Annotated in this window: 58 protein-coding genes (2 of these 58 running past the window's edge); 34 read left to right on the top strand and 24 right to left on the bottom strand. The window is 51.9% G+C overall.

Annotation, left to right across the window (positions count from 1 at the left end; translation table 11 throughout):
* Window positions 1-2 carry a 2-nt sliver of a hypothetical protein gene (locus ACIKP9_RS01430; protein WP_400878323.1) on the bottom strand. The gene continues 292 nt to the left of window position 1, outside the view, so just 2 of its 294 coding nucleotides fall inside the window; only part of the start codon is in view: it crosses the left edge, with 2 bases visible at window positions 1-2; the stop codon falls past the left edge of the window.
* 107 nt (window positions 3-109) lie between these two features.
* Here ACIKP9_RS01430 and ACIKP9_RS01425 point away from each other — a divergent pair, with 107 nt between their 5' ends.
* From ACIKP9_RS01425 to ACIKP9_RS01400, 6 genes are all read left to right on the top strand, one after another.
* The gene (locus tag ACIKP9_RS01425) at window positions 110-655 is read left to right on the top strand and encodes a DUF3617 domain-containing protein (protein WP_400878321.1); all 546 of its coding nucleotides are present in this window, start codon (window positions 110-112) and stop codon (window positions 653-655) included.
* Window positions 656-673: 18 nt separating this feature from the next.
* On the top strand, window positions 674-1387 hold the full coding sequence (locus tag ACIKP9_RS01420) for a pseudouridine synthase (RefSeq protein WP_400878318.1): 714 nt from the start codon (window positions 674-676) through the stop codon (window positions 1385-1387).
* 206 nt (window positions 1388-1593) lie between these two features.
* Window positions 1594-3168: a DEAD/DEAH box helicase gene (locus tag ACIKP9_RS01415; RefSeq protein ID WP_400878315.1), complete on the top strand. Its 1575-nt coding sequence runs from the start codon at window positions 1594-1596 to the stop codon at window positions 3166-3168.
* Between the two features lie 12 nt (window positions 3169-3180).
* Window positions 3181-5010, top strand: a complete 1830-nt coding sequence (gene recQ / locus ACIKP9_RS01410; protein ID WP_400878312.1) for a DNA helicase RecQ — start codon at window positions 3181-3183, stop codon at window positions 5008-5010.
* Between the two features lie 17 nt (window positions 5011-5027).
* A complete protein-coding gene (locus ACIKP9_RS01405) occupies window positions 5028-5510 on the top strand; it encodes a YaiI/YqxD family protein (protein WP_400878309.1) in 483 nt (160 codons plus the stop codon).
* Window positions 5507-6082, top strand: a complete 576-nt coding sequence (locus ACIKP9_RS01400; protein WP_400878306.1) for a lipocalin family protein — start codon at window positions 5507-5509, stop codon at window positions 6080-6082. The genes ACIKP9_RS01405 and ACIKP9_RS01400 overlap by 4 nt, the downstream gene beginning before the upstream one ends.
* Before the next feature lie 63 nt (window positions 6083-6145).
* Here the strand turns inward: ACIKP9_RS01400 and ACIKP9_RS01395 are convergent, their stop codons facing one another.
* A complete protein-coding gene (locus tag ACIKP9_RS01395; RefSeq protein ID WP_400878303.1) occupies window positions 6146-6661 on the bottom strand; it encodes a BON domain-containing protein in 516 nt (171 codons plus the stop codon).
* Window positions 6662-6887: 226 nt separating this feature from the next.
* On the opposite strand from ACIKP9_RS01395, the gene ACIKP9_RS01390 reads away from it, so the two are divergent.
* Window positions 6888-7580, top strand: a complete 693-nt coding sequence (locus ACIKP9_RS01390) for a DUF2490 domain-containing protein (protein ID WP_400878301.1) — start codon at window positions 6888-6890, stop codon at window positions 7578-7580.
* Between the two features lie 7 nt (window positions 7581-7587).
* Here the strand turns inward: ACIKP9_RS01390 and ACIKP9_RS01385 are convergent, their stop codons facing one another.
* On the bottom strand, window positions 7588-9003 hold the full coding sequence (locus tag ACIKP9_RS01385; protein ID WP_400878298.1) for a sensor histidine kinase: 1416 nt from the start codon (window positions 9001-9003) through the stop codon (window positions 7588-7590).
* Window positions 9004-9121: 118 nt separating this feature from the next.
* Here ACIKP9_RS01385 and ACIKP9_RS01380 point away from each other — a divergent pair, with 118 nt between their 5' ends.
* From ACIKP9_RS01380 to ACIKP9_RS01360, 5 genes are all read left to right on the top strand, one after another.
* Window positions 9122-9286: a DUF1328 domain-containing protein gene (locus ACIKP9_RS01380; protein WP_230348027.1), complete on the top strand. Its 165-nt coding sequence runs from the start codon at window positions 9122-9124 to the stop codon at window positions 9284-9286.
* Between the two features lie 72 nt (window positions 9287-9358).
* Window positions 9359-9769, top strand: coding sequence for a hypothetical protein (locus ACIKP9_RS01375; protein WP_400878295.1), 411 nt, complete (start codon window positions 9359-9361; stop codon window positions 9767-9769).
* 120 nt (window positions 9770-9889) lie between these two features.
* Window positions 9890-10522, top strand: coding sequence for a response regulator transcription factor (locus ACIKP9_RS01370; RefSeq protein ID WP_309564886.1), 633 nt, complete (start codon window positions 9890-9892; stop codon window positions 10520-10522).
* 110 nt (window positions 10523-10632) lie between these two features.
* On the top strand, window positions 10633-11055 hold the full coding sequence (locus tag ACIKP9_RS01365; RefSeq protein ID WP_400878291.1) for a response regulator: 423 nt from the start codon (window positions 10633-10635) through the stop codon (window positions 11053-11055).
* A gap of 253 nt (window positions 11056-11308) precedes the next feature.
* Entirely contained in the window at window positions 11309-11623 is a 315-nt protein-coding gene (locus ACIKP9_RS01360) for a DMT family transporter (RefSeq protein ID WP_400878288.1), read from the top strand.
* A gap of 28 nt (window positions 11624-11651) precedes the next feature.
* Here the strand turns inward: ACIKP9_RS01360 and speG are convergent, their stop codons facing one another.
* From speG to ACIKP9_RS01345, 3 genes are all read right to left on the bottom strand, one after another.
* Entirely contained in the window at window positions 11652-12218 is a 567-nt protein-coding gene (gene speG / locus ACIKP9_RS01355; RefSeq protein WP_400878285.1) for a spermidine N1-acetyltransferase, read from the bottom strand.
* 77 nt (window positions 12219-12295) lie between these two features.
* On the bottom strand, window positions 12296-13090 hold the full coding sequence (locus ACIKP9_RS01350) for a TraB/GumN family protein (protein WP_400878282.1): 795 nt from the start codon (window positions 13088-13090) through the stop codon (window positions 12296-12298).
* A gap of 87 nt (window positions 13091-13177) precedes the next feature.
* The gene (locus ACIKP9_RS01345) at window positions 13178-15400 is read right to left on the bottom strand and encodes a YgiQ family radical SAM protein (protein ID WP_400878280.1); all 2223 of its coding nucleotides are present in this window, start codon (window positions 15398-15400) and stop codon (window positions 13178-13180) included.
* Between the two features lie 90 nt (window positions 15401-15490).
* On the opposite strand from ACIKP9_RS01345, the gene ACIKP9_RS01340 reads away from it, so the two are divergent.
* Window positions 15491-16762, top strand: a complete 1272-nt coding sequence (locus ACIKP9_RS01340; protein WP_400878277.1) for an OmpP1/FadL family transporter — start codon at window positions 15491-15493, stop codon at window positions 16760-16762.
* A gap of 65 nt (window positions 16763-16827) precedes the next feature.
* Here ACIKP9_RS01340 and ACIKP9_RS01335 read toward each other — a convergent pair whose 3' ends face one another.
* The 3 genes from ACIKP9_RS01335 to ACIKP9_RS01325 all read right to left on the bottom strand — a co-directional run bounded on the left by ACIKP9_RS01335 (window position 16828) and on the right by ACIKP9_RS01325 (window position 22168).
* The gene (locus tag ACIKP9_RS01335) at window positions 16828-17979 is read right to left on the bottom strand and encodes a mechanosensitive ion channel protein MscS (protein WP_400878275.1); all 1152 of its coding nucleotides are present in this window, start codon (window positions 17977-17979) and stop codon (window positions 16828-16830) included.
* A 21-nt stretch (window positions 17980-18000) separates the two neighbouring features.
* Complete coding sequence (locus ACIKP9_RS01330) at window positions 18001-19659, bottom strand: GGDEF domain-containing protein (protein ID WP_400878272.1); 1659 nt, start codon at window positions 19657-19659, stop codon at window positions 18001-18003.
* Window positions 19660-19966: 307 nt separating this feature from the next.
* On the bottom strand, window positions 19967-22168 hold the full coding sequence (locus tag ACIKP9_RS01325) for a heavy metal translocating P-type ATPase (RefSeq protein ID WP_400878269.1): 2202 nt from the start codon (window positions 22166-22168) through the stop codon (window positions 19967-19969).
* Window positions 22169-22284: 116 nt separating this feature from the next.
* Between ACIKP9_RS01325 and ACIKP9_RS01320 the strand changes: the two genes are divergently transcribed.
* Window positions 22285-22476 (top strand): heavy-metal-associated domain-containing protein, encoded by a 192-nt coding sequence (locus tag ACIKP9_RS01320; RefSeq protein WP_400878267.1) that lies wholly within the window; start codon window positions 22285-22287, stop codon window positions 22474-22476.
* 22 nt (window positions 22477-22498) lie between these two features.
* Here ACIKP9_RS01320 and ACIKP9_RS01315 read toward each other — a convergent pair whose 3' ends face one another.
* The 4 genes from ACIKP9_RS01315 to ACIKP9_RS01300 all read right to left on the bottom strand — a co-directional run bounded on the left by ACIKP9_RS01315 (window position 22499) and on the right by ACIKP9_RS01300 (window position 25976).
* The gene (locus ACIKP9_RS01315; RefSeq protein ID WP_400878264.1) at window positions 22499-23866 is read right to left on the bottom strand and encodes a multicopper oxidase family protein; all 1368 of its coding nucleotides are present in this window, start codon (window positions 23864-23866) and stop codon (window positions 22499-22501) included.
* On the bottom strand, window positions 23866-25248 hold the full coding sequence (locus ACIKP9_RS01310; protein WP_400878261.1) for a TolC family protein: 1383 nt from the start codon (window positions 25246-25248) through the stop codon (window positions 23866-23868). Before ACIKP9_RS01310 ends, ACIKP9_RS01315 begins: the two co-directional genes overlap by 1 nt.
* A 2-nt stretch (window positions 25249-25250) precedes the next feature.
* Window positions 25251-25532, bottom strand: a complete 282-nt coding sequence (locus tag ACIKP9_RS01305) for a hypothetical protein (RefSeq protein WP_400878259.1) — start codon at window positions 25530-25532, stop codon at window positions 25251-25253.
* Window positions 25533-25619: 87 nt separating this feature from the next.
* A complete protein-coding gene (locus tag ACIKP9_RS01300; protein WP_400878257.1) occupies window positions 25620-25976 on the bottom strand; it encodes a hypothetical protein in 357 nt (118 codons plus the stop codon).
* 97 nt (window positions 25977-26073) lie between these two features.
* Between ACIKP9_RS01300 and aat the strand changes: the two genes are divergently transcribed.
* The 10 genes from aat to pyrF all read left to right on the top strand — a co-directional run bounded on the left by aat (window position 26074) and on the right by pyrF (window position 34971).
* Window positions 26074-26769: a leucyl/phenylalanyl-tRNA--protein transferase gene (gene aat / locus ACIKP9_RS01295; protein WP_400878254.1), complete on the top strand. Its 696-nt coding sequence runs from the start codon at window positions 26074-26076 to the stop codon at window positions 26767-26769.
* Window positions 26766-27512, top strand: coding sequence for an arginyltransferase (locus tag ACIKP9_RS01290; RefSeq protein WP_400878251.1), 747 nt, complete (start codon window positions 26766-26768; stop codon window positions 27510-27512). The genes aat and ACIKP9_RS01290 overlap by 4 nt, the downstream gene beginning before the upstream one ends.
* 182 nt (window positions 27513-27694) lie before the next feature.
* Window positions 27695-28576: a prephenate dehydrogenase gene (locus ACIKP9_RS01285; protein ID WP_400878248.1), complete on the top strand. Its 882-nt coding sequence runs from the start codon at window positions 27695-27697 to the stop codon at window positions 28574-28576.
* A 2-nt stretch (window positions 28577-28578) separates the two neighbouring features.
* Entirely contained in the window at window positions 28579-29883 is a 1305-nt protein-coding gene (gene aroA / locus ACIKP9_RS01280; RefSeq protein ID WP_400878245.1) for a 3-phosphoshikimate 1-carboxyvinyltransferase, read from the top strand.
* A 3-nt stretch (window positions 29884-29886) separates the two neighbouring features.
* A complete protein-coding gene (gene cmk, locus ACIKP9_RS01275; protein WP_400878242.1) occupies window positions 29887-30576 on the top strand; it encodes a (d)CMP kinase in 690 nt (229 codons plus the stop codon).
* An 81-nt stretch (window positions 30577-30657) separates the two neighbouring features.
* The gene (gene rpsA, locus ACIKP9_RS01270) at window positions 30658-32367 is read left to right on the top strand and encodes a 30S ribosomal protein S1 (protein ID WP_400878239.1); all 1710 of its coding nucleotides are present in this window, start codon (window positions 30658-30660) and stop codon (window positions 32365-32367) included.
* 12 nt (window positions 32368-32379) lie between these two features.
* Complete coding sequence (locus ACIKP9_RS01265) at window positions 32380-32667, top strand: integration host factor subunit beta (protein WP_230346844.1); 288 nt, start codon at window positions 32380-32382, stop codon at window positions 32665-32667.
* A 122-nt stretch (window positions 32668-32789) separates the two neighbouring features.
* Window positions 32790-33047 carry a LapA family protein gene (locus ACIKP9_RS01260; protein WP_230346843.1) on the top strand — a complete coding sequence of 86 codons (258 nt, stop codon included), beginning with the start codon at window positions 32790-32792 and terminating at the stop codon, window positions 33045-33047.
* A 68-nt stretch (window positions 33048-33115) separates the two neighbouring features.
* Complete coding sequence (gene lapB, locus ACIKP9_RS01255; protein WP_400878235.1) at window positions 33116-34279, top strand: lipopolysaccharide assembly protein LapB; 1164 nt, start codon at window positions 33116-33118, stop codon at window positions 34277-34279.
* Complete coding sequence (gene pyrF / locus ACIKP9_RS01250; protein WP_400878232.1) at window positions 34276-34971, top strand: orotidine-5'-phosphate decarboxylase; 696 nt, start codon at window positions 34276-34278, stop codon at window positions 34969-34971. Before lapB ends, pyrF begins: the two co-directional genes overlap by 4 nt.
* Window positions 34972-34994: 23 nt before the next feature.
* Here the strand turns inward: pyrF and ACIKP9_RS01245 are convergent, their stop codons facing one another.
* On the bottom strand, window positions 34995-35117 hold the full coding sequence (locus tag ACIKP9_RS01245) for a hypothetical protein (RefSeq protein ID WP_400878229.1): 123 nt from the start codon (window positions 35115-35117) through the stop codon (window positions 34995-34997).
* On the opposite strand from ACIKP9_RS01245, the gene ACIKP9_RS01240 reads away from it, so the two are divergent.
* Entirely contained in the window at window positions 35116-35415 is a 300-nt protein-coding gene (locus tag ACIKP9_RS01240; RefSeq protein WP_400878226.1) for a ComEA family DNA-binding protein, read from the top strand. The genes ACIKP9_RS01245 and ACIKP9_RS01240 overlap by 2 nt on opposite strands.
* A 62-nt stretch (window positions 35416-35477) precedes the next feature.
* Here ACIKP9_RS01240 and metG read toward each other — a convergent pair whose 3' ends face one another.
* On the bottom strand, window positions 35478-37547 hold the full coding sequence (metG, locus tag ACIKP9_RS01235) for a methionine--tRNA ligase (protein WP_400878223.1): 2070 nt from the start codon (window positions 37545-37547) through the stop codon (window positions 35478-35480).
* A gap of 116 nt (window positions 37548-37663) precedes the next feature.
* Here metG and apbC point away from each other — a divergent pair, with 116 nt between their 5' ends.
* Window positions 37664-38752, top strand: coding sequence for an iron-sulfur cluster carrier protein ApbC (apbC, locus tag ACIKP9_RS01230; protein ID WP_400878220.1), 1089 nt, complete (start codon window positions 37664-37666; stop codon window positions 38750-38752).
* 74 nt (window positions 38753-38826) lie between these two features.
* Here the strand turns inward: apbC and pgl are convergent, their stop codons facing one another.
* Window positions 38827-39534: a 6-phosphogluconolactonase gene (gene pgl, locus ACIKP9_RS01225; protein WP_400878217.1), complete on the bottom strand. Its 708-nt coding sequence runs from the start codon at window positions 39532-39534 to the stop codon at window positions 38827-38829.
* A gap of 148 nt (window positions 39535-39682) precedes the next feature.
* On the opposite strand from pgl, the gene gnd reads away from it, so the two are divergent.
* The 4 genes from gnd (at window position 39683) to ACIKP9_RS01205 (ending at window position 45119) form a co-directional block, all read left to right on the top strand.
* Window positions 39683-40594: a phosphogluconate dehydrogenase (NAD(+)-dependent, decarboxylating) gene (gene gnd / locus ACIKP9_RS01220; protein ID WP_400878214.1), complete on the top strand. Its 912-nt coding sequence runs from the start codon at window positions 39683-39685 to the stop codon at window positions 40592-40594.
* 63 nt (window positions 40595-40657) lie between these two features.
* Window positions 40658-42136: a glucose-6-phosphate dehydrogenase gene (zwf, locus tag ACIKP9_RS01215; protein WP_400878212.1), complete on the top strand. Its 1479-nt coding sequence runs from the start codon at window positions 40658-40660 to the stop codon at window positions 42134-42136.
* 71 nt (window positions 42137-42207) lie between these two features.
* Window positions 42208-42774: a dCTP deaminase gene (dcd, locus tag ACIKP9_RS01210; RefSeq protein WP_400878210.1), complete on the top strand. Its 567-nt coding sequence runs from the start codon at window positions 42208-42210 to the stop codon at window positions 42772-42774.
* Window positions 42775-42878: 104 nt separating this feature from the next.
* The gene (locus ACIKP9_RS01205; protein WP_230346833.1) at window positions 42879-45119 is read left to right on the top strand and encodes an arginine/lysine/ornithine decarboxylase; all 2241 of its coding nucleotides are present in this window, start codon (window positions 42879-42881) and stop codon (window positions 45117-45119) included.
* A 63-nt stretch (window positions 45120-45182) separates the two neighbouring features.
* On the opposite strand, the gene ACIKP9_RS01200 is transcribed toward ACIKP9_RS01205, so the two are convergent.
* Window positions 45183-45668: a dihydrofolate reductase gene (locus tag ACIKP9_RS01200; RefSeq protein ID WP_400878208.1), complete on the bottom strand. Its 486-nt coding sequence runs from the start codon at window positions 45666-45668 to the stop codon at window positions 45183-45185.
* A 149-nt stretch (window positions 45669-45817) separates the two neighbouring features.
* Between ACIKP9_RS01200 and ACIKP9_RS01195 the strand changes: the two genes are divergently transcribed.
* From ACIKP9_RS01195 to ACIKP9_RS01180, 4 genes are all read left to right on the top strand, one after another.
* The gene (locus tag ACIKP9_RS01195; protein ID WP_400878206.1) at window positions 45818-47254 is read left to right on the top strand and encodes a HAMP domain-containing sensor histidine kinase; all 1437 of its coding nucleotides are present in this window, start codon (window positions 45818-45820) and stop codon (window positions 47252-47254) included.
* A complete protein-coding gene (locus ACIKP9_RS01190) occupies window positions 47251-47829 on the top strand; it encodes a hypothetical protein (RefSeq protein WP_400878203.1) in 579 nt (192 codons plus the stop codon). The genes ACIKP9_RS01195 and ACIKP9_RS01190 overlap by 4 nt, the downstream gene beginning before the upstream one ends.
* The gene (locus ACIKP9_RS01185) at window positions 47826-49196 is read left to right on the top strand and encodes a sigma 54-interacting transcriptional regulator (protein WP_400878200.1); all 1371 of its coding nucleotides are present in this window, start codon (window positions 47826-47828) and stop codon (window positions 49194-49196) included. Before ACIKP9_RS01190 ends, ACIKP9_RS01185 begins: the two co-directional genes overlap by 4 nt.
* Window positions 49197-49455: 259 nt before the next feature.
* A complete protein-coding gene (locus tag ACIKP9_RS01180; RefSeq protein WP_400878197.1) occupies window positions 49456-49872 on the top strand; it encodes a hypothetical protein in 417 nt (138 codons plus the stop codon).
* Window positions 49873-50009: 137 nt separating this feature from the next.
* Here ACIKP9_RS01180 and ACIKP9_RS01175 read toward each other — a convergent pair whose 3' ends face one another.
* The 7 genes from ACIKP9_RS01175 to ACIKP9_RS01145 form a co-directional block, all read right to left on the bottom strand.
* Window positions 50010-50207: a YjfB family protein gene (locus ACIKP9_RS01175; protein WP_400878195.1), complete on the bottom strand. Its 198-nt coding sequence runs from the start codon at window positions 50205-50207 to the stop codon at window positions 50010-50012.
* A 160-nt stretch (window positions 50208-50367) separates the two neighbouring features.
* Window positions 50368-50892: a PepSY domain-containing protein gene (locus tag ACIKP9_RS01170; RefSeq protein ID WP_400878192.1), complete on the bottom strand. Its 525-nt coding sequence runs from the start codon at window positions 50890-50892 to the stop codon at window positions 50368-50370.
* 96 nt (window positions 50893-50988) lie between these two features.
* Window positions 50989-52863, bottom strand: coding sequence for a putative bifunctional diguanylate cyclase/phosphodiesterase (locus ACIKP9_RS01165; protein WP_400878189.1), 1875 nt, complete (start codon window positions 52861-52863; stop codon window positions 50989-50991).
* Between the two features lie 123 nt (window positions 52864-52986).
* The gene (locus tag ACIKP9_RS01160; protein ID WP_400878187.1) at window positions 52987-53781 is read right to left on the bottom strand and encodes a thymidylate synthase; all 795 of its coding nucleotides are present in this window, start codon (window positions 53779-53781) and stop codon (window positions 52987-52989) included.
* Between the two features lie 15 nt (window positions 53782-53796).
* Entirely contained in the window at window positions 53797-55224 is a 1428-nt protein-coding gene (gene thrC, locus ACIKP9_RS01155) for a threonine synthase (RefSeq protein ID WP_400878184.1), read from the bottom strand.
* Window positions 55225-55273: 49 nt separating this feature from the next.
* Window positions 55274-56587 carry a homoserine dehydrogenase gene (locus ACIKP9_RS01150; protein ID WP_400878181.1) on the bottom strand — a complete coding sequence of 438 codons (1314 nt, stop codon included), beginning with the start codon at window positions 56585-56587 and terminating at the stop codon, window positions 55274-55276.
* Window positions 56588-56631: 44 nt separating this feature from the next.
* Window positions 56632-57671 carry the 3' portion of a pyridoxal phosphate-dependent aminotransferase gene (locus ACIKP9_RS01145; protein WP_400878178.1) on the bottom strand. 250 nt of this gene lie beyond the right edge of the window, so 1040 of the gene's 1290 nt are visible here — the last part of the coding sequence; the start codon falls outside the window, past its right edge — the gene reads right to left on this strand; its stop codon occupies window positions 56632-56634.

Raw genomic sequence — 57671 nt, 5'->3', positions numbered from 1 at the left:
ATGAAATGATTACTTTCTCAATATGCTGTCAGGCCAAGTGTGACATATAAAAGTGTGAAACATCGATGCCACAAGCCATCGCTGCTGCTGCAAAGCAGGCTACCAGGGAATGCTATACTGCACCATTCATCATCAACGCCGCCTGCCCATGCCCAATCACATCGCCAAGCTGTTTCTATGCGCTACTTTATCCACACTCGCCCTGCCTGCGTTTGCCATTGAGCAGATCAAGCCTGGCCAGTGGGAAATTTCAGTGGCCCTGCAAGGCATGCCTGCTATTGCCCCTGAGCAGCTGGAGCAATTACGCCAATTCGGTATTGAATTGCCCGTGGGCGGCAATGCCATCGCCACACAGCAATGCGTTACACCAGAACAAGCCAAGCTAAAACAACCACTACTGCCGCAGACAGAAGATGGCTGTAGCGTGCGTAATTACAAGCATCAAGGTAATAAAGTCACTGGCGATATTAGTTGTAATGGTGCCATCAAGGGCAATGGCCGCTTTGATATGACCTTGTTCAGCGAAAGTGCCTTTCAGGGCAATATGTCCATGCAGGGAACTGCACAAGGCCTGCCCGTCAACCAGAACTCTTCCATCAGCGGCAAATGGGTCAAGCCTGCTTGCGATGCTGATATTCCCACTTACCAGCCATAACCAATTTAAATTCAACTTATGCAACTAGAACGTATCCTGCATTCGCAGGGCTTTGGCTCCCGCAAGATTTGCCGCTCCATGATTCGCCACGGTGAAGTGACGGTAAATGGCGAACTCTGCGATTTCCCTTTCACCGAATTCGAGACAGACAACCTGCACTTCACGGTGCGTGGCGTAGCGTGGCAATTCCGCACCCAAGCTTACCTGATGCTCAACAAGCCAGCGCATTACGAATGCTCACACAAACCCCAGCACCACCCCAGTATTTTTAGTCTGCTACCTGCTGCCCTGTTGGAACGCGGCGTGCAAAGCATAGGCCGGCTGGACGAGGACACGACTGGCCTGCTGCTGCTTTCGGATGATGGCCAATTCATCCACCGCATGAGCTCGCCGAAATGGAAAGTGCCTAAAGTCTACGAAGTGACCACCAAGCATCCCTTGGATCAGGCGCAAACCACCTTGCTGCTGAACGGCGTGCAGTTGCTGGATGAACCAGCGCCTGTGGCAGCACTCGCCGCTGATATCATCAGCGACCATGTACTGCACCTGACACTGGCAGAAGGCAAATACCACCAGGTCAAGCGTATGCTGGCTGCGGTGAGCAACCGCGTTGAGGCATTAAAGCGCATCCGCATCGGCAACCTAGCCTTGCCGGATGACCTCGCCGAAGGCGAATGGCGCTGGCTGGATGCCGCCATGCTGGAGGCCGTTTCTCCGGTACGCCAGGCATAAGCACGATGGGAATGCATGAAAAACATCTCATGCATTCCTTGCCCAGCTGGCATATTTTTACCGTATAATCTGCTTTCCCTGCGCTACATCCAATCCGCGCAGCGGTCTTTAATATCAAAAAGATACCTTCCTGCTGTCTGCCTAGATTGGAGTTATGTCATCGTAACAGGCCGACAAAACACCCTTGAATATAATGGAGTTTCAGCTTGTCTTCTGACGTGAGCATTGCGCTTTCCAACTTACAATTTTCCGATCTCGGCCTGGCAGAACCTATTCTGCGTGCGATTGCCGATACTGGCTATACCAACCCAACCCCGATCCAGGCCCAGGCTATTCCCCTGGTACTCAATGGCGGCGACCTGTTAGCAGGCGCACAGACCGGGACAGGCAAGACCGCAGGCTTTACCCTGCCCTTGCTGCACTTGCTGCATAGCAAGCCACTCAAGGCCAAGGCAGGCCAGCCACGTTGCCTGATCCTGACACCGACACGCGAGCTTGCTGCCCAGGTGGAAGAATCGGTGCAAACTTACGGCAAACATCTTTCATTGAAATCCATGGTGATGTTCGGCGGTGTGGGTATCAACCCGCAAATCGAGCGCCTGAAAAAACCCGTCGATATCCTGGTGGCCACACCCGGTCGCCTGCTTGATCACGCTGCGCAAAAAACCATAGACCTTTCCGCCATTGAGATACTGGTGCTGGACGAGGCCGACCGCATGCTGGACATGGGCTTTATCCGCGACATCAAGCGTGTATTGGCGCTATTGCCCAAGCAACGCCAGAACTTGCTGTTCTCCGCGACCTTCTCCGACGAGATCAAGGAACTAGCTGATGGCCTACTGCACAACCCTGGTTATGTAGAAGTAGCTCGCCGCAACACGGCATCGGAGCTGGTCGAACAAACCGTGCACCTCGTCAGCCAAGGCCATAAGCGTGACTTGGTCGCCCACCTGATTCGTCACCACGATTGGAAGCAGGTGCTGATTTTCACCCGCACCAAGCACGGTGCCAACCGCCTGGCAGAAAAACTTAGCAAGGACGGCATTGCCGCTGCCGCAATTCATGGTAACAAGAGCCAATCTGCTCGCACCAAGGCGCTGGCTGAGTTCAAGGACGGCACCTTGCCAGTGCTGGTCGCAACCGATATTGCTGCACGCGGCCTCGACATCGACCAATTGCCTCAGGTGGTCAACTTCGAGCTACCCAATGTACCGGAAGACTACGTGCACCGTATTGGCCGCACGGGTCGCGCCGGTTGCTCAGGTGCTGCTGTTTCACTGGTAGATGGCGAGGAAGTCAAACTGCTCAAGGGTATTGAGCGCCTGATCAAACGAGAAATTCCAAAACTGGACATTCCTGGTGAGTTCGTCCCTAGCGAAAAACCCGCTGTAGAAAGCCGCCCACCAAGACCGCAACAGGCACCATCACGCCAGGCCAAGAACAACCGCCCGCAAGGTCAAGGTCAGCGCGAGCGTGACGATAACGCAGGCAATAGTGCCGAACCACGCAGCAACAAGCAGCGTCAAGGCAGAAACAACCAGGCCAAAAACCAAGCCAGGCCGCAGCGTGCTCAAGGCCAGCAACAGCCTGCCCAGCATCAAGATCAACGCAACAAGCCTCAAGGCCAAGCGGATCAAGCCAAGAAAAAGCCAGAAAAGTTCTTGTCTGAAGCTGCTCGCCACCAGGCCATGCCACAGGTGGGCCTATTCGTGCCGCCACAGCCACCCAAGCGCCAGTTTAACAATAACTCCGGGCAGCGCCCCAATCGGGGTCGCCGCTAGCATTTGAACCCTATGCAGGCGAACACTGCGGCCCAGCAACTGCTGGAGCAAACCTTCGGCTACAGCGCCTTTCGTGGCGAACAGGAAGCCATCGTCAATCATGTGGCAGACGGTGGCGACGCGCTGGTGCTGATGCCGACAGGTGGTGGCAAATCACTTTGTTACCAGATCCCGGCACTGCTGCGGCCAGGCGTCGGCATTGTTGTTTCACCATTAATCGCCTTGATGCAGGATCAGGTGGATGCCTTGCGCCAGCTCGGCATTGATGCTGCATTCCTCAACTCCAGTCTGGATGCTGACACTGCACGCAGCGTTTACCAGGCATTGATGCGTGGTGAGCTGAAGGTACTGTACGTCGCTCCCGAGCGGCTGATGACGCCTAATTTCCTCAGCACCTTGCATGAAATCCAGCAGCGCTTCGGCATCGCCCTGTTTGCGATTGACGAGGCGCACTGCGTATCGCAATGGGGGCATGATTTCCGGCCAGAATACCGCCAGCTTACGGTGTTGCATCAAGAGTTCCCCGCAGTACCGCGCATTGCGCTGACTGCCACGGCAGATACCCCGACTCGTAATGAAATAGTCGAGCGCCTCAACCTGGAAGACGCCCGTCAATTTATTTCAAGCTTTGACCGCCCTAACATTCGCTACCGTGTGGCATTGAAAAACAACGCCCGCAAGCAATTACTCAACTTCCTCGAATCCGAGCATGCCAACGATGCAGGTATCATCTATTGCCTGTCGCGGCGCAAGGTGGAGGAAACAGCAGCCTGGCTCAAGGAACAAGGCTGGGATGCGCTGCCCTACCATGCTGGCTTGGATGCAAGCGTACGCCAGGCCAACCAGCAGCGTTTCCTGCGCGAGGAAGGTGTCATCATGGTGGCCACCGTTGCTTTTGGCATGGGTATAGATAAACCCAACGTGCGATTTGTCGTTCATCTCGACTTGCCCAAGAGCATGGAGGGCTATTACCAGGAAACTGGCCGTGCAGGCCGCGACGGGCTGGATGCCAATGCCTGGATGGTCTATGGCTTGGGCGACTTGGTGAGTATGCGCCAGCTCTTGGATGGCAGCGATACGCCAGAAGAAAGAAAGCGCCTGGAACGCCAGAAGCTGGATGCCTTGCTCGGCTACTGCGAATCCACAGCCTGCCGCCACCAAGGTATCTTGCGTTACTTTGGCGAGCAGCATCCGGGTCATTGCGGGCAATGCGACAACTGCCTCAACCCGGTGGACACCTGGAACGGCACAGAAGCTGCCCGCATGGCGCTTTCATGCGTGTATCGCAGCGGACAGCGCTTTGGCGCAGGCCACCTCATCGACATATTGCTTGGCAAGACCACGGAACAAATCAAGCGTTTTAACCACCAATCGTTATCCACGTTTGGCATTGGCAAAAGCTTGAGCCAGACGCAATGGAGCAGTGTGTTTCGCCAGCTGGTCGCAGCCGGGCTGCTTTCCACCGACATGGAGGGCTATGGCGGCCTGCGCCTCACTGAGGAAGCCCGGCCACTATTACGTGGTGAAAGTGAAATCTGGCTCCGCAGTGACCCTCCCGATGCACGTGCAAGCACTGCCGAACGCGCCAGCCGCAGCCGCGAAGCTTACAAGGAGGTTCAAGATAACCCGCTCTGGCTTGCCCTCAAGGCCAAGCGCCTGGAGCTGGCCCGAGAGCAAGAAGTACCGCCGTATCTGATTTTCCACGACAGCACCTTGCTGGAAATCCTCAATCGCCGCCCTGGCAGCCTGGATGAAATGAGCCGGATCAGCGGCATTGGCGCTAGCAAACTGGAGCGATATGGCGATGAATTCCTGGAGGTATTGGAAGAACATGCCCATTAATACAAAGGCCGACTATCATGCAAATTTGGGTTGATGCAGACGCCTGCCCGGTGGCAGTCAAAGAAATCTTGTTCCGCGCGGCTGACCGTACCGGCATTATGGTGACGCTGGTTGCCAACAAGCTGTTGCGTGTACCGCCCTCAGCGTATATCCGCGCTTTGCAGGTGCCTGGCGGGTTTGATGTCGCGGATAAGGAAATCGTGCAAAAACTTCAACCGGGTGATCTGGTCATTACCGCAGATATTCCACTCGCGGCAGAAGTCATCGCCAACGATGCCCATGCGCTGAACCCGCGTGGAGAAATGTATGACAAGGGCAGCATAGGCGAAAGGCTTGCCATGCGGCACTTGATGGAAGACTTGCGTAACAGTGGCGTGGAACTGGGTGGCCCATCTTCATTCAGCCAGGCAGATAGACAGGCATTTGCGGCAGCACTGGATCGCTTTATTGCCCGGAATGCGACAACAACATCAAACCAACCAGATGTAAAAAAAACATGATGACTATCAAACGTATATTGTGCCTTGTTCTCTCATGCTGCCTATTGGCTTGCACGGGTACCGGAACACCCGAGGGCTTAAGCCCTGTGGCAGACTTCAAGCCAGATGAATATTTGGGCACTTGGTATGAAATCGCCCGCCTTGATCACTCATTCGAGCGCGGCTTGCACGAAGTAACAGCAACTTACAGCAAACGCGAAGGTGGTGGCCTGAAAGTGATCAACCGTGGGTACGACCCGGTAAAGCAACGCTGGAAAGAAGCAGAAGGCAAAGCTTATTTTGTTGATGGCCCTAATATCGGCAAACTGAAAGTCTCATTTTTTGGGCCATTCTATGGCGCTTACAACATCTTGGTACTGGACCGCCTTCATTACAATTTTTCGCTGGTCGCCGGCCCTGATCGCCATTATCTCTGGATACTGTCGCGTACTCCCGAACTCTCCTACCCGGTCAAGGCTGAGTTGATTGCCAGGGCACAACACCTGGGTTTCGACACGAGCAAACTCATTTTTGTCGAACATAACATCCAGACAGGGATGAAACTGCCCCATCAAGACACCATGCGTCACTAGCACTCACCCACAAAACAAAAAGCCTGTGGGTAGCCACAGGCTTTTTTCTTTACATCTAGGCAGTTAGTTCTTGACGATCAGGTTATTCTTCACCGATTTCACGCCTTCAACTGCTTTGGCCACCTCGCCAGCCCTCTTGATCTGGGTCTTAGTATTCACGAAGCCACTCAACTGCACGACACCTTTGTAGGTTTCCACGCTCACTTGCAAGCCCTTGAAGCCCTCTTCCTTAAGAATATTGGCTTTCACTTTGGTCGTGATCGTGCTGTCATCCACGATGCGGCCTACCTCTTTTTTCTGCTGTGCAGTCTTGTAATTGCTGTACTCTTCCTGGCTCAGCTTGCCATCCTTGTTTTTGTCGGCAGCATTGAAGTGCTCTTTGGTATAAAAGCTATCACGACTTGCCTCAGTGTAGTTCAAATGCCCGTCATTATTGGTATCAAGCTCATGGAACTGCTTGACGTCGGGGCTCTGGTTCAGTTCATCAGAAATGGATACTGCCCATGCGCTGCTTGCAGCAACGCCCAGTAACACGCTGATAACAGCAGAAATCATATTGGTCTTGATATGACGATGCATATTACTCTCCTCAAAAGTACAACGATAAATGACTACCCATGACTGCATGGTAATGTCTTCCGACAGCCATCACCGTCGGCCTATCGCTACACATCATGTCAGAAGCAACTGACACTTCATGCCTCTTTAGATTCGCGTTTTTTACATGTGTAAGGTACAGTCCCCCCTCAACAATTTGCCATAGTAGTCGTAAAGACTATGGCTTGAGTCACAACAAGGAATTTGCATGAAATTGAATACACGCCTGATGCACGGGTTGCTGATGGCCACGCTGGGTGCCAGCAGCTTGGCACACGCCGAAGTCGAGGAAGATGGTCGCTTCTGGATCAATCTGACCATGGAAGGCATGGTGTCGAAGGAAAATCATGTGGGCTGGTACGCAGAGCTACAACCTCGCCTGAAAGAAGAAGGTCGAGAGCACGACCAAACCATCATCCGCCCCGCCATCAACTACTGGATTTCAGACCGAGCCAGTATCTGGCTGGGTTATGCCGACGTCAGGACACACACCGCACAAGGTACTAATCACGAACAACGCTGGTGGCAGCAGTTCATGTACACCTTCCCACCTACGGCAAACGGGATCGTCATCACCAGCCGCACCCGGCTGGAACAGCGTAATTTTGATATTGGCAATGACACAGGACACCGTGTACGCCAACTGGTACGCGCGATCAAGAAAATCGAAGGCTCCGAATCGCTGAGCTGGCTGATATGGGATGAGTTGTTCGTCAGCACGCGCAGCACGGATTGGGGTGCTCTCAGTGGCTTTGACCAGAACCGTGCCTTTGCCGGCGTGGCATGGCAAGCGGCCTCGAATGCCAGGTTCGAGATCGGCTATGTCAATCAATATGTACGCGGCAATAGCTTTGACCGCATGAACCATATCCTGTCGACTTCGCTGTTCCTGCGTTTCTAGGCTGACACTACGACAGCTTGGTAGGAATGATCGCCAGCAGGTGAAAACCTTGGTTAGGGGCGCTGGTAATATCCACGCGCCCCCCTATCGCCATGATGCGGTTACGAATACCAGAAAGACCATGAGTGCTTGCCACCGTCTTGGCGAGATCAACGCCCACACCATTATCTTCAATTTCCAGCTTGAGGTAATCCAGCTCATCCACCATATGCACTGACACCTTGGTCGCATAGGCGTATTTGCTGGCATTATTCAGGCTTTCCTGCACGACACGGTAAGCAATCAAACCCAGCGTTTCGGGCAGCTGCATCTGCCCGTCCGGCAGGATAATATCCAGTTCCCAATCATTGCGTTCTGCCATATCCTCAATCAGCGATTTCAGCGCAGGCCAGAAACCTATTGTCGTAATGATCGAGGGATGCAGGTTTTGCACCACCTGGCGCTTGAACTGAATACCTTGATTCAAGTATCGCATGGTCTTCTCTAGCTTTTCGACAACATCAGGCGCGCTATCCTTGACCCGGCGTATCGTCCATGAAATATCCATCTTGGTGGCCGTGAGAATCGAGCCCAACTCATCATGCAGGTCACGCGCCAGTTTTTGGCGTGCGCGCTCGACATCAGATTGATAATCCAGCGCCAGCGTTTTCATCATATGGGAATTACTGCTAATACGTTCCTCATAGGCTGCGCAATCACGTATCAATTGCTGGCGCAAATGATCGCGGCTGTTCATTTCCTGTACCAATTGGCGAATCACCAAGATCACCAGCAGTAATAAGATCAACGCCGTACCTACCAATGCAATCCGGGTAATGACGATGGTCTGCTCACGCTTGATCACCAGTTTTTCCCGAGCCTCGTACTGTTGGTCCAGCAACGTCTGCGAATACTGCATGAAGCGCGCCATCTCAATCATGCCTTGATCAAGCTTGACCACTTGCATGGCCTCATCCACCTTGCCAGCCTGCAATAATGAAATCGCCATCTTCATTTCGACATTCTTGGCTTCCAGTATTGCACTCAAGGCGATCACCCACCCCTGCTCCTGCTTGTCCCGCATGGCGACACTTTGACTGGTAAACAAGCCTTCAATCTTGCGGATATGGCGACGTGACTCCTCAATTGCTTGGTTAAAGGTCTCCACCAGCTCCTTGCGCTGACTCAACAAATAACCCCGCTGGGCGCTCTCTGCAAGATTGAGGCTGGTGCGCAGCTCCTGCAACCCATTGATATTACGTTGCACCTGGCTTAACTGCGCGTTCTGCTGCTCCAGCTCAACCAGCCATGCATCAGTAAACATCACGGAAATTAACGCAAGGATCATGGAGGCAAACAGGATAGCCAGCACCCGCCCCCCGAGTCTGCGAACGATGCCCTCACCCCATGCATTGATATTGTTAGCTATGGCCTTGATATTCATCGATTTCCAAACGTCATGTAAGTATTTTCTGACAAGCGATTCAGTCGCTGTCTGCTAATTCGTGAATGGTGAGGAGCCTACAGTGTAAACCGTACATCAAACAACCAAGGAGAAAATGATGTTGCATTATTCAGTGATCTTTTTTGTGATTGCCTTGATTGCAGCGTTCTTCGGCTTTAGTGGTATCGCCGCAGGCGCGGCAGAAATTGCCAAGATCCTGTTCTTTGTTTTCCTGATTATTACGATCGTCTCGCTGATTGCTGGTATTTTGCATAAGCGTTAATCAGGCATCTGCACTTGTAACATCACAACAAAATTCACCAAAATCCCCCCATAGACAGCATTGGAGTAAGGCATGTTCAATAGCAACACACAAGAAATCAAGGAAAACGCAGCAGAGCTGGCTGAAACCGCGCAAGAAGCATTAAGCGACAGCGCAAAAGCGGGTAAGGCATCTGTACGCAAGATTGGCCGCAAGCTGGAAAGCAAGGCTAGGGACAGCAAGAAAGAAGCCATCGCTCTCCTTGAAAGCCTCAAGGACGTACTGGACCCTGATGTCCATGGAAGCACAACCGAGCACGTCATTGAACAACTGACAGAAAACTTCTCATCATGGTCTGAATCACTGGACAAAGAGCTGTCACAAGCCCTCAAGACTAGTCGCACCCAGTCACGCAAATGGCTGCGCAAGCGCTCATTGCTGACGCTATCGCTAGCAGTGGGTGCGGGCGTTCTGGTTGGTTATGCCTTAAGCAAGGATGATTAAGAGTTTGCTGTTCAGTCCTGAACAATCAAGACAATGATTTAGAGGATGGCTTGCAGAGACTGGCAAGCCATCTTAGTATCAAGCACCAGAGAAACCAATGACAAGGAATCGTCAGCACTCATGAAAAAAATATTATTAGTTGATGACCACAACATTGTGCGCCAAGGCCTGCGTAACCTGATTGAGCTGGAATCCGACCTTGAAGTGGCCGGCGAAGCAGCTTCAGGCCTGGAAGCGATCAAGTTGGTGCGCAGCAACCAATACGATGCCATCGTCATGGATATAGCCATGCCCGACAAGAATGGCGTAGATACCTTGCACGACTTACGTCATGTCGCACCAGAGTTACCTGTTTTGATACTCAGTGGTTATGGCGAGGAACAATATGCGCTTAACCTCATGCGCAGCGGTTGCAAAGGTTATTTGTCCAAGGATGCTGACTCGGATGAGATCATCAAGGCCATCCGTACTGTTGCCAATGGCAAACGCTACATTTCGGCAGAGCTGGCCGAACTCATGACCAACGAATTGAGCAACCCTTCCGAGAAGCTGCTGCATGAAACCCTTTCTGATCGTGAATTCCAGGTATTTTTCAAGCTTGCCAGCGGCCTGAGCGCAACGGAAATTGGTGAAGAGCTCTGCATCAGTGTAAAAACGGTGAGCACCTACCGTACCCGCATCATGGAAAAAATGAGCCTCAAAACCAATGCAGACCTGACTTACTATGCGATAAAGAACCAGCTGATTTCATAAAGTCATGCCTGCAATCAACGTCAGAATATGTAGGAATATAGCGGATGGCATCCCCCCCTGCTGCCGGATAGAATTCACAAGCAATGATTATTGAGCCTATGAATACGATCATGAAAGAAAGACATTCTGGGGTGGACACGCACGCAAAAGCCATGAGGGTCTTGCTGGTTGAGGACTCTTCTCTCTTGCGTGAAACCATCATGGATATGCTGTCTGACTGTAGCGGCTTATCCTTTGAAGGTGTGGCATTGAGCCAGGAAGAAGCTATTACCCAACTCTACCAACAGCCATTCGACTTGCTGCTGGTGGATATTGAGCTTGCCCAAGGCAATGGCTTTGAAGTGATCAGGGCCACGCAACAGCCTAACTTTCCATTTCCCCGCCCCGCGTACCTGATCCTGACCAATCATGCTTATCCGCAATATCGCCAAATGGCGAATGCATTGGGCGTGGAGCACTTCTTCGACAAATCAATGGATTTCGACATGGCGATTGAAACGATTGAGGCACAGGCGGCAAAATTTTCGGCCTAGCACGCTCCCTTCCCTCGCCATCTGTCATGGTGTTTATTGGTGAGTTTGTATCTGTTGAGCAATAGATATACGCAATAAGCTAGCGGTCTTAAATATCCCGAGACAGCCCGTGATTTGACAGGCATGTCCTTGCGTGAAAAAATATCTTCACGTTTTTACTGGGCGGAATGTTATCCCAGTATCCATATGATGGGGACGACCCCATCATCACTGATTATCACGGGACGACCCGAGTCATATGAAAGGGTTGTCTATGTCGTGGATATATCTATTGCTAGCAGGCGTGTTCGAGATCGGCTTCACCACCTGCCTGAAAATGTCGGAAAGCTTCAGCAAGCCTTTACCTACTCTAGGCTTTATCTTCTTTACCATCCTGAGTTTTGCCATGTTGACCAAGGCATTGCAAGGCATTCCACTCGGCACGGCTTATGCCATCTGGACCGGCATTGGCGCTTGTGGTACAGCCCTCATCGGCATCTGGCTATTTGGCGATCCAGCGGGCACGCTGCGCATACTGTTCCTGCTGCTATTGATCGCCTCCATCATCGGCCTGAAACTGGTCTCATAAGCTGATTGCCATACCAAGCACGGCAGGGTCAATGATCCTGCCACTCCCGCAATACAGAAGCATCGACCGGAGCTGGGCCAACATGGCGCAGGTAATCATCCTGCAACAAGCGCATACGCAAGGCATCGCGGTAAGAGCCATTGGAGAAAAACTCCTGTTTCAAATGGCCTTCCACCTCAAAGCCGCAAGTTTCATAGATATGAATCGCCGCCTGGTTTTCCTCATCCACCACCAGGTACACCTTATGCAGGTTCAACACCCTGAAAGCATAGCCCACTGCAATACGCGTGGCTGACTTGGCCAACCCCCTGCCCTGGTAATCGGGTGCAATGATGATCTGGAATTCCGCACGTCTATGGATATAGTTAATCTCGACCAGCTCGACTAGCCCTGCAAGCTCCCCATTTTCCAGCTCAATGATGAAGCGCCGCTCGTTCTGGTCATGAATATGCCTGTCATACAACGCTACTAGTTCATCATAGGCTTCATAAGGCTCTTCAAACCAATAGCGCATGATGGTGTCGTTATTGTTGAGTTTGTGCACAAAATGAAGATCATTACGCTCTAGTGGACGCAGATTGATACGGTCAGCCATGATGGCTCCATGATGGAGAGGATGAACTGATTATAACGTGCTTGGCGTCATGAAAAGCCAGTGAGTATGGATCTACGTTATTTGACGGGAGTGACCACCCAACCAGCGCGATTGAGCAAATCTATAATCCCTCGCTCACCGGGCAAGTGCGCAGCACCGACAGCAACAAATACTGACTGCTGGCCTGCAACAGCAGCAATATGCTCAGCCATGTGCATATTACGCTCGTCCAGCAACTTGACGCGCAGCTTCTCCCACAGGCTGGCTGGCAAATCATCTGCTGTCATTTCGGCATCCAGTGCCGCGACCTGATGAATGTCCCCTGACAGATAAGCCTGGATCAATAGCTCAAAATCTTTTTCTTTTTGCGCCTGGCTACGTTTGAGCACACTGCGCAATATCAGCAACTGCTCATCCAATGAAATACTCTCCAATGCCGCAAAATGCGCTTGCGGAGTTTCCAATGCCTTGATCTTTTTACCTGCGCGCTGCGCTTGCAGGTAAAGCTGGATATCCAGGGTATAAGGCGATTGCGCCACGGGCAAATCAAACACCATGGCAAGCAACCACGGCTTCATGTGTGAGACCATCTCATGCGGCAGACCATGAAATTCTGCCGCAGCATACACTTGCTCCAGTTCGGTCTCGGTCAATAGCTGCTCTAAACTACCCGGCATGAGGTAAGGTGACATATCGCCGGAAGGCAAGACTTCCATCATGAACAAGTCGGCTGCTGCCAGCGCTACATTGACAGGCTCTGCCAATGCAGTAACCCTGGCATCATCGACGTGAATGGTGCCAAATAAATAACTGGTCGTGCCATTTTCTGCCTGCACTTTCCACAACATGCCATCGCCTGCAGCCAATGCCACTGCAGAACACCAACAAGCAATGAAAAAAAAGCCTCGCAAGAAGAAATTTGTGAGGCTGTGTTTGCAACGCATACCAAATACCTGGTGTTATGGACGACCAGGCTTGCGCGCTGGCTTGCCGGAGCGCTGGGCCGGGGTATGCTGCTTGCCAGATATAGGTGCACGGCTTGCCGGGCGTGGGGAGGCCGCCACAGGCTTGGCAGCACGGCGGCTGCCATTGGCCTTGGCCTGCTCCTTGGGCAAGATCGGCTGCCAAGCTGGCACCAAGTGCTTCTTACCGTTGCCGATCAAGTCTTCACGGCCCATTTTTTTCAGGGCTTCGCGCAGCATAGGCCAATTATTGGGGTCGTGATAGCGGATAAAAGCCTTGTGCAATCGGCGCACACCACCGGCCTTGGGGATAGGCACGTCTTCACTGTCATGCGTCACCTTACGCAGGGGGTTTTTGCCCGAGTGGTACATGGCCGTGGCCATCGCCATGGGCGTAGGTGTAAACGTCTGCACCTGGTCGAGCTTGAAATCGTATTTCTTCAGCCACAACGCCAGGTTGAGCATATCTTCATCCGTGGTGCCAGGATGCGCCGCAATGAAGTAAGGGATCAGGTATTGCTCCTTACCCGCCTCACGCGAGAATTGCTCGAACATGGCCTTGAACTCGTCATAAGCAGTCATCGCGGGCTTCATCATCTTGGTGAGCACATTCTCTTCGGAATGCTCAGGCGCGATCTTGAGGTAACCGCCCACATGATGTTGCACCAGCTCTTTGACATACTCCGGCGATTTCACTGCAAGATCATAGCGCAGGCCAGAACCAATCTGGATGCGCTTGATGCCAGGAATCGCCCGCGCCTTGCGGTATAGCTGTATCAGGTGCGAATGATCGGTATTGAGGTTTTCGCAGATGCCTGGGAACACGCAGGACAGTTTGCGGCAATTCTTTTCTATCGTCTCGCTCTTGCAGGCAAGACGGTACATATTGGCCGTAGGCCCACCCAAATCGGAGATGGTGCCAGTGAACCCCTCCACCTTGTCGCGCACTTCCTCGATTTCCTTGAGGATGGACGCTTCGGAACGGCTCTGGATAATACGCCCTTCGTGCTCTGTGATTGAGCAGAAAGTACAACCACCAAAGCAACCACGCATGATGTTGACCGAGAACCGTATCATTTCCCAGGCGGGGATACGTTCGTTTTGGTAGGCAGGATGCGGCGTACGGGCATAAGTCAGGTCGTAAACGTAGTCCATCTCCTTGGTGGTCAAGGGAATCGGCGGCGGATTCAGCCAGACTTCGCGGTCACCATGCCTTTGTACCAAGGCGCGAGCATTGCCGGGGTTAGCTTCCAGGTGAAGCACACGCGAAGCATGTGCGTACAACACCGGGTCTTTAGCAACTTCCTCGAATGCCGGCAAGCGGATGAATTGCTTGCTACGTTCAGCCTTGGGCTTGTTCGGTTTGCGTACAATGGTAATCGCCTGCACGCCAGGCTCCAGGCCGCTTTTCGCAGCGGCAGCCGCTGTAGAAGCACAGGATTCACCTGTTTGCTCCATGGCAGGCTCCATCGCATACGGGTCAACCTGCTTGTCGATCTTGCCTGGACGATCCAGCGCAGTGGAAGATACCTCCTCCCATCCCTCGGGCACCTGCTTGCGCAGGTAAGCGGTTCCACGCACATCGGTAATCTCACTCACGAGTTCGCCCTTGGCGATGCGATGGCTGATCTCAACCAATGCCCGCTCCGCGTTGCCGTAAATCAGCAGATCGGCCTTGGAATCCACCAGCACGGAACGCCTGACTTTGTCAGACCAATAGTCATAATGGGCGATGCGACGCAAGGAAGCCTCAATGCTGCCTATCACCAGTGGCACGCCAGGGAAAGCTTCTCGGCAACGCTGGGAATAGACAAGAATGGCGCGATCAGGGCGCTTGCCTGCTACCGCACCAGGTGTATAGGCATCATCGGAACGTATTTTTCTGTCCGCTGTGTAGTGATTCACCATGGAATCCATATTGCCAGCGGTGATACCAAAATACAGGTTAGGCTTACCCAGTTCGCGGAACGGGTCGGCAGATTGCCAATCTGGCTGGGCAATAATACCAACGCGGAAACCCTGAGCCTCCAACAAGCGGCCCACCAGGGCCATGCCGAAACTCGGGTGGTCAATATAAGCATCGCCGGTGACAAGAATAATGTCGCAACTATCCCAGCCCAATTTTTCCATTTCAGCGCGTGTCATGGGTAAAATGGGGGCAGTACCGAAGCGCTTGGCCCAATAAGGGCGATAAGCACTGATTAAACGTGGTGATTCCATAGCGTCGGCATTTTACCTTGTAACGCTGTCACCATGATCAAAACATATGAAAAATTTATAAAATTAACTGATAAATCAGGCAATTATTTCATGATAAGCAAACAAAAGCGTCAATTGGCGCAACAAGCAGGCCGGGGAGCGGCTACCTTGTTATTCACACTGGCATTGCCTGCCCATGCCACCAACGGCTTTAACCTGATCGGTTTTGGTGCTGAGTCACTGTTGATGGGTGGTGCCGATGTCGCGGTGGCTCGCGATAGTTCGGCGATTAATACCAACCCAGCAGGTTTGGCCCAGATCAATGGCAAGGTATTCAATGGTTTTGGCAGCGTATTACGTACCTTGGATTTATCCCACGCGGACCAATACGGCAGTGATGTGCATGCCTCCAACCGCTATACACCACTCGGCGGCGGCGGATACGCTCAATCCATTGCCGATACCAGTTGTGGCGCAGGCGTTGGCACTTTTGTGCAAGGCGGTGCTGGCGGCGTATTCCGCAACGTCAATACAGCACAGGGTAATCAGGATAACTTCTCCGCTAAGTTTGGCATTGCCAAAATCGGCGTGGGTATTGGCTGCCAAGTGACTGAGCGCTTGTCGCTGGGAACGACCATTGGGCTAACTTATGCCAGCATCCAGCAATCCTTGTATCGAGACACGCCCGGCATAGGCGGAATCAAGCTTAAGGATGCCGATGGTGTACGCCCCAATTTCAAGCTTGGCTTGCAATATAAGCTCAGCCCCACGCTCACTTTTGGCGCTGCCTATACTGAAAAAACCAAGCTGCCGTTGACTGGAGGTAGTTTCTCGCTCAATGTCGGCCCTCAAACATTTCAGTATGATGATGCCAAGCTGGAAGGGTTTGCAACGCCTAGAGAAATCGCACTGGGCCTGGCTTGGAAACCAGAGAACGATCTACTCTTGGCTTTCAAGGTCAATTGGATCAATTGGGCTGATGCCATCAAATCCACCACGCTCACAGCAAAACAACCTGACAGTGGTTTTGCGCCAGCACAAATATCTTCCACCAATCGCCTGGACTGGCACAATCAGGTGGTCATCGCATTGGGATTGGCTTATGACATTAATCCCAAGACCACCTTGTATGCGGGCTACAACTATGGCAAAAATCCCATGCCACGTGCCACAACCACGCCATTCATTGCAGGTATCTTGGAACATCATTACACGGCAGGGGCGGCTTATAAATTCACCCCGGAATGGACACTGACCGGAGGTTTTGAATACTCGCCGGTAGTGAAAGTGAACTATAACAATAGTGAAATGCCATTTGGCAATGCCCAGCTGCGCAATGAAGCCTTGTTTTTGCACTTCATGTTAAGCCGGCAATGGCAGTAGCCAAGCTTTTCAGCAGATAAAAAAGGCCGACATTCAGTCGGCCTTTTCTTTAACAGCGCAACAGCTTAGGGCTTCTGCTCCAGTTCAATACTAGAATCAAAGCCAAACACCTTGCCTGCCCAGATAAAAACCACCCAGACCAGCACACCGAATGGCAGGTAGCCAAAGAAACCCAGGAGAGGCATCTCAGCAAAAATGTGGATCACGTTGACGTAAGGAATGTTGTAGATCCAATAGTTCGGATTGGTCTGTAACTCAGGCAACGGATGCGCGCTGCCATAATTCCAAACTTCCCAGAAAAAGCCATTAAATAAGGATGCCAAGGCGACCAGGATCAATGGCGTCCAGTTACCTGTTGCCATGGCACTCACGGGGTTCCATATCTTGAGCTTCATGAGCACGCCTGCCACAACGGCAAATGGCCCAATCCACACCACCCAGAACAAGGGATAAGGCAGGAAGGTCATGAGGAAGATCAGCGCAAAGCCACCCCAGATCAGTAACCACGCGGGCAATGCTAGCTTCGGCCCTTGACTATACCGCGTTGCCAGCTTCGGGCAGGTTTTAAGCAAGGTATACCACTCAAAGATGGCGGGCCAGACGGTAGTGTAAGCAATCAGGAACAATGCCACGATCAAGCCGTGCGACAAACCTGGAATATGCGTATTGGGGTAATACCAATTACCCAGCACGAAATAATCGTAATACTCGAAAAACAACCAGCCGAATACAGAGACCAAGGCACTGATGACAAAGGTCTTGGGCTTGCTTGACAAGAGCGATACGCCATTGTTGCGCCTATAGGTTAGGCCATCCAGCACAAGAATAAACCCCCACCACATTGGACTGAATGCGTAATAGACCAGGCTACCAAATGGTGTCACACGTGCCCACATCAGCCACCAGAAAAACAGAGTAAACGCCGCACCGATCCAGAACCAGATAGGAAAAGGCTTTTTCGCCGGTTGTGGTGATGGCGACACAGGCTGGAAACCAAACCAGGTAGGAAACAGCAAGAAAATCCCAAATGCCAGCTCAACCAAGGCGATCACGACAAATATAGTCAGGTTAAAACCTGGCATAGGCTGGTCATAATCTGGAGGAAATACCCCAAACCCCGGTGGTAGATGGGTTTCAGGATACGCAAACCATGCCGCGATCAGCGGCAATGCCAGGCAGATCAACACCGGCCAAATAAGCGGCCATTTTTTATTCATATTTCTCCCCTTTAGTTGTGATTAAACAGCTGTTTCCCTACTTTTTCTTGTCTGTTGTTCTGCAGCACGCTGACGCTCACGTTTCTGTGCATACATACGCGTGTCTGCCAAATACTTGAGCATGTTGCTGTCACGGCTTTCCATGGCATGGGCTATGCCATAACTCATACCAGCGAATTCAAAACCCTGCTTGCGCAATACCTCGACAGACTTCGCCAAGCATGTTTCCAGTGCATGTACATCGCCTGACGGGCTCGTAATGGCAAACTCATCTCCCCCTATCCGGTGCAGAATGCCTAACTCCGCTAGCGTCTCATTCACTACGCGCGAAAAAGAACGTAACAGCTCATCGCCACGCTTATGACCATAGTTGTCGTTATAAAATTTAAGGCCATCAATATCGATGAAAACCAGCACGCCATCAATCGGCAACGCAGATAACTCTTGATCCAGCGCATAGCGATTGGGCAACTCCGTCAAGGCATCAGTGTGGGCAATTTTCAGGTGGCGTTTTGACAGGGTCAGCGCATTTTCTTTTTCATGGTTAAGCAATGCAAACTGGCGGGCTAATACCAATGCCAGCAAGACCATTTCCACCGTGACTGCCAGCATACCGAAATGCTCAATGTAGAAAGTCTGCGACCCAGTCACCCGAGTATTAGTGATGGAATAGGCACCAATAATGAAAAAAGCAGAGATTGCTCCCAAGTAATATTTGGCAATCAGGTCGCCACGCCACGCCTTTCTAATACCCGCCAGCAAGCCGTAAAGCATGATCAGTCCAACTCCGATACGAGCAAGCTCCAGTGAAATGTGCGGCCAGATCATGGCGATAGGAATAAACAGCGCGAGCAGAAAAATAATGCCACGTCCGACTTTATACAAACGGGAATCAGAATACCTGCGTAAATTCAGCAAATAAATCACGAAACATACATAAGCAATATTCGAGAATAGGACTGGAAAGCTGATCAGGTAAAACCAGTGCAGTGCAAACAAATCCGGCACAATCAGCAGGGCTGTACCGTTGTAGAAAATGTTGCCCAGAATAAATAAGGCATACATGCGATCGGTGGCCTGCTTACGGATATAACCCAGGGCTGCGTAATAGATCGCCAAGATCAACATGGCACCATAAGACACCAGGACAATGGCATTGCCCATCTTGATAGAGCGCTGGTACTCGGTCAGCGTGGTGACATAAGGCTGAGGATGCGCCAGGAAAAATGGGGCACTCACTTCACTCACAAGGATATACTTCCCGGCGGACAGCATGAGATCACGCCCATGGCGCAGCATATAAGGATTCGCTACAGTGGATTGTATGCCGCCCTTGAGGGTGGCAACCTGCTCCCCCGCTGCATTGTAAATATGGTGTGTAAAGCGCCCAACCACGCTGGAACTATCAAAGTCAATGACATAATGTCCAGCCTGTGACAAGACGAAGTCGGCTTTGTAAATGAATTGCCCACCTGTCCTCGCAGGGTGGGAGATAGGCACCAGGTCATCATGGGTATGCTCAATCTTAGTCCAGTCAGCATGCTCGCCCACTGCATACCAAATGCCATCGGCTGCCAAAGGTTGCGCATACGCCAATACAACCTGGCACATCAACAGGCATGATAGCAACCAACGCATGTACCAGCGCTTGCTTGGCATGGCTTTCACGATACACCGCATGAACGCAACCAATCTCCCCTTGAATGAAGCTATTATGAATAGGCCGAATAACTAGTCTCAATATGCATGGCTGAGCATTCTACAATGCTGCCATCAACAAGCATAAAAGTTTTCTTGAGACTTGTCCGAGGTATTGCTCAACGGGCGCATCAACGATGCAAAGCCGAGCAACGAAATACTGCTGTTGAAACATTCCCCATAAAATAGATAATTTTTTATTTATAATCAAACATATGCGTCAATCCAGTATTGCATTGCAACCCAAATGACCGCATCACATTATTCAAGCAAATAACATTCCGCCATTCTAATCACGCGGAATCGATGCTTGCACTGTCGGTTTCCAGCGCCGCAACATCAACGCATTCGTCACCACACTCACTGAACTCAATGCCATCGCAGCACCAGCGACTACCGGGTTTAGCATACCCATAGCAGCCAGCGGCACGCCGATCAGGTTGTAAACAAATGCCCAGAACAGGTTTTGCCGTATCTTGCTGTAAGTACGGCGCGAAATAGCTATCGTATCTGCAACCAACAAGGGGCTAGCCCGCATCAGGGTCACTGCCGCAGTATGCATTGCGACATCCGTACCAGTCGACATGGCAAAACCAATATCCGCAGCCGCAAGTGCGGGAGCATCATTGATACCATCCCCCACCATCGCAACCACATGCCCCTGTTTGCGCAAATTTGCTACTACCTCGGCCTTGGTGCTAGGCAATTGCTCTGCATACACCTCATCCAAGCCCAATTGTTGACCAATTCTCTGGGCACTGGCTGGATTATCGCCCGTCAACAGCAATACCCTGATACCAAGGGCGTGCAGATGTTGTATCGACATGATCGCCTCAGACTTGAGCTCATCACCAAATGCAATGAAGCCCAGCAGCTGTGGCTGCCCCTGTTCATCATCCACCGCAAGCCAGGAAATAGTCAGCCCATTTTCCAGTAATGGAAGCGCCTGCTCTTGCAGGCTATCGATCGATACGCCTGCCTGTTGCATCGCGCGCTGGTTGCCCAACCATACACGCCGACCTTCCACTTTTGCCATCAGGCCACTACCGGGCAATGCCACAGCATCGCTGGCCGCTGGCACTTCCAAACCGGTGACTTGCGCATGTTGCAATACCGCTACAGCCAAAGGGTGATGACTGCCCCGTTCTAGTGCAGCCGCCAGCCTAAGTAACGTTGCCTCTTGCCCCGGTTGGCTGACCGCTTGAATTACACGTGGTTTCCCCACCGTCAGGGTGCCAGTCTTGTCAAAGGCAACCACGTTGATTTTGTGCGATAGCTCCAGCGCATCAGCATCCTTGATCAATATGCCATGGCGCGCAGCCACGCCGGTACCCGCCATGATGGCAGTGGGTGTTGCTAACCCCAACGCACAAGGACAGGCGATCACCAATACGGCAACCGCATTCAGCACAGCCTGCTCCCATTGACCATCATGCCAGGCCCAGCCAAGCAGAGTCAGTGTCGCAATCAATAACACCACGGGTACAAACACGGCACTCACACTATCCACCAAGCGCTGGATAGCCGGTTTACCAAGCTGGGCATCCTCCACCATGCGAATGATGCGTGCCAAGGTGGTCTCCGCACCAATCGCTGTCGTTTCCACCAGCAATACACCATCCAGATTGACAGCGCCACCTGTCACCTTGTCTTGCATACTTTTCTTGATGGGTACGCTTTCACCAGTGAGCATGGATTCATCAATATGGCTGCTACCCTCGCGTATCAGTCCGTCCACCGGCATACGTTCACCGGGCCTCACCAAGACCAGGTCACCCACCACCACCCTGGCCAATGGTATATCTTGTTCCAAGCCATCGCGACGAACGCGTGCGGTATCAGGCCTTAGCGCCTGCAAAGCACGTATCGCTTCAGTAGTCTGGCGCTTGGCACGGCTTTCCAGCCACTTGCCCAGTAGCACCAATGTGATGACTGCGCTACTGGCCTCAAAATATAAATGGATCGAATGTTGCCAGAGCAAATACACAGAAAGCCCATAGGCTGCAGAAGTACCAATTGCGACAAGCAGATCCATATTGCCCGAGAGATTGAGTGCCGCCTTCCAGCCTGCGCGGTAGAACCTGGCACCCAACCAAAACTGCACTGGCGTTGCCAGCAACCACTGCAGCCATCCAGGCAGCATCCAATGCTGCCCGAACAAGATGCCAACCATGGGCAACACCAGCGGCAAGGTGAATATGGCGCCAATCACAACCTGCCATCCATCTCGCGGCAACGCTGCTTGTATAGATGGCGCATCAGGCTTAAGCAGCTGCGCCTGGTAACCAAGCTTGGCAACCGCCTGCTCAATCTGCGGTGCCATGCCGCCATCCACAACTTCTACGTGCGCCTGCTCAGTTGCTAGATTGACACTCGCCTGTTGCACACCAGGTAGTTTATTCAACGACCTTTCAATACGGCCAGCACAAGCTGCACACGTCATACCGCTAATAGCAAAATCTAATTTCTCCAGTGATGGCTGCTTATTCACGCTTAAATCCTCATTGCACTACATTAGCCCAGCAAACTCAATGTGATCGCAGGCCTTGACTCCACCATGCAGTCAAGGTGCATACTATTGGCCCAACATTCGACCAGGAGCCTTTCATGCCGACATTCAAGGTCAACGACATCAGCTGCAATCATTGTGTGCAGGCCATTACCCAGGCAGCACTAGCGATTGATCCGCACGCAAGTGTGGCGGTAGATATTGCCAACAAGACCGTGCAGATCAATAGCGACATTGACGCCTCGCGCTTTCGCGATGCGATCAGCGAAGCAGGTTATACACCTGAATAATGAACACATCCCGATTAGCCGACTAATGCCCTTCATGCCCGTCAGGCTTCTTGATATGTAAGTGACGCCCCTCGACGTTTGCAGCGGGTACCCTGCTCACGGGAACGCCGCTGGCGTCGACTTCATGTGCCACCGTTCCGGGCGGATTCAGGTAATCTCCGGGGTCACTGTAATCTCCAGCCTTCAATCCCGCGCGAACCTTCATGGCCGTGAACATGCCACCCATATGCATATCGCCAAACTGCCCCTTGCCGCTCATCATGGGTAAGGTATTCTCCGGCAGCGGCATTGCCATCTCGCCCATTTCCGCCATGCCACTTTCGCCCATAGGCATGTAATCCGGCAATAGCTGGGTAATCTTGTCGACCAGGCCTCTTTGCTCCACCCCTATCATGGTTGGCACCTGATGCCCCATGGCATTCATGGTATGGTGGCTCTTGTGGCAGTGGAAAGCCCAATCGCCGGGCGCATCCGCGACAAACTCAATCGCCCGCATCTGGCCAACAGCGATATCGGTGGTCACTTCAGGCCAGCGCGCCGCAGGCGGGACCCAGCCACCATCCGTCCCTGTCACGGTAAACTCGTGCCCATGCAAGTGGATTGGATGGTTGGTCATGCTGAGATTGCCTACGCGTATACGTACCCGCTCGTTCAACCCCGCCACCATAGGTGCAATCCCCGGGAATACGCGACTATTGAACGTCCACAAGTTGTGCTCCAGCATGGTCGCCACCTTGGGCGTGTAGCTGCCCGGGTCAATATCATAGGCATTGATGAGGAAAACATAATCCCGGTCCACGCGCATGAAATCGGGATTTTTCGGGTGCGTGACCCAGAAACCCATCATGCCCATCGCCATTTGCACCATTTCATCAGCATGCGGGTGATACATAAAAGTACCGGCACGCTTGGCCTCGAACTCATAGACAAACGTCTTGCCCGACGGGATTGCTGGCTGCGTGAGCCCGCTTACGCCATCCATGCCATTTGGCAGCCGCTGTCCATGCCAGTGGACACTAGTCGCCTCCGGCAAGCGGTTGGTGACATAGATACGTACCCGGTCTCCCTCGACCACCTCAATGGTAGGCCCTGGGCTTTGGCCGTTATACCCCCACAAATTGGCGGTCATGCCCGGTGCAATTTCGCGGACCACGGGCTCTGCCACTAAATGAAATTCCTTGACGCCATCCCGCATACGCCATGGCAGGCTCCACCCATTCAACGTCACCACTGGATGAAAAGGCCTACCATTGCCAGGCGCATGTGGCACCTGGGTTTCTGCGCTGCCCATGCTGGCAATTTCTGGCAGGGCCGCCATTGCCACCTTGCTAACCGTGCCCGCAGCCACAGCAGCCGCTCCTAGCCTGAAAAAATCTCGGCGATTCAACATTACTCTCCCCTTCCATCCACATCCAGGGATGCCGCAGGCCCCATGGTCGCCATCGCTAAGCTGGCGTCAGCCAGCCAAAAATCACGCATGGCATGGATATATTGATTAACGCTGCCGATCTGCTCCCGTGCGCCTGCTAGTAGCTCAAATGCGCTGACCAGCATACCGTTGTAGCGCAACTGACTCTCTTGCAACATGCGCTGGCGCAGCGGCACGATCTCATCCTGGACATGGCGCGCTATGTCATACCGTACGCGATAACGCATATAAGCGGCCCTGACCTCAGTCTCGGCATCAATCGCTGTTTGTGCCGTACGTTCAAGTGCCTGGGTATAAATAGCCTCGGCACGCTTTACGCGCGCACTGCCCCAATCAAATAAGGGCAGCTCAAAACCCAGGGTGATGCCTTTTTTGTAAGCCTCGCCGCGCCTGCCTTCCAGCACACGTGCTGGCCCAATATCCAGCACATTAATCAGGCGCGTGGTCTTGCTTAGGCCCAACTGCTTGGCGAGCGCATCCACCTCGGCACGCATCGCCAGCAAATCCAGCCTTTGCAGAAAAGCCTGCTGCTGTACCTGCAAAAGATCATCCCCCGTCGCCGGTAAATCAGGCAAGCGTGGTGGCAATGTAAAAAGATCGCTATTTCCCAACCCGAGCAGGCGTGACAACCGTTCACGCGCCATGCGCTGGTGCTCGCGCGCTGCGGCATACTCCAGCGCAGCGTCGGCATAAAAGCCTTGTTCACGTGCCTGATCCAGCTTGCTCCAGTTGCCTTGCTGATACATGCGCCGTGCCAACTCTGCCGCAGCTTCCGCTGCCTGCATCACCTGCGCAGCATAAAGCGAAGATTGCTCTGCCGCGACGGCCTCAATCCAGGCTTGGCGAGTTGCCTGCGCCAAGGCCAGCACTTGCAGGCTGACTTCACGCTTGGCTTGCTCGAAGCGCTGCTGCTCCACGGCCTTGGCCTGCGGCATTGTCAACAGAGCAAATACATTGAAAGTAAAGGACTGTTCTATTTTGTAGTCGCCATCATGACGCGTATACAGCATGGAAAAGCGTGGGTTGGGCAAGCGCCCGGCCTGCACCAAGTCCGCCTCAGCAATACCAAGTTCGGCCAAGCCAGCTTTTAGCCCACGGTTATTCAACAACGCTAATTGCCAGGCCTCGTCCATACCCAAGGGCTTGGCGAGTAACTCATGCACACGCTGCTGTGCAATCGCCTTGCCAGCACCATCCAGTGCCACATCCTGTTTCAGGCGTTGGGAAACCATGGATTGCACATCATCCATGCCGCCATCACGGCTAAACGTCGCGCACCCTGAAAGCAGGCTGCTGATCACGACAACACAGAGCATCGCCCGCCTCGATATTAACTGCGCCATGATTACTCTCCGTGTTGCATATGCTGGTGATCATGGTGTTCAGCATGCTGGTGGTGCTCATGCTCTACATCATGTCCTTGATGCATATCGTGTCCGGCATGCGGATCTGTTAATTCAGTTTGCTTGGCATCGCCGGATTTTTGGCCATGGTCGAATTTCTGGTATTGCTGCAGCACAGGCTCATATTGCAAAGTCTGGCCCGGATTGATGTCAGCCCCTAGTGCTGCAACAGGCAGCGCAAGGCAAAGACAGCATAAAGCTGAGAAGATGATATTGAATCGCATAATACTCTCCATTGACGATGTGGTGCTTGCTTGATGACGACAAGCAGCTTAAGACAGGGCCGCAAAAACAGCGGCTATCGCAACAATCTAGCTGGAGAACGAAATGGGTGGGCGCTGCAATTGCGCCAAGGCAGGTGGGAAATAAATCAGGTTGAACGCATCCATCACTGGATGAGGCGGCGCATCAGGCATCACCATCGGGATAGAAATGGGCAAGACACTGAAGCATGACAGGCAATCATGGCAGTTTCTGCAATCATCCCCATGTTGCTGATAGCCATTCTCGTGCTGCGCATCGGCATGCTTGGCGTGATGCTGGTGCGCATTCATCTGCATCGTCGCAGGGGCAGCAGCCTCGGGCAAATGCAGGCTGGCACTGGCCATAGCGGTATCTGCCAGGAATACGGCCAAGAGCAACATGACAAGAAAGCGATAGAGACGCATGGAAGGAAAATAGCACAATTGGCACAGCCAGCATAGCGCAACGGCATTATGCTAAGCTTGGTGCCATGTTTGACATTGCTGGACACCACCACACCCAATGAGCCATCAATATTATCGACTACCTGGTGGCTTGGTACGTGCATTACAGGACAATACGCCTTTTCCACCACTGGAGGCCGCGTTGCAGGAACCCAACGGCTTACTTGCGATTGGTGGAGACCTAAGCGCAGAGCGCTTGCTCAGCGCCTACCAGCAAGGCATATTCCCTTGGTTCAGCGAGGGTGAACCGATTTTATGGTGGAGCCCTGATCCACGCATGGTGCTATTCCCCACTGAATTAAAAATATCAAGATCGCTTGCCAAGCGCCTCAAGCGACAAGATTATGAAATCCGCTTCAATTCTGCATTCAGCGATGTGATTGCTGCATGCTCTGCCACGCCGCGCGAGGGCCAGGATGGCACCTGGATTACACATGACATCATGCAGGGATACACCGAACTGCATCGCCTGGGCTACGCCCACAGCGCCGAAACATGGATGGATGGCAAGCTGGTAGGCGGCCTCTATGGCATCCGCATCGGCAGGATGTTTTATGGTGAATCCATGTTTCATCATGTCACCGATGCATCCAAGCTCGCTTTTGTGCACATGGTGCAACATCTGCAAACGCTGGGCTGCGGCATGATCGACTGCCAAATGAAAACACAGCACCTAGCCTCACTAGGCGCCCGTGAGATTCCTCGTGCAGAATTTTCACAACGACTGCGCGAATTGATACACTACCCGACATGACATTGCCCGGCGAACAGCATCTGCACAAAATCCAGTTTTACGCCACCACGGCGTATTCCTGCGGTTACCTTGCCAACAAACCCGCACAATCGCTGATTGCCACCCCCCACCATTTAATCGACGCCCAGGCCTACAGCGGCCTGATACAGCTGGGTTTCCGCCGCAGCGGAAAATTTGCCTATCGCCCCCATTGCGAAACTTGCCATGCCTGCATCCCCGTCAGGTTGCCAGTCGCAGACTTTCAACCCAGCCGTAGCCAGCGCCGAGCCTGGAAACAGCACCAGAACCTATCTGTCACCCTGATGGAGTTGACCTTCTCGGAAGAACACTTTGCCCTATATTCTGCTTACCAGATCGCCCGGCACGAAGGCGGCTCTGGTGATCCTGAGACGGCAGAGCAATACCGCAACTTCCTAGTACAAAGCAATGTGGAAAGCCTGATGGTAGAGTTCCGTGAACATGGTGTGCTGAAAATGGTCAGCGTGGTAGATATCGTGCGTGATGGTGTATCTGCGGTCTATACTTTCTACGATACTGCCGACAAGCAAGCAAGCTATGGCACTTACAATGTCTTGTGGCTACTTGACTGGTGCGCAGGTCTCAACCTGCCTTACCTTTATCTAGGCTACTGGATCAAGGAAAGCCGCAAAATGGCCTACAAACAAAACTTCCTGCCACAAGAAGGCTTGATCAACGGCGAATGGCAGCCCATTCACACCGAACACCCCGCTCCAGAAAAATAATATCGTTGGCTGTGAACCAATTCAATTTTCGCCACTCATAGCATGACTCCTTGTGGTTTATTGCAGCCGGCGTTTTGTGTTTCTCTGCCTTCGCACAAAACGTCTTGGTTGCTTTTCCCCATCCAGCCTCTCTTGGCTAACATGCTACAATCGCGCTTTTCACTCCACGCTACATTCTCATCTTGAAAAAACTGCTTGTTTTCGGCGTTGGCCTTATCGGCGGCTCACTTGCTCTTGCGCTCAAAGCGGCAAATGCAGGTTGGCACGTTACAGGGATAGGCCGCACGGGAGACAGTCTGCAAGAAGCACTAACACTGGGCATCATAGATGAGGCTGCGACTGACATCGCCACCGCTCTTAAGGGTGTCGATGTCATCATGATTGCCACACCGGTAGCGCAAATTGGCCCCATCCTCCAGCGTATCGCACCACACCTAGAAGACAAGACCATCATTACTGATGCAGGCAGCACAAAAGCCGATATCGCCAACGAAGCACATAAACTCCTTGGAAATGCAGCATCGCGCTTCGTACCTGGACACCCGATTGCAGGTGCAGAGAAAAGCGGCCCTTCCGCTGCGCAGGCTACCTTATACAAAAACAAGAATGTCGTTCTCACCCCTGACGGGCGTACCGACCCAGGCGCAGTTCAAATCGTACGCGAACTTTGGCTGAGCACAGGTGCCATCGTGCGTGAAATGAGCCCTGAAGGACATGACACGATTTTTGCTGCTGTCAGCCACCTGCCTCACTTGCTCGCCTTCGCCTTGGTAGACGAGTTAGCTGCACGACCTGATGCAGAGCAATTCTTTGAATTTGCCGCCAGCGGTTTTCGCGACTTTACCCGCATCGCTGGTAGCTCACCGGAAATGTGGCGCGACATCAGCCTGGCCAATCGCACAGCCTTGCTGCAAGAACTGGATCGTTATCAGTCAGCACTCAATCAATTACGCCAAAGCCTGGAGCACGGCGATGCTGCAAGCCTGCAAGCCACTTTCGAGCGCGCCAGCCAGGCCCGCAACGCCTGGGCACAGCATTCGCCCTCCGCCCTCTGGAAAAATTAAGCATGGAAACATTGACACTGCCCGGAGCAAACCTGGCCCATGGCACAGTAAAACTGCCTGGCTCCAAAAGCATCTCCAACCGCACACTGCTGCTTGCCGCACTCGCACAAGGCACCACTGAGATTCACGAGCTACTTGCCTCGGACGATACGCAACGCATGCTGGAAGCCTTGCAAACTCTGGGGATTGTATTGACTCAAATCGCGCCACATCAATGGCGAGTCGAAGGCAGCTCTGGCAGCTTCCCAGTGAGACAAGCCAAACTGTTTCTTGGCAACGCAGGCACGGCTTTCCGCCCACTGACCGCCGCATTGGCGTTATCCCAGGGTGATTACGAACTCTCCGGCATCGCGCGCATGCACGAGCGCCCGATTGGTGACTTGGTTGATGCACTCAATGCAGCAGGCGCATCAATAGAATATCTGCAGAACCCTGGCTTCCCGCCTTTACACATCCACCCGGCAGAAATTAATACCAGCCAAGCCTTGCAAGTGCGCGGCGATGTTTCTAGCCAATTTCTCACCGCGCTATTGATGGCCCTGCCCCTGACAGGCATGGAAGCGCGCATTGAAGTCGTGGGCGAGCTGATTTCCAAGCCCTATATCGAGATCACGCTCAACCTCATGCGCAGGTTTGGCGTTAAGGTATTGCGTGACGAATGGCGCGCCTTCACCATCCCGGCACGTAGCATTTACCAAAGCCCTGGCAGCATACATGTCGAGGGCGATGCCTCTTCTGCCTCCTATTTCCTTGCAGCGGGTGCCATCGGCCAAGGCCCAGTGAAAGTAGAAGGCGTTGGTCGCGACAGCATTCAGGGCGACGTACGCTTTATCGAAGCACTTGAATTAATGGGAGCAGTTGTCACAACAGGAGACAACTGGATTGAAGTCAGTGCCGTGCCTGGTAAGCTCAAGGCTCTGGATCTGGACTGTAACCACATCCCAGATGCCGCCATGACACTGGCGATATTGGCACTATTTGCCGATGGTCCAAGCACTTTGCGCAATATCGCCAGCTGGCGCGTCAAGGAAACCGACAGACTCACCGCCATGGCGACAGAACTGCGCAAGGTAGGGGCGATTGTCGAGGAAGGCAGCGACTATCTCCGCATCACGCCTCCCGCGGCTCTGCTTCCCAATGCGCACATTGACACCTATGACGATCACCGTATGGCTATGTGTTTCTCGCTAGTCGCCTTAGGCGGCGTACCCGTCACCATTAACGACCCCAAGTGTGTCGCCAAGACCTTCCCGGATTATTTCGAGCGCTTTAGCACGCTCATTCACATATCAAACTCTTCCATATAGCCCATGACCGAGATATTGCCCTGCCCTATTCCTGTAATTGCCATTGATGGCCCCTCTGCTTCTGGCAAGGGAACCGTAGCGCAGCGTGTCGCCACAACCCTGGGTTACCACTACCTTGATTCAGGTGCGATTTACCGTATTGCCGCACTTGCCGCTCTCAAGCAAGGTATCGACTGGCAAGACGAAATGGCGTTAGCAGAGATGGCAACCCATCTGGATATACGCTTTGCAGCAGGAGAAATCTACCTGAACGGTGACATCATCACCGAAGCCGTACGTACCGAAGACATCAGCCGCGGTGCTTCTGAGGTTGCCGTGCATCCGGCATTGCGCGCAGCCTTGCTTGACCTGCAAAAAAGCTTCCGCAAGGCACCCGGCCTAGTTGCCGATGGCCGGGACATGGCCACTGTCGTCTTCCCGGATGCAGGCACCAAGATATTCCTTACCGCCAGTGCGGAGATTCGGGCTGAGAGGCGCTATAAACAGTTGATGGAAAAAGGAATCCATGCTAATCTCGCGGACATCTTGCAAGATTTGCAAGCGCGTGATGCAAGAGATAGCCAAAGATCTGTTGCACCGTTGCAGAAAAGCGAGAATGCAAGGCTGCTGGAAACCAGCCACCTTAGCATAGACCAGGCAGTAAACGCGATTCTGGATTACAGTCGCGCCAACACTGGCAAACAAGTTTTGTAGTACAAGCGCCGTGAATCTCACCGGTTCATGGTTTTTTTAATTTAGCCCCGCTGCACGGCGGGATTATTAGGTATTTTTTTAATGACTAACCTTTCAACCACAACCTCCTCCATGGAAAGCTTCGCAGCCCTGTTCGAGGAAAGCCTGGCTCGCCAGGAAATGCGTTCCGGTGAAGTGATCACCGCTGAAGTTGTCTCTGTTGATGATGACTTCGTTATCGTCAACGCCGGCCTAAAGTCGGAAAGCGTGATCCCTGCTTCCGAGTTCCGCAATGACCGCGGTGAGCTCGAAGTAAATGCAGGCGACTTCGTCAAAGTCTGCATCGAATCCCTGGAAGATGGTTATGGTTCAACCAAGCTGTCCCGCGAAAAGGCCAAGCGCCTGGCTGCATGGCAAGACCTCGAAGAAGCAATGAACGAATCCCGCATCATCAAGGGCATGGTCAATGGCCGCGTCAAGGGTGGTCTGACTGTCATGGTCAACAGCATTCGTGCATTCCTGCCAGGCTCACTGGTTGATCTGCGCCCTGTTAAAGACACAACTCCATTCGAAAACAAGGAATGGGACTTCAAGGTTATCAAGCTGGATCGCAAGCGTAACAACGTTGTGGTTTCCCGCCGCGCTGTGCTGGAAGAAACCATGGGCGCTGACCGCGAAGCTCTGCTCGAATCCCTGAAGGAAGGCGCAGTAGTCAAGGGTATCGTCAAGAACATCACCGACTACGGTGCGTTCGTTGATCTGGGTGGCATCGACGGCCTGTTGCATATCACTGACCTCGCATGGCGCCGCGTTAAGCACCCATCCGAAGTGCTGACTGTTGGTGAAGAAGTTGAAGCCAAGATCCTCAAGTTCGATCAAGAGAAGAACCGTGTTTCCCTGGGCATCAAGCAGTTGGGCGACGATCCATGGGTTGCTTTAGGCCGCCGTTACCCAGTGGGTACCCGCCTGTTCGGCAAGGTCACTAACCTGACCGACTACGGTGCATTCGTTGAAATCGAGCCAGGCATTGAAGGTCTGGTACACGTTTCCGAAATGGATTGGACCAACAAGAACGTACATCCTGCCAAGATCGCTCAATTGGGTGACGAAGTAGAAGTCATGATTCTGGAAATCGACGAAGATCGTCGTCGTCTGTCTCTGGGTATGAAGCAATGCCAGGCTAACCCATGGGATGACTTTGCTGCTTCCCACAAGAAGGGTGACAAGGTCAGCGGCCAGATCAAGTCCATCACTGATTTCGGCGTATTCATCGGCTTGCCTGGTGGTATCGACGGCCTGGTTCACTTGTCCGACCTGTCCTGGAACCAATCTGGTGAAGAAGCTATCCGCAACTTCAAGAAGGGTGACGAACTCGAAGCTGTAGTACTGAGCATCGACGTTGAGAAGGAGCGTATCTCCCTCGGCGTTAAGCAACTCGATAGCGATCCATTCAGCGCTTACACATCACTGAATGACAAGGGTGCTATCGTTAAGGGTATCGTGAAGTCCATCGAAGCCAAGGGCGCAGTAATTACGCTTGAAGGCGAAGTAGAAGGCTACCTGCGTGCTTCTGAAGTTTCCCGTGACAAGGTAGACGACATTTCTACCGTGCTCAAGGAAGGCGAAGAAATCGAAGCCCGCATTACCAACATCGACCGCAAGAACCGCTCCATCGCCCTGTCCATCAAGGCGAAGGATCTTGCTGACGAAGCTGATGCGCTGCAAAAATTCAGCAATGACGCCGGCTCTGCTGGCACCACCAACCTTGGTGCATTGCTGAAGGCTAAGCTTGACGGCAAAAACAACGAGTAAGGTCATAGCGTCATGACCAAATCGGAGTTGATTGCCAACTTGGCTGCGCGCTTTCCGCAACTGGTTGTCAAGGATGCAGAACTTTCCGTCAAGGCCATCCTTGATTCCATGACGGATAACTTGGCTTCCGGTGAACGAATCGAGATTCGTGGTTTTGGTAGTTTCAGCTTGAACTACCGCCCACCACGTCTTGGTCGCAATCCTAAGACAGGTGAAAAAGTACAGGTACCCGAGAAACATGTACCTCACTTCAAAGCTGGCAAGGAATTGCGCGAGCGTGTAGACGGCGACAGCAATTAAGCACAGCAACAACTCGTTTGTTGTGCTAGGAAAAGCGGTAGCATCCTCAATGGTGCTACCGCTTTTTTATTTTTTTACATCAAATTCCGCACGTTTTGGTGATGCTTGGGTAAAATCAGGGGATGCGCACCTTATACACGATACTTAGCGTTTTGCTGTTCATCCTGCTGCTGGGGTTTGCCTTCAAGAATGCGGAACCTGTTGAACTGGCTTATTACCTTGGCTACTCATGGAGAGCACCGCTATCCCTCATGCTGCTGGTTACGTTTTTTACTGGCATCATCGCTGGTGTCATTGCTTGCCTGGGCTCGCTAATCAGTCAACGCCGCAAGCTACTTGCACTGGAAAAAGAAATCAAGAACCTGAAGATGAACAAGTAGTACGTATATTCGTATCGTCATCCTTAGCAAAATGCCTGTCACATTGATGGCAGGCTCGGAAATTAATCATGGAATTTGAATACTGGTGGCTACTCGCCCTCCCCCTCTTTTTCACCTTAGGCTGGCTAGCCGCGCGGGTAGACATCAACCAACTGCTGACCGAATCTACCGCACTGCCTGCAGCCTACTTCAAGGGCTTGAATTTTCTCATCAGTGATCAGCACGACAAGGCGATCGAGGCCTTTATTGAAGCCGTGCAAGCCAATGCAGACTCCATGGAGTTACATTTCGCATTAGGCAGCCTGTTCCGCCGCCGTGGCGAAGTGGATCGTGCCATCCACTTGCATCTCAACCTGCTGGAGCGCAAGGAACTGCCTGATCAACAGAAACAGGCCGTGATGGCCGAACTGGCGCAAGATTACCTCAAGGCAGGTTTGTTTGACCGGGCAGAGGAACTCTTCACCTCATTGCACGATAGCCGCTACAAGCAAACCGCATTACGCGCTCTACTGGAAATCTATATCCGCGAACGCGAATGGAATCACGCCATCAAGAGTGCGATTGAATTGGAGCGCCTGTCCGGCATTTCCTTCCGCAAGGAAGTGGCACAATTCCACTGTGAAATTGCCATGAAATCCATCCTTGAGCATGACACCCATAGTGCCCGCCATGCCTTGGATATGGCGATTGAAGCCGATAAGCGCTGCGTGCGCGCCAACATCATGCTGGGTGACCTCGAAGCGGGCACTGGCAACCACAAGCAAGCCATCTCATTCTGGAAACGCGTTGAATTCCAACGTCCTGAATACCTTGGCCTGGTCGCCCCCAAATTACTTAATAGCTACAAGGCGCTGAATAATCTCAATGAAGGCATTAGCCTGCTCAAGGGCTATTTACAGGCATACAAACTACCCTCGATGCTCAACCTGGTATATGAAACCACCTTGAGCGAAGAAGGGGCCGCAAGCGCCGAAGCACTGGCCCGTGAAGAATTGCGCCGCAAACCGAGCCTGCAAACTCTGGATCAACTTCTGCGAGCGCAATCTCTGATGGAAGGTGCCAACCAACAAGACGCTTTGCTGATGCAACAGACTGTACGTTATGCCATTGGTAATCGTAGTGCGCATTACTGTGACCAATGCGGCTTCCGCGCCCGTAATTTCCACTGGCAGTGCCCAGCATGTAATGCCTGGGAATCCCTTTCACCTGAAACCAAAGAATCTGCTGTATGACCGATCCCAAGATTATCGTTGCCCTTGATTATGCTGATGCCTCCAGCGCCCTTGCCTTAGCCAAACAACTTGATCCCAAGCTTTGCAAGCTCAAGATCGGCAAGGAGCTGTTCACGGCAGCGGGACCACAACTGGTAGAACAACTTGTTGGCCTGGGCTTCCCTGTTTTTCTGGATCTCAAGTTTCACGACATCCCCAACACTGTGGCCAAGGCTTGCGAGGCAGCAAGTAAACTGGGCGTATGGATGCTGAATGTTCATGCGTCCGGTGGTAGCAAGATGATGGAAGCCGCGCGAGAAGGCGTTGCCCGCAGCGGTCATTCGCCCTTGCTCATCGCCGTCACCGTGCTTACCAGCATGGACCAAGCCGGGTTACAACAACTCGGCGTCAACACGCCGATTGAACAACATGTGCTGCATCTGGCCACATTGGCCCAACAGTCTGGGCTTGATGGCGTTGTCTGCTCGGCCCAGGAAGCCCCGCTGCTAAGACAAAACCTGGGCAGTGAATTCTGCCTCGTCACCCCCGGCATTCGTCCAGCGGATGCCAGCCTGGATGACCAATCACGCGTCGTCACCCCACCACAAGCGCTCGCCATGGGCTCCAGCTATCTGGTCATTGGTCGCCCGATTACCAAAGCAAGCGATCCACTAGCCGCTTTAACCCTCATTCACCAATCTATACAGCAATAACTCCCAAGCTTGTTTCATGATTTTCATGGAGCATTTTCCATGATTTTCCTTAACACAAGCTCATCCGTAGCAGGCTTATGATGGAGTTGTCCGCCAGCAATAGCGGGCATAAAATCAATAACCATGTTCAAGGGGAGATTCATCATGAAGAAATCATTGTGGGCTGCAATTCTGCTATCTCTGGGCCTGTCATTCAGCGCCATGGCAGCTGTTGATCTGAATACCGCATCTGTCACAGAACTCGAATCAGTCAAGGGTATTGGCCCGGCCAAGGCTCAAGCAATTGTTGACTATCGCAAATCCCATGGCGGATTTAAGACGGTGGATGAGCTTGATAATGTAAAAGGGTTTGGCAAAAAGAGTGTCGATAATTTACGCAGTGAATTATCAGTAGGAAAATCTGCAAAAGTCTCTGCCGCCAAGCCAGAAAAGAAAACCAACTAAAAAATTCTCACAAAAAAATCCCCGCCTCTAGCGGGGATTTTTACATCAACTCAATATTTCTATTATTTGACACGCATCCCTGGTTGCGCACCACTATCCGGCGAGAGAATGAATGGGCCACCTCGCTCATCGCTCGCTGCCAGCACCATACCTTCTGACAAGCCAAACTTCATCTTGCGGGGAGCCAGGTTAGCCACCATTACAGTCAAACGCCCCTTCAAGCTTTCAGGGTCGTAGGCAGATTTGATGCCTGCAAATACTTGGCGCGGCTTATCTTCACCAATATCCAGACTCAATTTGAGCAATTTTTCCGCCCCTTCAACATGCTCCGCATTGGCGATGCGGGCGATACGTAAATCTACCTTGGTAAAATCATCAATCGAGATATACACCTCCTCTGATGAGGACTCTGGAGCAGCTTGCGGTTGTGCCTGCACTGCAACTGCTTGAGATTGCAATGACTCTTTATTGGCTTCCACCATAGCCTCGACGTGCTTGGGATCAATACGGGTAATCAAGTGTTGATAAGTCTGTATCTGGTGACCAGCTGGTAATGGGCGATTAATATCTGCCCAAGTCAATGGGGCAATATTGAGGAATGTCTCAATAGATTGCGCCAATCCTGGCAAAACCGGCTTGAGGTACAAAGTGAGCAGGCGGAATATTTCCAGGGCAGCAGAGCAGACTTCATGCAGCGCCTCCGCTTGCTCGGGATGCTTGGCCATATCCCATGGCGCATGCTCCGCCACATAGGCATTGGCCTTGTCCGCTAGTGCCATGATGTCGCGCAAGGCGCGTGCGGTATCACGATTGGCAAAACTGTCACGAATGCCATCCGCAGCAGCACGCAACTCGGCGATCACTGCATTTTCACCTACGGCACCCAGCTTGCCATCAAAACGCTTGGCAATGAAGCCAGCAGTACGACTGGCAATGTTGATGTACTTGCCTACCAGATCGCTATTCACGCGTGCGACGAAATCTTCCAGGTTGAGGTCGATATCCTCCATGGTACCGTTGAGTTTGGCCGCATAGTAATAACGCAAGTATTCGGGGTTCTTCACATGATCAAGATAGCTGCGTGCCGTGATGAAGGTACCTCGTGACTTGGACATTTTTTCGCCGTTCACCGTGAGGAAGCCGTGGGCGAAGATTTGTGTAGGCTGGCGATAGCCGGAGAATTTCAATGTGGCAGGCCAGAACAAGGCATGGAAGTACAGGATATCCTTGCCAATAAAGTGATATAGCTCGGCTTGGCTATCTGGCTTCCAGTATTCGTCAAAATCCAGGCCCGCACGTGTTGCCAAGTTCTTGAAACTTGCCATGTAGCCGATAGGTGCATCCAGCCAGACATAGAAATACTTGCCTGGCGCATCAGGAATCTCGAAGCCGAAATATGGTGCATCACGGGAAATGTCCCAATCCGAAAGACCGGACTCAAACCACTCCCCCATCTTGTTGGCCGCTTCAAGCTGCAAGGTGCCAGAGCGCGTCCATTGCTTGAGGAACTCCTCACATTCACTCAACTTGAAGAAATAATGCTCGGTTTCCTTGCGTACCGGTGTGGCACCAGACACGGCAGAATACGGGTTGATCAACTCGGTCGGGCTATAAGTCGTGCCGCATACTTCACAGGAGTCGCCGTATTGATCCTTGGCATGACATTTTGGACATTCACCCTTGATAAAGCGATCAGGCAGGAACATGTTCTTCACTGGATCGTAATACTGCTCTATCGTGCGTGTCGCGATCTTGTCATTCGCCTTGAGTTCGCGATAAATGCGACTAGACAACTCGCGATTTTCCTCGGAGTTGGTCGAATAGTAATTATCAAAAGCAACGAGAAAATCGGTGAAGTCAGCATAGTGCTCGCTATGCACCCGGCTGATGAGTTCTTCCGGTGTAATACCCTCCTTTTCAGCACGCAACATGATGGGCGTACCATGGGTATCATCCGCACAGACGTAATGCACGGTGTTGCCTTGCATCTTCTGGAACCTCACCCAGACATCGCTCTGCACATATTCCACCATATGGCCAAGATGGATGCTGCCATTGGCATAAGGCAAGGCAGAGGTAACCAGTAATTTGCGTGGTGCACTCGAAGAATCGGCGGGGATATTTCCAGACATAGTCATCAACTAACAGGCAACAAATAGAATCGCTTATTCTAACAAACTGCCAGGGTTTCACATAAGCAATCCGCATGCGCTAGAATGTCCCGTCCAACGAATTTGCAGGAATCCTCATGCCACTTACCGAATCCCAGGTGCAAGATGCCCTTCGTACCGTGATTGATCCCAATACGGGCAAAGACTTGGTGAGCAGTAAATCTGCACGCCAAATTGCTATCAACGGCAGTCATGTTTCGGTCGATATCGTGCTTGACTACCCTGCACAAAGCATGCTGGCGAACATCCGGGATTTAGTCACACAGTCGGTCAAGGCGTTACCAGAAGTCGATACCGTCACGGTTGGCGTCACCAGCCGCATCGTTTCGCACAAGGTACAGCGTGGCGTTCAACTCATTCCCAACGTCAAAAATATTATCGCGGTTGCATCCGGTAAGGGCGGCGTTGGCAAATCCACGACAGCAGTCAACCTGGCCTTGGCTCTGGCCGCCGAAGGTGCACGTGTCGGCATTCTTGATGCCGATATTTATGGCCCGTCGCAACCACAAATGCTCGGGCTCAAAGGCACGCCAGAAAGCACAGATGGAAAAAGCATGGAGCCACTTGAGCATTATGGTGTGCAGGCCATGTCCATTGGTTTCCTCGTCGATGTCGATACTCCCATGGTCTGGCGTGGCCCCATGGTAGTCGGTGCATTGGAGCAGCTATTGCGTGACACACGCTGGAAAGACCTGGATTACCTGGTCGTCGACCTGCCACCAGGCACAGGGGACATCCAGCTCACCTTGGCACAGAAAGTACCAGTCACTGGCGCTATCATCGTCACCACCCCACAGGACATTGCACTGCTGGACGCACGCAAGGGGCTTAAGATGTTTGAGAAAGTGGGTATTCCGATACTCGGTATTGTCGAGAACATGAGCACGCACATCTGCTCACAATGCGGACATGAAGAACATATTTTCGGCACTGGCGGTGCGGCAAAAATGTGCGCTGACTATAACAGCGAGCTCTTAGGCAGCCTACCGCTGGATATCCGTATCCGCGAAGAAACTGATAGCGGCAAACCTACCGTAGTGGCCGACCCGACAGGCCAGATTGCCAACACTTACAAAACTATCGCTCGCCGCGCCGCAGTCAAGCTTGCCGCCTTAAGCCAGGATTACAGCAGCAAGTTCCCCAACATCGTCATCCAGAAGACTTAAACGACAAAGGCCCTACCGGGCCTTTATTGTATTCAGAGCATGCCGCGCTTCCAAAAAAGTCACGGCATAGTGCGTTATAGGTTCACGCCAAAAATGTAAACATCCACGCCATTCTTGGGCTTGATCAGGCTGGCTGGAATAGGCTCACCACGTCGCCAGTTATCCACCGCTTCCTGCTTACCCGCCCCAGTCACGAAGAAGATCACCTCGTGCGCCTGACTCAAGCGGGCAGCACTAATGGAGACCCGCTCTGGCGGTGGCTTGGGTGCGCCAAACACGGGCACGGCAGCTTGAGCATCATCCCAAGTATGGCCGGGGAACAAGCTGGCAGTATGACCATCTTCGCCCAATCCCAATAAGACCAAGTCGAAGTTACCCAGGTCGCCCAAAGTTTGACTATAGGCTTGAGCGGCTTCAACAGGCCCACGTTCAGCGGGAATATTATGAGTCTGCGATGAAGGGATCGCCACATGCTTGAGCCAGGCATCATGTGCCATCAGGCTATTGCGTTCTTCGTGTTCTGGCGGCAGGCAACGATCATCGCCGTAGAACACATGCCATTTGCTCCAATCGGTTTCTATCTGAGGCAACAATTGATAGATACTCTTAGGGGTGCTGCCGCCTGCCAATACAATACTGAACTTGCCATGTCCGGCAATCGCATTACGCGCAGCTGCTTCAATATGCTCGACTGCGCTACTGTTAAGCGCCTCTTGTGCCGTATACACCTGCCATCGACTCACCTGGCCATTGATAACCAGGGACTGTGTTGTATTTTGCATGATATAAAACCTTCACGTTATAATTGCTGGGCTGTATCTTGAGAATTTTAACATTATCAACCCCGGCCCATCGCATCAAAAATCAGTCTGGCCCAAAAGGCAGCACTGATCCATGCAGATGGCATCATCCTCATCAAGGAAATATTCAATGAAACTTGCAATCATCGGTCTAGGAAAAATGGGTGGCAACATGGCGCGCCGCCTCCTGAAAAATGGTATCGAAGTCGTCGGTTTTGACTTCAATCAGGATGCTGTTAACCAGATATCCCAGACCAACGGCATGATTCCAGCCAGCTCCGTCGCAGATGCGGTATCCAAGCTATCTGGCGAACCCAAGAAAATCGTTTGGATTATGCTGCCTAGTGGCGAGATCACCGAAAACCAGATCAAGGATTTGGTTCCCTTGCTGGACAAGGGCGACATCATCATTGATGGCGGCAACTCGAATTACAAGCACAGCCAGCGCCGTGGTGCATGGTTGGCAGAGCAAGGCATTGATTTCATTGACTGCGGCACTTCCGGTGGGGTCTGGGGTTTAGAGAATGGCTACTGCCTGATGTACGGTGGCACCAAGGAAGCGGCTGACACCATTGAGCCTATCGCCAAAGCACTGACTCATGAAGACCGTGGCTGGGCACATGTAGGCCCGATTGGCTCCGGTCACTTCACCAAGATGATACACAACGGTATCGAATACGGCATGATGCAGGCATTTGCTGAAGGCCTGGACCTGCTCAAGGGCAAGGAAGAATTCAACCTGGACTTGGCCCAGATCACCGAGCTCTGGCGCCATGGTTCTGTCGTTCGTAGCTGGCTGCTGGATTTGACCGCAGAAGCCCTGGCACACGATCAGGAATTGTCATCGATCGCGCCTTATGTTGCTGACTCTGGTGAAGGTCGCTGGACCGTCGTTGAAGCCGTAGATCAAGGTGTAGCAGCACCTGTGCTGACCGTGGCCTTGCAGGCACGCTTCAGAAGCCAGGACTCCAAGGGCTATAGTTACAAACTGCTGTCCCTGATGCGTAACGCCTTCGGTGGCCACGCCGTCAAGACCAAGTAATAAAAACTAAAGGCCATGCAGCATTGCATGGCCTCCATGACCAACCTGATTAGAGAACACTGAATGAAAGTCATAGACCCCTGTACCCTCGTTCTGTTTGGTGCGAGCGGCAACCTCTCCCGCATCAAGCTCATGCCTGGCCTGTTCCGTCTTGACCAAGCAGGTCGCTTGCCCGAGAAGATGGCCATCCTTTCCGTTGGCCGCAGCCAGGTGTCCCGCGAGGCATGGCTAGCCGACATCAAGGGCATGCTGGATGCCAAGTTCAAGAATGGCTATGACCAGGCAGTGTTCGAGCGCTTTATTGAGCGCCATCATTACCATGCCAATCCACCCGATGATGCGACCTCCTTCACCCGCCTGAAGGAAACCTTGTCGAACGAAGCCGTGTTCCCACAGAACCTGGCCTACTTCCTTTCCGTGCGTCCTTCCGACTTCGCCACCATTGTTGAGCAATTGGCTGGCGTCGGCCTGACCCAGGAAGACAAGTACTGGCGCCGTGTTGTTGTTGAAAAGCCGTTTGGCACTGATTTAAAGACTGCGCAAGAGCTGCAATCCTCAATCACCAAACACCTCAAGGAAAGCCAGATCTACCGTATCGATCACTACCTTGGCAAATCCGCATTGCAGAACATCATGCTGCAACGCTTTGCCAATGCCATCCTCGAACCCTTGTGGAATAAGGATTACATCGACCACGTACAGATCACCAACACCGAGCAGCTTGGCGTCGGTGAGCGTACCCAGTTCTACGATGCCACTGGTGCGCTGCGCGACATGATCCAGAGCCATGTGCTGCAAACCCTGGCCCTGACAGCCATGGAACAACCAGCCTCTTTAAGCCCGGATGACATCCGCGCCGAGAAGATCAAGGTACTGGAAGCCATTCGCCCTATCCCGGTCAATGCACTGGAAAAGAACGCGTTCCGTGCGCAATATTCCGCTGGTGAAGTGAAGGGCGAAAAAGTCCCTGGCTATTTGGAAGAGCTCGGCGATAGCAGCAGCGTGGTAGAAACCTATGCGGCACTCAAGCTATTCATCGACAATCCTCGCTGGGAAGGCGTACCCTTCTACATCCGCACTGCCAAGCGCCTGCACGAAGCTGATACGCGCATTTCTATCCGCTTCAAGAAGGCACCTCTGCAATTGGGCAAAGGCCAGGATCAAAACTGGCTCATCATCGGCATCCAGCCGCGTGAATGCATCAAGCTGGAAATCCAGTCCAAGATTCCTGGCCTGGATATCGCAACACGCACCATTGAGTTGGATGGTGCTAACCGCCAGGAAGGCGATGAGACCATTGATGCTTACGAGGCCTTGTTGCTCAACCTGATGGAGGGCGACAATTCGCTTTACCTGCACATTAGTGAAGTAGAAGCGCAATGGCGCCTGGTTGACCCAGTCATTGAGGCCTGGGCCAAGGATCGCCAGCCTGTGCACCAATATCCTGCTGGCAGCAGCGACCCTGCAGCATCCAAGGTGATTTTCGAGCATGAAGATCAGTTCTGGCGCTACAGCATTGCCCTCGGCGGCGACCAAAAGTAATTCATTCTGATGACGCAACAAAGCGGAGTGCTGACACTCCGCTTTTTGTCTTTCCAGCGAAAGAGATTGCAATGAGCATAAAATCCGACAAGTGGATACGCCGCATGGCAGAGCAACACGGCATGATAGAGCCATTCGAACCTAAGCTGATCCGTGAAGTGAACGGTGAGAAAATCGTCTCCTATGGCACCTCGAGCTATGGCTACGATATCCGTTGCGCTGATGAGTTCAAGGTATTCACCAACATCAACAGCACCATCGTCGACCCTAAGAATTTCGACCCTAATTCCTTTGTCGAATTCAAGAATGATTTTTGCATCATTCCGCCAAACTCCTTTGCACTGGCACGCACAGTCGAATATTTCCGTATTCCTCGCAGCGTGCTGACGGTGTGCTTGGGCAAGTCAACCTACGCGCGGTGTGGCATCATCGTCAACGTCACCCCCTTCGAGCCAGAATGGGAAGGCTATGTCACACTGGAGTTCAGCAACACCACCCCGCTGCCCGCCAAGATATATGCAGGTGAAGGATGTGCTCAAGTATTGTTCTTGGAATCAGACGAAGAATGTGAAACCTCTTATAAAGACAGAGGTGGTAAGTACCAAGGCCAAGTCGGCGTCACCTTACCCAAGATCTGATTTAAGCCAACACACTCAGTCGCGCCTTTGTCATATCCAGCGCAATTGAGTGTGTTATATTCCGCTTTTTTAATTACCCCCCTAGGCTACCTTCAGGAGGCCTCATGAAATTCCGCTTTCCAGTCGTCATCATTGACGAAGATTTCCGCTCAGAAAACTCTTCCGGCCTGGGCATTCGCGTGCTCGCCAAAGCTATCGAGGACGAAGGCTTTGAAGTATTGGGCGTGACCAGCTATGGCGATCTCACTTCGTTTGCCCAGCAGCAAAGTCGCGCTTCTGCTTTCATCCTGTCAATTGATGATGAGGAGTTCGTTGAGGAATCTCCTCATGCGCTGGAGAACCTGCGTAATTTTGTTGATGAGATTCGCTTCCGCAACGAAGAAATTCCCATCTTCCTGCACGGTGAAACCCGTACCTCGCGCCATATTCCCAATGAGATTCTGCGCGAATTGAATGGCTTCATCCATATGTTCGAGGATACGCCAGAGTTTGTCGCACGCTATATCGTGCGTGAAGCGCGTACCTACCTGGATAGCCTGCCACCACCTTTTTTCCGCGCGCTGACGCACTATGCGGCAGATGGCTCTTATTCCTGGCATTGCCCTGGACACTCCGGCGGTGTCGCTTTCCTGAAGTCGCCTGTGGGTCAGATGTTCCACCAGTTCTTCGGCGAAAACATGCTGCGTGCAGACGTCTGTAATGCTGTAGATGAGCTGGGCCAATTGCTGGATCACACAGGTCCAGTCGCTGCTTCCGAGCGCAATGCTGCCCGCATTTTCAATTGCGACCACCTTTATTTCGTCACTAACGGCACCTCTACTTCCAACAAAATTGTCTGGAACTCTACCGTTGCCCCTGGCGATGTCGTGATTGTTGATCGCAACTGCCACAAATCAGTGTTGCACTCCATCATCATGACGGGGGCGATTCCCATCTTCCTGATGCCGACGCGCAATCATTTCGGCATCATCGGCCCTATTCCCAAGGCAGAGTTCTCCTGGGAAAACATCCAGAAAAAACTGGAAGCCAACCCATTCATCGGCGACAAAACGGTGAAGCCACGTGTGCTGACCATCACGCAATCTACCTATGACGGCGTGCTCTACAACGTCGAGGAAATCAAGGAAATGCTGGATGGCAAGATTGATACCCTGCATTTCGACGAGGCCTGGCTGCCACATGCCACCTTCCACGACTTCTATGGTGATTACCATGCCATCGGCGCAGATCGTCCGCGTTGCAAGGAATCCATGGTTTTCTCTACCCAATCCACGCACAAATTGCTCGCTGGCTTAAGCCAGGCTTCGCAGATATTGGTGCAGGATGCGCAGGATATTCAGCTGGATAGAGACCTCTTCAATGAGGCTTATCTGATGCACACGTCGACCAGCCCGCAATACTCCATTATCGCCAGCTGTGATGTTGCGGCTGCCATGATGGAAGCGCCCGGTGGTACTGCCCTGGTGGAAGAATCCATCATGGAAGCCCTGGATTTCCGCCGTGCCATGCGCAAGGTAGATGAGGAATGGGGCGCAGACTGGTGGTTCAAGGTCTGGGGACCAGACGACCTTTCCGAAGAGGGTATTGAAGAGCGCGAATCCTGGATGCTGAAGGCTGGCGAACGCTGGCACGGCTTTGGCAACTTGGCAGAAGGCTTCAACATGCTCGACCCGATCAAGGCCACCATTATCACACCTGGATTGGACGTAGATGGTGCATTTTCGGATGACATCGGCATCCCAGCCGCGATCGTGACCAAGTATCTGGCCGAACATGGCGTCATCGTCGAGAAAACCGGCCTATATTCATTCTTCATCATGTTTACCATTGGCATCACCAAAGGCCGCTGGAATACCATGGTGACTGCCTTGCAGCAGTTCAAGGATGACTACGATAAAAACCAGCCGCTCTGGAAGGTGTTGCCGGAGTTTATCGCTAAGCACCCACGCTACGAACGGATTGGCCTGCGTGATTTATGCACCCAGATTCATGAAATATACAAAGCCAATGACGTGGCAAGGCTGACTACTGAAATGTATTTGTCCAACATGATTCCGGCCATGAAACCTACCGATGCTTTTGCAAAGGTGGCGCACCGCAAGATCGACCGCGTACTGATCGATGAACTAGAAGGCCGTATCACGGCTGTCTTGTTAACTCCTTACCCACCAGGTATTCCACTGCTGATTCCGGGCGAGCGCTTCAACAAGGTCATCATCAACTACCTGCGTTTTGCCCGCGAGTTCAACGAGCGCTTCCCAGGGTTCGAGACAGATGTACACGGCTTGGTGAAGGAAGTGGTCGATGGCAAGGCCCACTATTATGTAGATTGCGTCGCCAATTAAATGTGACTCACTGAAGTTACCGGTGTCTCCGGTAACTTCAGGATAAGGTGATGCGCAGTTTATTTATTTCCTGCGTTCGTAGGTTACATAGCGAAACGGCAAGCCTTTCGCACTGATTGCTTCCTCTCGTGATACTTCTTGCCAATCCTGCAAATCGAATTCGGGCAAAAAGGCATCGCCAGTAAACTCTGCCTCAATCTCAGTGATATACAGGCGATCGGCCAGCTTTAAGCCGACTTGATACAATTCCGCACCACCAATCAGGAAGGCCTCGTTATCATTGGCTGCCAAGGCGATTGCCTGCTCCAGGCTATTCGCGATCAATGCGCCAGGCACTTCGTAGGCCTGATTACGCGTCACAATCACGGTAGTACGGTCAGGCAATAAGCGATTCAAGGACTCATAAGTCTTGCGTCCCATGATGATATGGTGCCCTGTCGTCAGGGCACGAAAACGCTTGAGATCCTCAGGCAAATGCCAGGGCAAAGTATTGTTGAGGCCGATGACACGGTTTTGTGCAACAGCCACGATAAGGGAGAGTTTAGCCATGGCGTCATTATACTTGGAGTTGGCTCTCTAAGCCTTGTAGGACAAGCACCGTCTGCCCCTTACAAATAAGATAGTTTAAGATGAAGGCCTCTTGCCTTGGCTTACTTCGTCCATCATGCGTCGCTAACAAAAGAAACGGAATACAAGTTTTGCAGATTGCCTACCCAAAATCCTTTCTCAAGCTCCTGCTTATTGGCTTTGCACTCGCCATGCTACCGCTGCTGTTTGCTTTTGGTAATGCGGCACTTTATCTTGATCGCCTAGCGACACAAAGCCGCGATACGGTGACCCAAGCCGTACAAGCTACCCGCGCCAGCCGCGCGCTCGTAGAACAGATCACCTTTATGGAGCGTAGTGCTAGGCAATACTTCGTCTTAGAAGATGCGCTCTTGCTGGAAAATTACGAGAAAGCCCACGAGAAATTTGTAGATGCATGGCAAGACCTCGATCAACTGCCGATGACCAATAGGCAGAAACATGCATTGATCCAGCTATCCAATGAAGAACTATCTCTCTTCCAGAGCGTTGTTCACCCGGCTAATCCTGCTCCTCTGATTGAAGAAACCGTGGATCGCTTTGCCGATCTGACCGCTAAGGCCCAGGATATCTTGGACGAAAACAATCGCCAGATTGACCGTGAATCCGCCATCCTCGCCGAGACTGCCGAACGCACACAGCAGATCATGCTCTGGCAAACCCTCACGCTCATTCCGGTTGCCTTGTTGGTCGCCTTAATGATCACTTTCCTGGTGGCACAGCCAATCAGGCGTATGGACGCGGCTATTCGCAAACTTGGTGAGGGAGACTATACCGAGCCTATCAGCATTGATGGCCCCGGCGACTTGCGTAACCTGGGTGAGCGCCTGGATTGGCTACGTGCACAATTGAATGAGCTGGATCAGCAAAAACAACGCTTTCTGCGCAATGTATCCCATGAGTTAAAAACCCCACTCACTGCCATCCGTGAAGGTAGTGAATTGCTTGGTGACGAAGTGGGTGGCACTCTCACACCACAACAGCGCGAGATTGCCGGCATACTGCGTGAAAGCAGCTTGCGCTTGCAAAAAATGATAGAAAACCTACTGAACTATACTGCCGTGCAGTTTCATGCACCTCAGTTAAAACTAGAGCCTATCGCACTGACCAAGCTTGCAGAAGATATCCTGGCTGATTATTCACTGACCATCAGCAACAAAAATATTGGTATCCAGCGTGATTTTTTCCCCACCGAGATTGTGGGAGATCACGAAAAAATCCATTCGGTACTAGATAACCTAGTGTCAAATGCTATCAAATATACTTCGCCATCCAGCAACATCCGTATCAGCATTACGCACCAAGCTGATCATGCCATCATCGAAGTACATGATGGCGGCCCTGGTGTGATGTCAGCAGATAAAGCCAAGTTATTCGATCCTTTCTACCGTGGTGATAGTGTGTATGAAAGCCTGGTCAGTGGTAGCGGCCTGGGACTTTCCATCGCCAAGGAATACGTAGATGCCCATGGTGGCGAAATCATTTTATTGCCCTCGGAACACGGAGCCCACTTCCGCGTTTCCCTCCCCTTGAAAGCTGTCACTGCATGAATTCCAAACACTTACTTTCCCTTGCCATGGCGGGTGCCCTGCTAAACGCATGTGCCCATCAGCCACAATCAACGGGCGCACTTGAGAAAACCTCAGCGCCCACTGCAGCCTCACAAGCAAATAGCCACAAGGAACACCACACTGAGCCTAGCCTGCTGGAATTTATCAGCAACTTTTCTGAATTATCGTTAGAGCTGCAAAAAAAGGAATTAGCGGCAGCCTTGCAAAAAAGCAGCAATAACAATAATGACTTACAGCAAAAAACCCGGATAGCCATTATCTATTCCATCCCTGGCAGCAAGCTACGTGACCCGCTCAAGGCACAACCTTTGCTTGATGAGTTGGCGCGTGAAAAACAGTTGAGCAAGGAAGAAAGCGCTATCGTGTCCATCCTCCGTGACAATGCAGCGGAAACAACCAAGCTCAACCAACGCTTACGTGAAGAGCTGCGCCGTGCAGAAGAAAACCAGCAAAAAGCCAATGGTTTGCAGCAAAAGCTGGATGAACTCAAAAAAATTGAAAGGACCATGATGCAGAAATCGCTGAAAGATCCTAACCGGAGTGGGAGTAAATGACTGAAGTAGTAAAGAAAATACTGACTGTTGATGATGACCCTGACATCCTCAAGCTGATGGGCATGCGGCTCAAGGCAGCTGGTTACCAGGTCGTGACTGCAACCAATGCAGAAGAAGCACTGTCGCAAATTGCCATCAGCCGCCCTAGCCTGGTCATTACGGATTTGCGCATGCCTGGTATGGATGGCTTGGCCCTGTTCGACGTCATCCACAAGTCGGACCCATCCCTGCCCGTCATCATGGTGACCGCCCATGGTTCCATTCCTGAAGCAGTCGACGCAACCCAACGCGGTGTTTTTGGCTTTCTCACCAAGCCATTTGACAGCAAATCATTGCTCCAGCAGGTAGAGGCTGCATTACGTGTTGGCACAGGGGCATTACAGAACCATGCTGAAGATGGAGACAATGAGTGGCGCAAGAGCATCGTCACTCGTAGCCCGCAGATGGAAAACCTGCTTGGGCAAGCCAAACTCATGGCAATTTCTGATGCCAGCGTATTTATCCAAGGTGAAAGTGGTACTGGCAAGGAGCTGCTTGCCCGCGCCATTCACCAGGCTAGCCCACGCCACGATAAACCTTTTGTTGCCATCAACTGCGGCGCCATTCCCGAGGCTTTGCTGGAGTCCGAATTATTTGGTCATAGCAAAGGCGCGTTCACAGGCGCATTGCGTGATCACAAAGGCCTCTTTCAAACGGCTGATGGCGGCACCCTGTTTCTGGATGAAATCGGCGATATGCCCTTACCCTTACAGGTAAAGTTATTACGTGCATTACAAGAGCGCGCAATTCGGCCAGTAGGGGCAAGTACAAGTATTCACATTGATGTAAGAGTCATTTCTGCCACTCACCGTAATCTGGCAGAAGAAATGAAATCCGGTCGTTTCCGTGAGGATCTCTACTATCGCATCAATGTTGTCGGCCTTGAAATTCCTGCCTTGGCGGCACGTCGCGAAGATATCTCACTGTTGGCTAATAATTTCCTCAATGAGCTGACCACCAAATATCGCAAGAAACTCAATGGCTTTGCTCCCGAGGCACTTGAACTGCTCATTGCCGCCCCATGGCCAGGCAATGTGCGGCAGTTGCAGAATATCGTTGAGCAGACTGTCGTACTCTGTACCACGCCCCTGATTCCAGCCACATTGGTACAAAAAGCCTTGCAAGAGGACATTGGCGGGATCGTGCCATTCGAGGTAGCACGCAAAAACTTTGAGCGTGACTATCTGGTGAAATTACTCAAGGCCACTAATGGTGGCGTCACGCAAGCCGCCCGGCTGGCGCAACGTAATCGCACAGAGTTCTACAAGCTATTGCAACGCCATCAATTGACGCCTGCGTTGTTCAAGCACGACAACACCGCCAACTAACGTCTCTCTTCGGAGACGTATTTATTCATTAAAATTCAATAAGTTAATAAAAAATCATGCAATCTGTCTCACTTTTGAGACAGATTGCATGAGTAACAACATCTGAAAAATCAATATATCTAATTGATTTAAAACACTTAATTAAAGTTGGCACACTCTTCGCTATATATCAATCAAATATTTCGGCTGCAAACACCAAGTAAAACCATAGTCGGAGATGTACGAATATATGCAATCCAATATTAAAAAAACACACCCAATGGTCCTCGTCGCTGCAACGGCCTTGACCATATTCAGCCTAGTTGGGAGCGCTGCCATCACCGGGCTGATTCCAGTAGCTCACACATATCGTCCTGATCTTGCACAGGAGTTAATTACCGACCCAAATGCAGCAATGGTGATTAGCAATACGCTCAATCAGGCAAAAGACCGCTCCCCCCGTGAGAATGGCGCAAGTCTTGGTGCATGCGCAGATTGTGGCATCGTGGTATCGATCCGCTCTTTTGAAAACAAAATGCAGAATTATCAAGTCAGTGAGAAAACTGCTGAGGCAACTTATCTCATCAAGATCAAGATGGGCAATGGCCTGCTGCACACCATTACCCAATATAGTACACCGCGCTACTCTGTAGGAGACAATGTCAGACTCAAGAGTGGACGGTTAGTCAGTGCATAGCATGCATTGAGTCTCCAAGCTCCTCATAGCAGGCCTTTATCCTCCCCGAGAAGGTCTGTTTTTTTTATTCAAAAATAAAGCCCCGTAAATACGGGGCTTTATTTTATCTACTTAGCGATGCCAATCACGCTATCTTCCTAGGCTGTCGTATTAACATTTTGCCCCAAATGTTCAGGCAGGCTAGCAGCTGGCGGAGATGGTAAGGCTTGCAATAAAGCCAGAGCATTGGCTGAACTAATATCCATCGCTTTTTTTAATACAGTCGTACTCACCTCCTGCTGCAAGCGCGTGGCGGCAAGATCAGTGGCAACGCTGGCAATAGCCGTCACATCCATAGCACAGTTCCAATCCATAACAATCAATACACTTTATTAACGGCAACCTAGACGATAAATAAAGGTATACCTTGGATAGGGGCTCACAACAATCAATGGGCAAAAAAAACGCCCCCGAAGGAGCGTTGTCGACTGTCCGTCCAGTCAAAACCTAAACCGATTATTCTTTGCCAATCTGGTAGAACTCTTGGTTGGCTTCTACGATCTTGCCAGTGGTAGCATCCACTTCAACCTTGAATTCCTTGCCATCCTTGGTCTTGATATCAAACTCATAGGAGGCTGCACCATCTGGTTCGATTTCATATTCTACTTCTACAATTTCACCCGGATAAGCGGCCAATGCTGTCTTACGTGCATCTGCTTCGCTAACCTTTTGCTTGGCCTTAAATAGTGGATGATCCGCAGAATCAACTTCTTGCTCTATTTCCACTACCTTACCAGTGTTTGCATCGCATTCTACATCCCAAGCATTGCCATCACTGGTCTCAATGTCAAATTCGTACATGGGAGTCTTGCCTTCCAGCTTGTACTCCACCTTAACCACATTGCCAGATTTAGCTTTGAGCGCAGCTTGCAAACAAGTTTCCAAGCTTACCTTACCTTTAGGGAAATGATGGTCTGCCAATGCCAAACCACTGGATAAGACTAAAGCTAATGTACTGATACCAACTACGATTTTTGTCATTATTGATCTCCATTATAGTGATGAATGGTGCCAATTATAGCTGAACAAACAAAAATCGGGAAAAAATCCCATAATATATAAGGATAAATACACAATTTACACCTTGCATTTTCCCGTCAATACCATATCAGTCATATGTTGTGCATCTACTGGATGACTGAACAAATAGCCTTGCACCATGTCACTGCCCTGTTCAAGCAGAAACTGCAACTGCGCCTTGGTTTCCACCCCTTCCGCAACTACTTCAAGCTTCAAGCTATGCGCCATCTGGATGGTGGCAGTGGTAATTGCCACATCATCGGCATCACGTGGAATATCGCGGATAAAGCTACGATCAATCTTGAGCCGGCTGACTGGAAAACGCTTAAGATACGCCATAGAGGAATAACCCGTACCAAAGTCGTCAATCGCCAGGTGCACACCCATGGATTTTAAATCCGCCAAGCGAGTAATCGTTGTCTCCGCATCTTCCATCAGTACCGTTTCGGTAATTTCCAACTCAAGCAGGCTACTGTCCATGCCAGTTTGCTCAATAATCTTGGTGACTGTATTCACCAGTGACTCCTGACGAAACTGGCGACCGGAAAGGTTGACGCTCATGCGTAGGGTAGCTCCCAGACTCTTCCACTCCATCGCCTGCTTGCAAGCTTCTTCCAGCGCCCATTCGCCAATACGCACAATCAGGCCAGTTTCCTCGGCCACAGGAATAAAGCTGCTCGGATGCAACATGCCTCGCTGAGGATGATGCCAGCGTATCAAAGCCTCTACACCCACAAGTGTTTGATCTGGCAAGCTATACTGCGGTTGATAATAAAGCTCAAATTGCCTCTCCTCCAAAGCAACGCGCATTTCTGTTTCCAGAACCAAGCGCGTTGAACTTTTGTGATGCATTTCTGCCGAGAACATCTGGAAATTATTCTTGCCGCGGCTCTTGGCGTAATACATCGCAGCATCAGCATCGCGTAGCAAATGAGCAGCATCTTCTCCATCATATGGGTAGAGACTGGCGCCAATACTGACACCGATGTAGAAATTCCGGTCGTTCAGTATGATAGGTTGCGCCAATGTACGGATAAACCGGTTGGCAACAGCATCAACATTCTCAACATCTACCGGCTGGTCGAGGATCATGGCAAACTCATCGCCACCCACGCGATAAACCGTGTCTTTACCTCCCGCAGCAGATATCAGGCGCTGGGCTACAAGATGCAAAAGCTTGTCTCCCACATCGTGCCCCAAAGTATCGTTAATCACCTTGAAATCATCCAGGTCGAATACCAGCAAAGCGAGCACTGTATTGCGCTGGCGCGCATTTTCCAGCAGTGAATTAAAACGCCCATTGAAAGCATGCCGATTTGGCAGATCAGTCACCGTGTCATAATTGGCGAGAAAGCCTGCTCGCTCCTCGGCCTTCAACATCGCCCGTTGTAATCGGCTCAGCAGCAATGCGGCAGCGAACAAGGTAACCAACATGACCGTGACAGTCGTGCCGATATACCAAAGTAATTGGCGATACAAGCCTTTCATATTGGATCGCATGTACAGCATCCCCACTTGCATGTCACCATAGATGATGGGTTGCCATATTTCGCTTTTGTGCAAGTCAGTCTGGTGTTGTGCTTGCGTCTTGATCCGCACCTTAGGCGCGTGAGGCAAGCTGCCACGTCTGGCATATTCAGCAAACTGGTTTTTGTGCATGTCATACAAGACAGCGGCATCTATTTCAGGGGCATCCGCCAAACTGGCTAATACCTCATTGGCCTCCACGCGTTCACCGTGCAGCAATGATCGCGCAAGATTACTTGCCATGATGTGCATCTGAACCTGCATGGTATTCGTCATGTTATGACGAAGCGATGCATACTCCATGCTGATCAAGGTCACAGTAGCCACCAACAGGGCAAGGCCAACGGCAATAATGTGCGCCATCCTTAGTCTGGGCGGCACAGAGTGGTGATGTTGAGGAAGCATGAATAACTACGATCGTGAATAGTAAAGCGGGCAGATTGATACTGGATTATCGGGGCGCAACAAGTAACGCCTACATGAAAACAGCATGAAGGAAAGATAGCATCATGATTTCAACACTGAGAATTACACAGCAACAGGAGCCTTGATTGCAGGATGAGACTGGTAATTTTCCAGCGTGAAATCCTCGAAACGGAACCCGAAAATATCCTGCACATCAGGGTTGATTTTCATAGCAGGCAAAGGATAAGGCTCGCGTGACAATTGCTCTTTCACCTGGTCAAGGTGATTAAGATAGATATGCGCATCGCCCAGCGTGTGTACGAAATCACCTAGCTTGAGCCCGCATACTTGCGCCACCATCATGGTGAGCAAGGCATAAGAGGCAATATTGAATGGCACACCAAGGAAGATGTCAGCACTGCGCTGGTAAAGCTGGCATGAAAGCTTGCCATCTACCACGTAGAACTGGAAGAAAGCATGGCAAGGTGGCAGCTTCATCTTGTCGACATCCGCGACATTCCAGGCGGAGACGATCAGGCGACGTGAATCAGGATTACGCTTGATGGCATTGACCACCTCGCTGATCTGGTCAATATGCGTGCCATCAGGCTTGGGCCAATTACGCCATTGATAGCCATAGACGGGGCCAAGATTGCCTTGTTCATCTGCCCACTCATCCCAGATGCTTACGCCATTTTCCTTGAGGTAGGCAATGTTGGTGCTGCCTTGCAAAAACCACAACAACTCATGGATGATGGATTTCAGGTGCACTTTCTTGGTGGTGAGCAGCGGAAAGCCCTCGGCCAAGTCAAAACGCATCTGGTAGCCAAACACTGACAAGGTGCCGGTGCCGGTCCGGTCTTCCTTCTTGTGGCCGTGCTCCAGTACGTGGCGCATCAAGTCGTGATAGACCTTCATGGATTCTCCCTGTCGCTAAATGTGGTCAACAACAAATTGCTTGATGGCGGCGGCATCCGCTTCCATCACTTCAAAGCGCTGAGGCAAAGCCTCTAGGCCTTCCAGGCTTTGCGGGCGCTCTGGTTTCTGGCCAAGCGCTTCGACAATCGCATCCTCGAACTTAGCCGGTAGTGCGGTTTCCAGCACCAACATAGGAATACCTGCTTCGCGATGCTCCAAGGCCACCTTGAGGCCATCTGCCGTATGCGTATCAATCGTCACCTGATAGCGCTCTTGGGTCGCCCGGATAGTCTGCATGCGGTGCGCATGGTTGCTACTGCCTGAGACAAAACCATAATCAGCTGCCTTGGCAAACCAGCCGCCCTCATTGAGGTCGAAGCTGCCGCCTGCATCTACCTTGCTCCATAGCTCGCGCACTTTAGCGGCATCCCGCCCAACTAAGTCGAACACGAAGCGCTCGAAATTAGAGGCCTTGGAAATGTCCATTGAGGGGCTGGAAGTATGGTAGGTATTGGCAGAGCCGCGCGGACGGTAAACACCGGTCTTGAAGAATTCGTCCAGTACGTCGTTCTCATTGGTCGCTACCACCAGTTTGGCGATAGGCAGACCCATCATGCGTGCAATATGTCCAGCACAGACATTGCCGAAATTCCCTGACGGCACGGCAAAGCTGACCTTCTGCGCATTGTCTTTGGTAACAGCAAAATAGCCCTTGAAGTAATACACCACTTGAGCCGCCACACGCGCCCAGTTGATGGAATTCACGGCACCGATCTTGTTCTTGGCCTTGAAGGAATGATCATTCGAAACCGCTTTCACGATGTCCTGGCAGTCGTCAAACACGCCCTTGACAGCGATATTAAAGATATTGTCGTCCTGCAGGCTGAACATCTGTGCCGTCTGGAAACGGCTCATTTTCTGGTGTGGTGAAAGCATAAACACCTTCACGCCCTGCTTGCCACGCATGGCATATTCAGCTGCAGAGCCAGTATCGCCGGAAGTCGCGCCGAGAATATTGGTTGTCTCGCCTTTCTTTGCCAGCACATACTCAAACAGGTTGCCCAGCAGTTGCATCGCCATGTCTTTGAACGCCAGGGTTGGGCCATTGGACAGGGAAAGCAGATAGAGATCCTCTTCCAGCTTGAGTGTAGGCGTAATATCCTCGGCACTTTGGCCTGGACGTGCATATGCATAAACATCGGCACGATAGGTCTTGTCGACAATAGTACGCAGGTCGTCCGCAGGAATATCGTCTACCAGGCGTGAAAGAATGGTAAATGCCAGGTCACGGTAATTCATGCCGCGCATTGCGCTCAGTTCGTCAGCGCTAAACTGCGGGTATTGCTCGGGCAAATACAAGCCGCCATCGGGCGCCAGGCCGCCAAGCAGGATTTCAGAGAAAGACAATGCAGGCGATTGCCCGCGGGTGGAAATGTATTTCATTGCAACTGATGCAGGAGGCACAAGGCCTGCCTGCAACCCTTTTATCAAGTTATCGGCTTAGTTCTTCCATGCGCAAACGCGTAACCTTGCCGGAAATGGCAGGTAGTGCCTCAATTGCGGCGATGGCATCATCCATGTTTTTCTCAACCGTAACATGGGTGAGAATGATGATGTCAGCCTGGTCTTCGCCCTCTTGTGGCTCTTTCTGGATCATGGCATCAATGGAAATCTCGCGGTCACCGAGGATACGGGTCACATCAGCGAGCACGCCGGGCTTATCCACTGCACGCAGGCGCAGGTAATAGGCACTGCTGATCTCGCCAATAGGCAAGATGGGCAAATCTACCAAGCGGTCTGGCTGGAAAGCCAGGTGTGGCACGCGCTGATGCGCATCCACGGTATGCGTACGCGTGACATCGACCAGGTCGGCAACTACCGCACTGGCAGTAGGCTCTGCACCTGCACCTGCACCATAATACAAGGTAGGGCCAACAGCATCGCCCTTGACCAGCACAGCATTCATTGCGCCATTTACATTGGCAATCAAGCGCTTTTCCGGGATCAAGGTTGGGTGCACACGCAACTCCACACCCTTATCGGTACGCTTGGTGATACCAAGCAACTTGACGCGGTAACCCAGCTCTTCAGCGTAGCGGATATCCACGGCATCCAGCTTACTGATGCCCTCGACATAAGCCTTGTCGAATTGCACCGGAATACCAAAGCCAATGGAGGCGAGGATCATGAGTTTGTGCGCAGCATCAATGCCTTCGACATCAAAGGTTGGGTCTGCCTCAGCATAGCCCAGGCGTTGGGCTTCCTTGAGCACATCAGCAAAAGCCAAGCCTTTTTCACGCATTTCCGACAGGATGAAATTGGTCGTGCCATTGATAATGCCAGCAATCCACTCAATGCGATTAGCCGCCAGGCCTTCACGCACAGCCTTGATGATGGGAATACCCCCAGCCACGGCAGCTTCAAAGGCAACAATCACGCCTTTTTTCTGTGCAGCAGCAAAAATTTCGTTGCCATGCAGCGCAATCAAGGCCTTGTTAGCCGTCACTACATGCTTGCCATTCTCAATAGCCTTCAGCACCAGTTCACGCGCCACGGTGTAACCACCGATCAGTTCAACCACAATATCAATCGCAGGATCAGACACGATGGCAAAAGCATCATCGGTGACATCAATTTTTCCACCAGTTACCTGGCGCGCCAGTTCCAGATTACGATCTGCAACACGGGTAATGGCGATTGGGCGTCCAGCACGGCGTGCGATTTCTTCCTGATTACGGGTTAAAACAGTATAGGTACCGCCACCGACAGTACCGATGCCGAGCAGGCCAACATTGATGGGTTTCATTCAGTTTCCAGTTTATTGCTTTTCAATCTTATAGATCAGCCACATCATGCAGTTGCATTGTGTGGCTTTGCTTGTAATTCTTTTGCAGCTTTGCCATCCACCACAGTGAGCGTGCTGTGCTGCTTGCGATAATTCTCCAGGAATCGGGCAATCCGAGTGAAGGCCTCGGTGAGATCATCCACATTCGGCAGGAAAACCACGCGGAAATGGTCAGGTGCATGCCAGTTGAAGCCTGAGCCTTGTACCAGCAAGACTTTTTCTTCCAGCAACAAATCCAGGATGAATTGCTGGTCATCCTCAATTGGGTAGATCTTGGGATCAAGGCGCGGGAACAAGTACAGGCCAGCCTTGGGCTTGACGCAGCTCACCCCGGGAATATCAGTCAACATCTTGTAGGCAAGATCGCGCTGCTTGCACAAGCGCCCTGTCGGTGCCACCAGGTCATTGATGCTCTGGTAACCGCCCAGTGCGGTCTGGATAGCCAATTGCCCAGGCACGTTGGCACAGAGGCGCATCGAGGCCAGCATATTCAGGCCCTCGATGTAATCCTTGGCATGGCGCTTTTCGCCCGAGATCACCAACCAGCCAGCACGATATCCGCAGGTACGGTAATTCTTGGACAAGCCATTAAACGTGACAAACAGCACGTCATCAGCCAGCGATGCCACGGAAGTATGCGTGTTGCCATCAAACAAAACTTTGTCGTAGATTTCATCGGCGAAAATCACCAGGCCGTGATGACGTGCGATCTCGATAATGCCTTCCAGGGTTTCTTTGGGGTACAAGGCGCCGGTCGGGTTGTTCGGGTTGATCAGCACAATACCGCGGGTATTGGCCGTGATCTTGTTTTCGATATCCTTGAGATCAGGCAGCCAGCCAGTCTGCTCATCGCACACATAATGACGCGCTGTACCACCGGCTAAATTCACGGCTGCCGTCCATAATGGATAATCCGGCATCGGCACCAATATCTGGTCGCCATTATTCAGCAAGGCCTGCATGGCCATGACAATGAGTTCGGAAACACCATTACCGATGATGATGTCGTCAATGGTGACACCCTGAATATTCTTTTGCTGGGTGT

The sequence above is a fragment of the Methylobacillus methanolivorans genome (assembly GCF_044751345.1).
GTDB lineage: Bacteria > Pseudomonadota > Gammaproteobacteria > Burkholderiales > Methylophilaceae > Methylobacillus > Methylobacillus methanolivorans.
This window is presented reverse-complemented; position numbering and strand designations above follow the sequence as displayed.

Coding starts and splice junctions, on each gene's coding strand:
- ACIKP9_RS01160 (WP_400878187.1), bottom strand. CDS start 53,781: ATGAAGGTCTATCACGACTTGATGCGCCACGTACTGGAGCACGGCCAC.
- ACIKP9_RS01425 (WP_400878321.1), top strand. CDS start 110: ATGCTATACTGCACCATTCATCATCAACGCCGCCTGCCCATGCCCAAT.
- ACIKP9_RS01185 (WP_400878200.1), top strand. CDS start 47,826: ATGACTGAAGTAGTAAAGAAAATACTGACTGTTGATGATGACCCTGAC.
- ACIKP9_RS01165 (WP_400878189.1), bottom strand. CDS start 52,863: ATGCTTCCTCAACATCACCACTCTGTGCCGCCCAGACTAAGGATGGCG.
- ACIKP9_RS01340 (WP_400878277.1), top strand. CDS start 15,491: ATGATAAGCAAACAAAAGCGTCAATTGGCGCAACAAGCAGGCCGGGGA.
- lapB (WP_400878235.1), top strand. CDS start 33,116: ATGGAATTTGAATACTGGTGGCTACTCGCCCTCCCCCTCTTTTTCACC.
- cmk (WP_400878242.1), top strand. CDS start 29,887: ATGACCGAGATATTGCCCTGCCCTATTCCTGTAATTGCCATTGATGGC.
- metG (WP_400878223.1), bottom strand. CDS start 37,547: ATGTCTGGAAATATCCCCGCCGATTCTTCGAGTGCACCACGCAAATTA.
- ACIKP9_RS01420 (WP_400878318.1), top strand. CDS start 674: ATGCAACTAGAACGTATCCTGCATTCGCAGGGCTTTGGCTCCCGCAAG.
- ACIKP9_RS01315 (WP_400878264.1), bottom strand. CDS start 23,866: ATGTTGAATCGCCGAGATTTTTTCAGGCTAGGAGCGGCTGCTGTGGCT.
- ACIKP9_RS01290 (WP_400878251.1), top strand. CDS start 26,766: ATGACATTGCCCGGCGAACAGCATCTGCACAAAATCCAGTTTTACGCC.
- ACIKP9_RS01205 (WP_230346833.1), top strand. CDS start 42,879: ATGAAATTCCGCTTTCCAGTCGTCATCATTGACGAAGATTTCCGCTCA.
- ACIKP9_RS01170 (WP_400878192.1), bottom strand. CDS start 50,892: ATGACAAAAATCGTAGTTGGTATCAGTACATTAGCTTTAGTCTTATCC.
- pgl (WP_400878217.1), bottom strand. CDS start 39,534: ATGCAAAATACAACACAGTCCCTGGTTATCAATGGCCAGGTGAGTCGA.
- speG (WP_400878285.1), bottom strand. CDS start 12,218: ATGGCTGACCGTATCAATCTGCGTCCACTAGAGCGTAATGATCTTCAT.
- ACIKP9_RS01300 (WP_400878257.1), bottom strand. CDS start 25,976: ATGCGTCTCTATCGCTTTCTTGTCATGTTGCTCTTGGCCGTATTCCTG.
- ACIKP9_RS01240 (WP_400878226.1), top strand. CDS start 35,116: ATGAAGAAATCATTGTGGGCTGCAATTCTGCTATCTCTGGGCCTGTCA.
- zwf (WP_400878212.1), top strand. CDS start 40,658: ATGAAAGTCATAGACCCCTGTACCCTCGTTCTGTTTGGTGCGAGCGGC.
- ACIKP9_RS01150 (WP_400878181.1), bottom strand. CDS start 56,587: ATGAAACCCATCAATGTTGGCCTGCTCGGCATCGGTACTGTCGGTGGC.
- ACIKP9_RS01175 (WP_400878195.1), bottom strand. CDS start 50,207: ATGGATGTGACGGCTATTGCCAGCGTTGCCACTGATCTTGCCGCCACG.
- ACIKP9_RS01200 (WP_400878208.1), bottom strand. CDS start 45,668: ATGGCTAAACTCTCCCTTATCGTGGCTGTTGCACAAAACCGTGTCATC.
- ACIKP9_RS01360 (WP_400878288.1), top strand. CDS start 11,309: ATGTCGTGGATATATCTATTGCTAGCAGGCGTGTTCGAGATCGGCTTC.
- ACIKP9_RS01375 (WP_400878295.1), top strand. CDS start 9,359: ATGTTCAATAGCAACACACAAGAAATCAAGGAAAACGCAGCAGAGCTG.
- ACIKP9_RS01245 (WP_400878229.1), bottom strand. CDS start 35,117: ATGATGAATCTCCCCTTGAACATGGTTATTGATTTTATGCCCGCTATT.
- gnd (WP_400878214.1), top strand. CDS start 39,683: ATGAAACTTGCAATCATCGGTCTAGGAAAAATGGGTGGCAACATGGCG.
- ACIKP9_RS01390 (WP_400878301.1), top strand. CDS start 6,888: ATGAAATTGAATACACGCCTGATGCACGGGTTGCTGATGGCCACGCTG.
- ACIKP9_RS01265 (WP_230346844.1), top strand. CDS start 32,380: ATGACCAAATCGGAGTTGATTGCCAACTTGGCTGCGCGCTTTCCGCAA.
- thrC (WP_400878184.1), bottom strand. CDS start 55,224: ATGAAATACATTTCCACCCGCGGGCAATCGCCTGCATTGTCTTTCTCT.
- ACIKP9_RS01345 (WP_400878280.1), bottom strand. CDS start 15,400: ATGGAATCACCACGTTTAATCAGTGCTTATCGCCCTTATTGGGCCAAG.
- ACIKP9_RS01380 (WP_230348027.1), top strand. CDS start 9,122: ATGTTGCATTATTCAGTGATCTTTTTTGTGATTGCCTTGATTGCAGCG.
- aat (WP_400878254.1), top strand. CDS start 26,074: ATGAGCCATCAATATTATCGACTACCTGGTGGCTTGGTACGTGCATTA.
- aroA (WP_400878245.1), top strand. CDS start 28,579: ATGGAAACATTGACACTGCCCGGAGCAAACCTGGCCCATGGCACAGTA.
- ACIKP9_RS01190 (WP_400878203.1), top strand. CDS start 47,251: ATGAATTCCAAACACTTACTTTCCCTTGCCATGGCGGGTGCCCTGCTA.
- ACIKP9_RS01395 (WP_400878303.1), bottom strand. CDS start 6,661: ATGCATCGTCATATCAAGACCAATATGATTTCTGCTGTTATCAGCGTG.
- ACIKP9_RS01330 (WP_400878272.1), bottom strand. CDS start 19,659: ATGCGGTGTATCGTGAAAGCCATGCCAAGCAAGCGCTGGTACATGCGT.
- ACIKP9_RS01320 (WP_400878267.1), top strand. CDS start 22,285: ATGCCGACATTCAAGGTCAACGACATCAGCTGCAATCATTGTGTGCAG.
- apbC (WP_400878220.1), top strand. CDS start 37,664: ATGCCACTTACCGAATCCCAGGTGCAAGATGCCCTTCGTACCGTGATT.
- recQ (WP_400878312.1), top strand. CDS start 3,181: ATGCAGGCGAACACTGCGGCCCAGCAACTGCTGGAGCAAACCTTCGGC.
- ACIKP9_RS01400 (WP_400878306.1), top strand. CDS start 5,507: ATGATGACTATCAAACGTATATTGTGCCTTGTTCTCTCATGCTGCCTA.
- ACIKP9_RS01335 (WP_400878275.1), bottom strand. CDS start 17,979: ATGAATAAAAAATGGCCGCTTATTTGGCCGGTGTTGATCTGCCTGGCA.
- ACIKP9_RS01305 (WP_400878259.1), bottom strand. CDS start 25,532: ATGCGATTCAATATCATCTTCTCAGCTTTATGCTGTCTTTGCCTTGCG.
- ACIKP9_RS01370 (WP_309564886.1), top strand. CDS start 9,890: ATGAAAAAAATATTATTAGTTGATGACCACAACATTGTGCGCCAAGGC.
- rpsA (WP_400878239.1), top strand. CDS start 30,658: ATGACTAACCTTTCAACCACAACCTCCTCCATGGAAAGCTTCGCAGCC.
- ACIKP9_RS01310 (WP_400878261.1), bottom strand. CDS start 25,248: ATGGCGCAGTTAATATCGAGGCGGGCGATGCTCTGTGTTGTCGTGATC.
- ACIKP9_RS01260 (WP_230346843.1), top strand. CDS start 32,790: ATGCGCACCTTATACACGATACTTAGCGTTTTGCTGTTCATCCTGCTG.
- ACIKP9_RS01180 (WP_400878197.1), top strand. CDS start 49,456: ATGGTCCTCGTCGCTGCAACGGCCTTGACCATATTCAGCCTAGTTGGG.
- dcd (WP_400878210.1), top strand. CDS start 42,208: ATGAGCATAAAATCCGACAAGTGGATACGCCGCATGGCAGAGCAACAC.
- pyrF (WP_400878232.1), top strand. CDS start 34,276: ATGACCGATCCCAAGATTATCGTTGCCCTTGATTATGCTGATGCCTCC.
- ACIKP9_RS01405 (WP_400878309.1), top strand. CDS start 5,028: ATGCAAATTTGGGTTGATGCAGACGCCTGCCCGGTGGCAGTCAAAGAA.
- ACIKP9_RS01385 (WP_400878298.1), bottom strand. CDS start 9,003: ATGAATATCAAGGCCATAGCTAACAATATCAATGCATGGGGTGAGGGC.
- ACIKP9_RS01365 (WP_400878291.1), top strand. CDS start 10,633: ATGAAAGAAAGACATTCTGGGGTGGACACGCACGCAAAAGCCATGAGG.